We start from the raw sequence: 55682 nt of genomic DNA on the forward strand, positions 1-55682 counted from the left end.
GCGGCGCGCGCTGGCCGAGTACCTCGCACGGACGCGTGGTGTGTCTGCTTCACCAGACCAGATCGTTGTCTGCGCCGGGTTCGCGCACGGCCGGGCGGCCGCCAGCCTGCGCTTCGCGCTCGGTGACCTGCTCGGTGTTCTGCTTGATGCTGGGTTTGCGTAGGCCGAGTGCGACCAGTGCGGTCGCCGCGATGCCCGCCGCCGCGATCAACATCGCGGTGCGCAGCCCGTCGGTCGTCGCGGCGCGCAGCGCTTGGCCGCCGAGTCCATCCAGGCCCGCGTTGGCGACCGCCACCAGCAGCGCCAGGCCGACCGCGCCGCCGACCTGCTGGCTGGTGGAGGCGACGCCCGAGGCGATGCCCTGGTCTTCGGCGGCCACCCCGAGCGCGGCGGCGCCGAACATCAGGGTGTACCCGGCGCCCTGGCCGATCCCGAGCACGACCAGGCCGGGGATCAGCGCGACGTACGAGGCACCGGTCGCCATCGTCGCGGCGACGATCACAGCGCCGAGGCCGCCCACCGCGAGCGCGGTGACCAGCACCGGGCGGATCCCGTGCCGGGTGGCCAGCCTGCCCGCGGTCTGCGAGCCGACCGCGATGGCGGCCATCGGCACCAGGAACGCCAGCCCGGTGGTCAGCGCGTCGTAGCCGTGCACGCCCTGGAAGTACACGGTCAGGAAGTACAGCAGGGTGCCGAAGGTGCCCATGTACAAGAACGTGACGACCGTTCCCACACTCAGGTTGCGGTTGGTGAACAGGCGCAGCGGCAGCAGCGGGTCGGCGCTACGCCGTTCGACCACGACGAACACCGCGAAGAGGACCGCGCCCGCGAGCGCGGTGGCCAGCACGGCGGGCGACAGCCATCCGGACTCCGGTCCCTGCACCAGGGCGAACACCACGGCCGTGATACCGATCGTCGAGGTCAGCGCCCCCGCGACGTCCATCGAGCGGCCGCCGGCACGCGGCGCGTCCGGTGCGATCAACACGAAGGCGAGCAGCGCGGCGGCACCGGCGAGGGGCACGTTGACGAAGAACACCGACTCCCAGCCGAACGCCTGCGTCAGCACGCCCCCGAGCAGCGAGCCGAGGATCATCCCGCTGCCGCCCGCCGTGCCCCACACCGCGAACGCCCGGTTGCGCTCGCGTCCCTCGGCGAACTTCGTGGAGACCAGGGTGAGTGTCGCGGGGAACAGGAACGCGCCACCGACCCCCTGCGCGGCCCGGGCCGCGACCAGCACGGTGGCCGACTCGGCCAGTCCGCCCAGCAGCGAGGAGACCGCGTACAGCACGAGCCCGACGGCGAACATCCGCCGCGGTCCGAGCAGATCACTCGCCCGCCCGCCGAGCAGCAGGAAGCCACCGAACGCGACGGCGTACGCGCTGATCACCCACTGCAGGTGCTGTGCGGAGAAGCCGAGGCCGGAACCGATCTCCGGCAGCGCGACGTACACGATGTTGTAGTCGATCGAGATGATCAACTGCGCGAACGCCAGCAGCGCCAGGATCGCTCCCGGGCGGCGCCGCCGGGGCGCCTGGGGCATGGTCGAGGGCATGAGGAGACTGCTTTCCGGAGAAGGTACGGGGAGTGGCGCCGGGCCGGGCCGCTGGGACACACGGCCCGGCTGCGGGTTCAGCGCTGGGCGAGCGCCTTGGCCCACACGGGGCTGTCGAAATAGTGGTTGTCGTACTGCTGCGAGCTGTCACGGATGTCCTGCACCGTGGCCTCGCCCCGGTAGACGCGCTCCAGCAGCCGGTAGTAGTCGAAGCGGTGCAGGCCGGGGGTGAAGACCACCAGCATCTCGGCCTCACTACCGGGAGCGGGCGCGAACGCGTGCGGCACGGTCGGCGGGACGGTGAGGAAATCGCCCTTGCCCAAGATCACGATCTTCTCGTCCACCAGAATGCGCATCGTGCCGTCCAGGACGAAGAACATCTCGGTGGCCTTGGTGTGGAAATGCGCGGGAGCGCCCGGCGACCCCTTCTGGAAGGTGGCCTTGTTGGCGGTGAGCGCGCCGCCGGTCGCACCCGCGTCGGCCAGCAGCGTGATCAGACTTGTCGCGCCGTCCTGCAGGGACTCGGCGTCCGTGGCGCGGACCAAGACGGGGGCGGTCGGCTGGTTCGTAACAGCGTTCATGGGTTCTCCTGGGTGTCCGGCCCGGCTTCTCACCAGGCCCTTCTTGCTGACACCGACGAATCTACGGCGCACAAAGACCCATTACATGGTTCATTCAATGGCAATAGTCATGGGTCAATTTCGCGTCCTGGGAGGGCGTTGAACGCGGCCGCCACCACAGATATGCGGCGCTCCAAGCCCCGTGTCGCGGGTGGCGGGCTCGCGCTCGCCAGCTCGGCCACTAGGCCCCGAACCGGGTGATGTGGGAGCGCAGGTACGGCGACAGGGCGGCGAGTTGGTCGGCGGTGATGGGCCAGCCCCCGGCCACCACCTGCCGGACCACGTCCACGATGTCCAGGGCGGGGCCATCTGGCTCGCCGATGGCCCTGCGCGGAATGGTGATCAGTTGAGCAGGGCTTTCTGCTGGTTCAGATTCACTGTCAGAGGTGGTCGAGGATGTCGGTCAGGTGGGTGATGGAGGACGTCGCTCCGGTGAGCCTGGTCGCGGGGGTGAGGGCGGTGTAGGCGAGGACGGGCATGCCTGCGGCTCGGGCTGCTTCGACCCCGTTGGGGCTGTCCTCGACGACGAGGCAATCGCGTGGGGCGGTGCCGATGGTGTTCGCGGCATGGAGGAACAGGTCGGGGGCGGGTTTGCCGATGCCGCCGACGTCCTGGGCGCTGAAGATCGCGCCGGGCGGCAGGTGGGGGCGCAGGCCGGTTCGTTCGAGGGTGAGGTCGATCCAGGCGTGGTCTGAGGAGGATGCCAGGCAGTAGGGGATGCCGCGTTGTCGTAGTACGGAGAGCACGAGGGAAGCTCCCGGGATGGCGTCCAGCCCTTGCCGGAAGGCGGCGAAGACCCGTTCGTGGAGCCGGTCGGTGAAGTCCGGGGGCAGGGTGCCGGCGAATCTGTCCGCGACGACCGTGTGGACGGTGCGGGCGGCGTTGCCCAGGAAGTAGCGGTAGGACTCCTTCAAGGTGAAGGGGTAGCCCAGTTCTGTGAGGTATCCCGACAGGACGCGGTGGGCGATGGGTTCGCTGTCGACCAGGACGCCGTCGTTGTCGAAGATGATCAGCTGGGGTTTCATGGGCCGTCCGTTCGGGCGATGGTCGTGACCAGAGCGGTGGTCAGGAGTACGGCGCCGAGCAGGCACGTCGCGGTCCAGCCGCCGTAGGAGTAGGCGATGGGTCCGGCGGCGGCGCCGGCCACTCCGCCGAGGGTGTAGGTGGTCATGTAGACCGAGGCGAGGCGTGCGCGGGCCTCGTCGATGCCGTAGACGGCGCTCATGTTGAGCAGGTGAACCGCGTGGAGGGCGGTGTCCATGGCGACCAGCCCGATGAGGAGCCAGGCCAGGTGCCGGCCGCCGGCCCACAGGGCGGCGAAGGAGCAGGCGCCGAGCATCAAGGCGGTCCGGGTGAGCCGTAGGGCATCACCTCGGTCGGCGGCGCGGCCGATGAGGCGGGCGGCGCATGCGCCGGCGATCCCTGCCAGGGCGAGCAGCCCGATCTGAGCGGGCCCGTACCCGTAGGGAGGTTGAGCCAGGCGCAGGGCGACGGTCGACCAGAAGACACCGAACCCGGCGAAGGAGCAGGCGCCGATGAAGGCGCGGCGTTGGAGCACCCGATGGGTCATGGCGAGCCGGAACGTGGCCCGGAGCTGGGCACCGTAGGGAAGTGCCAGCTCGGGCGGGCCAGGCGCCATGACCCGGGCCAGGATGAGGGCCAGGACCGCGGTGACGATGGCGGCCCCGGCGAACGGGGCCCTCCAGCCGGCGGCTTGGGCGACCAGGCCGCCGATGACACGGGACAGGAGAATGCCGGCCAGGCCGCCGGTGAGCATCGTCCCCACCGCACGTCCCCGTTCGCTAGGTGCCGCCAGGGTGGTGGCGTAGGGGATGAGGATGTTGACCACGGCCGCGGAGGTGAGCCCGATGAGTACTCCCGCGGCCAGCAAGATCCCGGGCGTAGGGGCGGCCGCGGTCACGGCGAGGGCGGCGACATCGGCGCAGAGCAGGACGATGACCAGGGGCCTGCGGGGCAGAAGATCCCCGAGCGGGACGACGAAGACCAGCGCGAGGGCGTAGCCGAGTTGGCCCACGGCGATGAGATGGCCGGCGGCATCCGGGCCGAATGATCGGGAGATCTCGGGGATGAGGGGCTGGCAGTAGTAGAGGTTGGCGATGGTCAGCCCATAGGCCGTCGAGAGAAGTGCAACGGACCCGGAGGAGACGCCGCGCGGAGTGTCGGCTGTGGCCACCTGGACGACCCTAGGAGCAGATTGGGCCGCTGGTATGGTCCATTTCTATGGAAGATCAGTGGCCCAATTCTGGCTTGGACCTCCATCTGGAGTGAACCCCGTCGATGGGCGGCGGGTCGGTCTGGAGCGGGCGTTGCGGGACGCGGTGCGTTCGGGACGGCTGGCGACCGGGACCCGTCTGCCACCCACCCGTAGGCTCGCGGCGGATCTGGGCCTGGCGAGGGGCACGGTGCGTGCGGCCTACGACCAGCTGATCGCCGAGGGCTATCTGACCGCACGGCAGGGTTCAGGCACCGTGGTGGCGCTGCCATCACCAGCCGCGCCGGTGCCCGCAGCCGGGCACGCTCCGATGGAACGGCCACGGCACGACCTGCGGCCGGGGAGCCCGGACGCCTCGGCGTTCCCGCTGGCGGCGTGGCAGGAGTCGTCGCGACGTGCCCTGACCTCGGCTCCGGCCGAGGCGTTCGGATACGGAGACCCCCGGGGCCGCCTCGAACTGCGGGCCGCGCTGACGGGGTATCTGAGACGAGCCCGGGGCGTGGCGGCACACCCCGACTCCATCGTGATCACCAACGGGTATCTGCAGGGCCTGACCCTGCTGGCCACCGTCATCGGCGGGACCTTCGCCATGGAGGACCCCGGCGTACCGATGCACCGCGAAGCGGTCCGCCGGATCGGCCCGCAGGTCATGCCGCTGCCGGTCGACGAACTGGGCGCCCGCGCCGACCTGCTGGGAACTCTCGCCGTGGACGCGGTCGAGGTCACTCCCGCCCACCAGTACCCGACCGGCCGCACACTCGATCCCGCCCGGCGGCGAACCCTGCTGGACTGGGCGCGCTCGTCCGGCGGCCTGGTCATCGAGAACGACTACGACGCGGAGTTCCGCTACGACCGCAAGCCCGTCGGTGCGCTCCAAGCCGCCGGCCCCGACAACGTCGCCTACCTGGGAACGACGTCCAAAACGCTCGGCCCGGCGCTGCGCATCGGCTGGATGGTCCTTCCTCCGAGGCTGCTCGACCCGGTCGCCGACACCAAACTGCACACCGACCACCACACCGAGAACCTCGGCCAGCTGGCCCTCGCCGACCTGATCACACGGCACGGCTACGACCGCCACATCCGAGCCTCCCGGCAGCGCTACCGCCGCCGCCGCGACCAGCTCCGCCACCGCCTCGCCGGCTTTCCCATCACTCTGACCGGCATCGCGGCCGGCCAGCACCTCCTGGCCGTCCTCCCTCCCGACGGCCCCACCGAGGCCGAAGTCCGCGACATCGCCGAGACCCACGACCTCGCCCTCGGCTACCTCTCCGACCGCCGCGACCTCCCCTCCCCCGACCAGGGCCTCATCATCGGCTACGGCCGCCCCCCAGAACACGCCTACACCGCAGCCCTGGACGCCCTCACAGCGGCCTTCACCACCTGCTTCTGAACCCCCTCCGACGAGGACACCTCTTCCGCACCAAACCTGGCTCTAGCGGGGTTCGATGGGAATGGACGCCATCAACCACCGGAACCGGATCGGTACCTGACGTACCTGAGGAGCGAAGTAGTGCGGAGCGGATGCGGTCCTGGGCTCCGGATGCACGGATTCATCGGATCTGGCTCAGCTGCTTTGAGGGTCGGCGCGGATGCCTGCGGTGCTGGTCTCGGCGCGGATGGCGCGTTCCAGCAGGGCGGTGGCGTCCGCGCGGGCGGTGTCGCGCTCGGCGGTGACCGCGGTGAGCTGGGCGCGTAGCTCGGCGGCTTGAGTGATGTGGTCGTGCCGGGCGGTGTCGCGGTCGCGGTGGGCGACGGCGACGGACTGAGCGGCGGCGTCACGTTCGGCTGCGGCCTGCTGCTCGGCTTGTTCGGCGCGGGTGGTGGCGGTACGGGCGGTGTGCTCGGCCGCGGTGAGCGCCGCGCGGGCCTCGGCCAACTCGGTACGGGCGGCGGCCGCTTCCTGGAGGGTGCCGGTGAGCCGGTCGTGGGTGGCGGCCAACTGGCCGGTGCGCTGGTCCAGTTCGGTGCGAGTGCGGGCGTGCGCCTGCTCGGCGGCGGACAGCTCTTGCCGTACCTGGTCCAGGGCGTGTTCGGCGGCGGTCAGGCGTCGTTCGGTGGTGGCCAGCTGGTCGGCGGCGCGTTCGGCCGCGATCTGGGCGGCCAGCTGGGCGTCATTGCGGGCCTGGGCTTCAGCGCGGGCGGTCTGCTGGGCCGCCTCGGCGGCGATCTGGGCGGCGCGGGCGACCTCCTCGGCGGCCACGGCGCGTTCCTCGGCCTGCCGGCTTGCGCGGCGAGCCGTCTCGGCGTCGGCGCGCGCGGTGTCCTCGCCCTGCTCGGCACGCGCCTGGTCGGCCTCGGCCTGCCGGGCGCGGGCTTCGGCCTGGACGGCCTGGTGCTCCAGGTGGCCGTTGCGGTCCACGACGCTGTCGATGATCTGCTGCAGCCGGTCGGCCGCCTGGGTTTCACGGGCGGCGCGGTCGCGAGCCGCGGTGGCCATCCCGGCAAGCACCGTGCGCAGCGCGGCCAGCGGCTCGGCCACCGCGGCGGCCGACGGGCTGCGGTGGGCGGCATGGGCCTCGGCCTGGCAGTCCTTGAGGACGCGCTGATCGGTGTCGCGCTCGGGCGGGCAGTACTCGGGCCGGCGTCCGCGGGCCTTGGGCGGCCGCGGCAGTGCGGTGTCGCAGTGCTTGCACCGGCCCCACGGCGCCGCCGGGTCCGCGTCGGCGGGCGGCCGCCGTCCCGGCGCGCCCGGCTCTGCACCACCACCCTCGGCCGCTGTCTCCCCGGTCTCTTGCCGCTCCGGCATCCCATCCTGGTCGATCACGCGCACAGCGTCTCATCATTTCTTGTTTCGATCAATGAAATCGCTTTCTTTGATTCTCGTTGCGAGAAATACCAGCAGCGCATAATCGCGGTTATGCGCTACGCTGTCTGTAGGTCGCTGACCGCTCCCCCGCCTGGGGTCTCAGGGCGCAGGTCGCCCCAGGAGGGAGCAAAGGTGACGAAACGGCCGACGCGGACGGTGACGAGCACTCCCCCGCGCCGCGTTCCGGATGCCCCGCCCTCGACACCCAGGAGCACGAGCGTGACGCTGCCCGATTCACCACCGGGATCCATCGCCGGCGTGGGCACACCGTCCGGGGCCGCCTACGTCTCTCCGGCCGGAACACCGGCCGCAGGCGACGCGGCACCGGATGAGAACGCCCTTGACCCTGGGCAGCCCTCGCTGGAAGGCACGCTGCTGCGCGGCGCTTCTCCCGCCGCCTGGCGAAGCGGCGGGCCGAACGGCACGCCGGCGGGACCGGCGCCGGTCTCCGGCGGCGGTGCGGTGGCGGCAGCGCGACTCGCCGCACCACCGGCCCGGTTCGGCACGCCCCTGGCCGGCGACGCGTTGGCCAAACTCGACGCCGACCTGGGCCAGGTTCAGATCGACCGGATCGGCCACCGCCGGATCTACCGTCGCCGGATCGAACTGCTGGCCGACGCCTGCACGCCCGAAACGTTCGCGCTGGTGCTGGACTGGCTCAGCAGCACCCGCCGGGCCAGCACCGCCACCAAGCGCACCTACGTCGACGATCTGCGCCGCGTTTGGGCGCCGCTGGCCCGCGAGTTGGGCCATGAGGCCCTCTTCGTCGGCTGCCTGACCAGCGAACACGTGCGGATGTGGCGGCTACGCCAAGAAGGCGCCGGCGTCGCCAAGCGCAGCATCGCCCGCTACGTCGCGTGCCTGTCCTCCTTGCACACCTACGCCGCCGGGCGGCTGGACCCGCCGCCCCGCAACCCCGTCACCCAGGACGACCGCCCCCACATCCCGTCCGGGCACTCCGCCACATCCACTCCGGTGCTGGAGCCCGCACAGGTCCAGGCGGTGGCCGCCTGCGCAACGGGCGAGCTGGACCTGCTGGTGGTGATGCTGCTGTACAGCCTGGCCGGCCGCGTCACCGAGATCTGCGCCGCCAACGTCACCGACCTGTCCGGCGACAATGAGCGCGCCCTGCTCCACCTCACCCGCAAGGGCGACAAACCACGCACCCTGCCCCTCCCCGATCGCTGCGCGCTGCTACTCAGGCGGCACATCGGCGACCGCACCAGCGGGCCACTGCTCCTCGATGCCGCCGGCCGCCGCCTGGACCGGCACGACGTCGACCGGATCAGCACCCGGCTGGGACGAGCCGCCGCCGTACTCCCCGGCCGCGACCTCACCCCCCACGTCTGGCGGGCCTCCCGCATCACCCACATGCTCGACGCCCAAATCCCGATCGCCGACGTGCAGGAATTCGCCGACCACGCCAACCCCGCCACCACCATCGGCTACTGGGAACGCCGCCATCAGGCTCGGCGCGCCGCGTCCCACGTCGACCAGGCCGCCGCCCTCTTCGACGGTGTGAGCGGGCCCTACCATCAGGAGCCCTGACCGGCTGCGGCATCGTCAATGCCGCACTGCCGGCTCTGTCACTGATCTCGTGACGAATACAGGAGTTGACCGGCATCTTTCTCAACAAGGGACTCCCCGGCACCCACCGGGAACGGCCCGGCCCTGGCAGCCGTACGCAGCGGCGACACCCTCGTCAATCGCGGCATCGCCCTGTCGCTGGGCGGCCGCACGCACGCACCGGCAAGTACACCATCGCCGTGATGTCTGGACAGCAGTGACGAACGTGCTGCCTTACGTCTACCGGATAACCAAGTACGATCCCGCCGATCGCGACGATCAGGGCAGCTATATCGGCGTTGAAGAAGCGATCAGCGACCACGGTCCGGTCGAAGACGCCCATCTACAAGCCGTGGCCGCGTTCGCCGAGGCCACCGGCATCCACCAGCTGGCCATACGCGAACCGCACATCGGCGCCGGCTTCGTCCACTTCGGGTTGGAGCCTGCCGTCGATGGCCACGGCCTGGACGAACTCTTCCCACTCGACCTCACCGGATTCCACGACGGAGCGCTTGTGCCGGTCCCGGTCGCTCTGGAGCTGGTCCGGGCCATGCTCCGTGACAATGGAGCATGGTGCCGCCTGGAAATCGAGGGCAGGTTCGCCGTCCACGTCGGTTGGGATCAGTACCTCTATGTGGGCAGCAGTGAGCCTTGCCACGGTGCATTGGCCCGGACTCGCTCGCTCGGCCTGTTCGCAGAACGGCTGGACGCATCCCCCTACGACGCCGACCTCGATGATGAGGATGTTGAGCAGCGGCCGGCAGACGAGGTGTTCTGGGCCCGGCTGCGCTGGTACGTCGCCACGGGACAAGCCGCGATCCTGGAGGAGATCTACGTCGGCAACGCCTCGCGGTGGCACCGCCTCACCGAGGACGGCCTCGATGAGCTGCGTACCCGGCTCACTCCTCGCTCTCAGCTCACCGTATGGCCGGACCTGTCTCGTGACATCGACGCGGTTCTCAGCGACCTGCCCGACGAGGGCCTGATCGAGTTCGTGTGGGAGGACGAGGACGGACAGATCACCAGCACCATCGCCGACGAGACCCGGTTCGCGGAGTTGGCCACGGTGGCCGCCGGCGCGCACGCCGCGACCATACTGTCCATCTACCTGGACGAACGCCATGCCCTTTTCACCGCCGTACTGCCCGACAGCGACGGCGCGCTGCGGGCCAGATGGCGAACGGATCCGACTCCCAGTGACCGCCACTGGTCCATCCTGAAGAGTCTGCGCCGCGGCCAGGTCTGCACCGGCACCGTGAGCGAGATCGCCGACTTCGGGGTCGCGTTCGTCGACATCGGCGGCATCACCGCGATGATCAACATTCCGGAACTGTCCTGGCGCCCCATCGATCATCCCTCCGACGTGGTCGCCGTCGGCGAGGAGATCACCGCCGAGATCCTCGACGTCGACATGGTGCGTGAACGCGTGTCACTCTCCCTCAAGGCGCTCCAGGACGATCCATTGGCAGGGCTCCAGCACCAGATCGGCCATACCGTCACCGGCCCCGTAACCAAGATCATGGACTTCGGTGTGCTCATCCGGATCGAAGACACACCCCGCGGCTTGGAGGGCCTGCTGCCCAACTCCGAACTCGCGGGGGATCGCGCGCGGATCGGTGACCGGCTCACCGTGAAGATCACCAACGTGGATGCCGCCCGGCGCAGAATCGAACTCTCCCTCGCGCGCTGAGCGCTGAGGGAAGATCAGCGCGCACGATCGTACGGACATCCATGCAACCGGACTTCGGAAGCCGATATGGGGCCCGGTAGCAACGACGAAAATTCCAACGGATATAGCTGCGACCTGCGGTGACGTCGAGCGCAACACGGGTCTCGCCGACGGGCGAGGAGTGATGTGGTCCTGTTATGCCGACGTTGGCGCCTGGGCGGAGTCGTCGTCTTGGGCGAGAGCACGGTAGAGGGTGGACCGGCCGATGTTCAGGTGCCGGGCGATCGCGGTGACCGATTCGCCGCGCTGTCGGCGGGCGCGAGCGATGGCGAGGGTGTCGTTGTCGACCTTGGCGGGCCGGCCACCGTACCGGCCTTGGGCGTTGGCGGCGGCGAGGCCGTCCATGGTGCGCTCGTGGATGAGTTCGCGTTCCATCTCGTCTGTGGCTGTGTGTCGAGATCGGTGGTCGCTAGGGCCTTGGCGATGCATTTGCCCAGGTTGATGAAGAAGAAGATCAGGCCGGCGGTGAGTGTGATGTGGCCGATTCCGGCGATGGCGGCTGCTGCTTCGGGGGTGTGGTGGCCGAGGACCGTCTGTGTGCCGCGGACGGTCATGACGGCGACGGTGGTCACGAGGCCGGCGTTGTAGGTCCAGAAGAACGCATTGAAGAGTCTGCCGGCCGTCAGGGTGAACAGCTTCTCCAGCGCCAGGGCGATCAGGAAGAAGAGCATGCCGAGGGCGAGCACGTGGGTGTGGACGAGTCCGAGCTGGGAGTCGCCGGTGAAATCGTTCAGCTTGGTGATCTCACGGTACGTAGAGACCGCTGACCAGCCCGACGATCATGTAGGTGTGGGCAGCGTAGTAGAGCTTCTTCACAAGTGGTCCTCAGAGTTCCGGCCTGGTCACGACCCGGCCAGGCCCGTGACCAGTCAATTCAGGTGACAACCCATCATTGTGCGAGTCATTCCTGTGTGGGTGTGCCTTCACAGTGTTCGCGGCGACATCTGTCACGTGGGTTCGGTGCGGCCCCGCCGCCCCGGTGGGCGGAGGGGCCGTGACCTGCTGGGAACCGATCTATCCGGGCACCGGGTAGTTCGCGCGGAACACGTTGTGCGGGTCACGGGCCCGTTTGATCTCCCGTAGCCGCGCGAGCGCGCTGGCGGAGAAGGACTTCGCCACCGTCTCACCAGGAGACAGCAAGGTGTATGGCTTGCGGCCGCTGATGTAGGCCTCCAGGTCGGCCACGACCTCGGCCTGCTTGGCGCGCGTCGCATCGGCCGCGTGCGGAAGGCCGAGACCCAGCAGGCCGAGCAGGTACGGCTCAGCCACCGCGCCGCTCGCACCGGCCCCGCCGCCCGGCTCGGCGAGCGCCCCGCCCAGGTGCCTGATCTGCACGTTGATGAGCGGTTCGACCGGCTTGGCCAGCAGGAGCTCCACCGCGTCCGCGTCCAGGCCGGTGAGCAGCTCCGCACGAGCGATGGATGGGGCCGGATCGGTGGGCTCGGCGGTGATGTCGCCCAGGTCGGCGACCGGGACGACGCCGCGGCTGTCGGAGATCGCGCCCTCGATCTTGTCGATGCGCACCAGCAGGTCCTCCCCCTGAGCCGGCCCACCCAAGTAGGCCAGATCCAGCGTCACCATCGGCGGCGCGCCGGGTGGCTGGAGCCGGTTGATCCAGACACTGAGTTCACGCGGCGCCTCGGCGGTGATCTCCAGGAACGCGTCGTACACCTCCCTGGTCCGGTGCTCCGGCCAGATCACGCGCCCGCCGTACAGGACTGGCGCGGGATACAGCTCGAGTTCGAGGGCGGTCACCACTGCGAAGTCCCCGCCACCGCCGCGCAGCGCCCAGAACAGCTCGGGATCGGACTCGGCGGTCACCCGGCCCGGCTCGCCATCGGCGTCCACGATGTCGATGGCCCGCACGCTGTCGGAGGCGAAGCCGTACTTGCGGCTGAACCAGCCGACTCCACCGCCCAGGGTGTAGCCGGTCACGCTGACCCCCGGCGCGCTGCCGGACAGGCCGGTCAGACCCAGCGGTCCGGCCGCCGCCAGCATCTGCCCCCACTTCACGCCCGCGCCCACCCGGACCACGCGCTCCTTGGCGCGTACCTCCACCTCGTTCAGCAGGCCGGTACGCAGCAGGATCAGGCCTTCCACGTCACCCGAGGCGCCGTGCCCGCTCGGCTGCGCGGTCACCGTCATACCCGCCCGCCGCGCGTAACGCACGAGCGCCGCCACGTCATCGGCATCCGCGGCCTCCGCCACGGCCGCCACGGGCTGCCTGACGGTCAGATTCCACGCGGTGGCCGCCTGTTCAAAGCCGTCGTCATCGGGCAGGAGCACGCGCCCCTTGAGGACACCGCGCAGATCGTTGATCGTCATTGTCGTCTCCCTTTCGAGTTCTCAGAAAATGCGAAGGAACACCGTGAATCCCTTCGGGGTGTGCGGGCGTCAGGCGGGCTGCGCGGCGGGCGCTGGGGCGGCGGCCTCCTGGGCCTTGCGGGCCTTGCTGGTCTCGCGGAGGATCAGCAGGCCCGTGACCGCGATCAGGGCTGAGGTCAGGCCGTGGATGCCGAACGCGGCGGCGGTGGAGCCGTGGTGGGCCAGGACATTGATCATGTCGCCGAACGGGGCGACGGCCACCATCAGCAGGACCCAGCCCAGGGCGCGGCGGTGGCCCGTCACCAGCAGGACGCCCATGGCCAGGCCCATCGCGATTTCGCGGCTGCCCTTCACGATGTTGAAGCCGCCGTCGCCAGAGGGCCAGTTCGGCAGGCCCGGGAAGGACGACTCGAGGGGCAGGACGAAGGACGTCCCGAGGTAGACGGTGAACAGGACGCTGGCGGTGGCCAGGACGGTGTTGATGTTCTTCAGCGACATGGTTCTTCTCCTTTGACGTTCAGACGGGTCGGGGCGGGGTTCAGCCGCGGACGCGGCGGATGTGGCGGGCGTAGCGGGGGTGGCCGATGACGTGCCAGATGGCGCGGACCGGGGCGGGGAGGCCGCTGAGGACGATGGCGCGCTCGGCCGAATTCGCCTCTTCCAGGACGGCGCCGAAGAGCGTGAGCAGGGTGAGCTTGGGAGTGTTGTTCACCAGGTGGTCGCCCAGGGAGGCCCATTCCTGTTCGGTGATGTGCTTGGCCGCGAGCGGGAGGAGGGTGGCCTCCTCGTCGTCGAGGTGTTCCAGCAGGACCGCGCGGTGCTCGGTGAGGGCGGCCACGAGGGCGTCGCGTTCGTCGGCGCCCGCGGTGGCCTCCCAGGCGGGGACCGCGGCGTCCAGCCTGGTCAGGGTGGCCGCGACCTGTTCGTGCTGGGCCTCCATGCGCAGCACGATGTCGGCCTCCAGGTCCACCCGGGAAAGGAGCGGCGGCCACAGCAGCTCGTCCTCGCCCTCGTGATGGTTCTTCAGGCCCAGCCGGTAGACGCGGAAGTGGTCGGCGATCACCTTGGCGCGAGCGGTGTCACCCGGGGCGACGGCCGCGACGAGCTCCGCCAGCAGCCGTGACTCACGGCGGAGCACGCGGTGGATGATCTCCATATCCTGGGTGTTGACGCTCATCTGTTCCTGCCCCTGTTGGATTGCGACTGGTCGGTTGCGACGTGTTCAGGCTGCTCCCGGGTGTTTGGAGGGGACTTGGAGCCGACTTGGAACCGTCCGCATACGATGTGCGGATCATGGTCTTCATCCGGGTGCTGGGCGCGTTCGCGACCGAGGTGAACGGTGAGTCCGTGCACCTGGGCGGGCCGCGGCAGCGGGGTGTGCTGGCCTTGCTGGTGGCGGCGCGTGGGCAGGTCGTGCCGGTCGACCGGATGATCGAGAATCTGTGGCGCGGGGAGCCGCCCGCGCGGGCGCTGATGTCCTTGCAGGCGTACGTGTCCAACCTGCGCCGGCTGCTGGAGCCCGGACGTCCGCCGCGCACGCCGGCCCGGCTGCTGGTGAGCGCGCCGCCCGGCTATGCGCTGCGGCTGCCGCCGGAGTCGGTGGACGCGTGGCGGTTCGAGGAGCTGCTCGACCAGGCCCGTACGGACAGCGACCCGCGCGTCGCCCGGGCTCGGCTCGCCGAGGCGCTCGGACTATGGCAGGGACCGGCGTTCGCCGAGGTCGCCGACGAGCCGTGGGCCGCCGCCGAGACGGCCCGGCTGAACGAGCTGCGCCTGGTCGCCACCGAACTGCACGTCGCGGCGGGTCTGCGCATCGGCGACCCCGCCGCGGTGGTTCCCGAGGCCGACCGGCTCACCCGCGACGAGCCCCTCCGCGAGGAAGGCTGGCGGCTGCACGCCCTGGCATTGTGGAGCAGCGGCCGCCAAGCCGACGCGCTGGCGACGCTCCGCCGCGCCCGCGGCATCTTCGCCGAGGAGCTCGGGCTCGACCCCGGCCCGGATCTGACGGCGTTGGAGGAGGCGATCCTCACCCAGCGCACGGACGTCATGCGCGAGACCGTGCCTCCGCCACCGCCGACCGTACCGCTGCCGCGGCCGGCTCCGATCATCGAGGCGCCGTTCGTCGGACGCCAGGCACAGCTGTCGGCACTGGTCACGGCCGCCGCCGAGGCCGCCGCCGACGGCGCCCGCATCGCCCTTGTCACCGGCGAGGCCGGGCTCGGCAAGTCGACGCTGCTGGAACACCTCGGCAGGCGGCTCGAACGTGACGGGTGGCTGGTCGCCGCCGGCCGCTGCCCCGAGGTCGACGGCGCGCCGCCCGCGTGGGCCTGGACTGAGGCGCTGGGAGCCGTCGCCGCGACCACGTCCCCGGGCGCGTTCGCGGACGACCTCGCGCCGCTGCTCACCGACACGGGACCGGCGGACGAGGACGCCACCGCGGGACGGTTCCGGCTGCGCCAGGCCGTGTGGAAGTGGCTGGCGGCGGTCGCCACGGAACGCCCGGTCGCCGTCGTGCTGGACGACCTGCACTGGGCGGACGCCGCCACGCTGGAGCTGCTCGGCGGCGGCCTCGGCATGCGGGCCCCGATCCTGGTCGTCGCCGCGTACCGCGCGGACGAGAGTGGGCACCTCACCGAGACACTCGCCTCCCTCGCGCGCGCCGCGCCCCGCCGCCTGGCGCTGCCGGGGCTGAACGGCGAGGCCGTCGCGGAGCTCGTACGGACCGAATGCGAGGCCGACGAGGAGACCATCGCGGGGATCGCCGAGCGCACCGGCGGCAACCCGTTCTACGTGCGCGAAAGCGCCCGGCTGCTGAACGGCGAAGGCGCGCTGGTCGCCCTCTCCGAGGTCCCCGAAGGCGTACGGGACGTCCTGCGCCGCCGGCTCGCACGGCTGCCCGAAGGCGGCGTGTCCATCCTCCGGCTCGCCGCTGTCGCGGGCCGGGAAAGCTCAGTGGACGTCCTGGTCAAGGCCGCCGACACCGACGAGGACGGCGTGCTGGACGCGCTGGACGCGGGCGTCATCGCCGGGCTCCTCGACGAGCCCGGCCCAGGCCACATCCGCTTCGTCCACGCCCTCGTCAGGGACACGCTCGTCGCCGACGTCAGCAGATTGCGTGCCACCCGGATGCACGCCCGGATCGCCGCCGCTCTGGAAGGCACCGACGACATCACGGCGCTGGCCCACCACTACGCGCGCGCCGGCTCACCGAAGGCCGTCGGCTACTGCGTCCAGGCCGCCGAGCTTGCCGAGGCGCGCTACGCCCACGACGTCGCAGCCGATCTCCTCACTGACGCGATCGCGAACTCCACCGTCCCACAGGAACGCGTCGACCTGCACGGCAGGCTGCTGCGGGCGCAGATCCGGGCCGGCGCCTTGGCCGCCGCCCGCCGGACCCGTCGGCAGGCCGTCGAGTACGCCGAGTCTCTAGGCCGCGAGGACCTGATGATCGCCGCATTCACCGCCTGGACCGAGCCGACGCCATGGCAGTCGCGCCCGTACGGCACGGTGGACCGGCCCATCGTCGACCGGCTGAGCCGCCTGCTCGAGCGTACCGACCTGGCTCCAGAGGTACGCAGCCGCCTGCTCACCGCCTACGCCGACGAACTGGCCGGCGAGGACGACCCCACCGTGTCGGCGGCGGCCCGCGAGGCGCTCGACCTCGCCACCGGGCCCCATCTGCGGGCGGCGGCGCTCGGAATCTTGGCCCGCGGCGTCGGTGGACCGTCCGGACGCGCCGAACTCTGCCGCGAACTGGTGGCGATCGGCGTGGAGCACGGCGTGCCCGCCTACCGCGTCACCGGCCTGCTCAACCATGCCTGTGCCGCCGCCGAGGCCAACGACCCGGCCACCATGCGCCGAGTGGCCACCGAGGCCCTCGACCACGCGCGCACGTACCTGATGCCCGAGGCGACAGGCGTCGCCGAAGTGGCACTGGCGACGCTGACCCTCATCGAGGGCCGGTTCGCCGACGCCGAACGGCTCTACACCCAGGCCGCCAACGGCATGCGGCGCGCCGGATCCCTGCACTCCTCCGGCTTCCTCGGCTTCGCGCTGGCCGCGACGTGGATGAACGACGGCACGCTCGGCGAGCACCTCGACGAGGTGCGCGCTCTCCACGAGGCGGCCGGCCCGATCGCCTCCGACCTGCTGGCCCTGGCCCTGCACGGCCACGGCCTGATCACCGAAGCGCGCCAGGTACGTACCGCCGCCCCGATCCGGCCCGACTACTTCTTCACCTTCCTCACGACCCTCCGCGCGATGGCCGCCATCGCCCTGGAAGACCGCGCCGCGGCCGAGGAGATCTACGCGACGCTGCTTCCTCACCGCGACGGCCCCCCGGCGGGCGCCACGAGCCTGTCGCTGGCGCTGCGCCCGGTCGCACACACCCTCGGCGAGCTGGCCGTCCTCCTCGACCGCGACCACCAGGCCGCCGCCCACTTCGCTCAGGCCGCCACCATCGCCGACCACTGGAACGCGCCCCACTGGGCCGCCGAGGCCCGGTCGCGAACGACCACCTAGCCTCTGCCTACGGCGCCGCACATCTGCAGCGTCCGGCGTCCAGATCAGGGTGTGAGGCCGAGCCGACGGAGTTGTGCCGGGCGGAGCGGCCGCCAGCCGGCGCCATCGAGTTTGGCGAGTTCGGCTTCGACGTTGATGACGCCGAAGAAGTTGATGTTGTCGCTGCGGTCCGGTGAGATGTGGGCCAGGACCTCGTCGGGCACTTCGCGACCCTGGGCGCGCAACTCCAGGACAGCGCGGGAGTAGTACTCGGTCGTCCAAGCCACCACGGCGTTGGCCAACACGGTCAGGCACCGGGCATGCTCGGTCTGCTGCTCCAGGTGCGGTTTGGTGATGGCGCCCTGCTGGGCGTAGTGCAGGTCACCACCAGCGCGTCGTTATCGTCGAGGCGGACCGTGCCGGTGTCGTCCGAAGGGGCGCCCGCCAGCGTCTGCTCCAACTCCTCCAGCGCGGCGTGCAACTCCTCCTTCCCCTGCGCCAGCGCGGCGGTGGGGAGGTGGGCTTGCCGACCAGCCGGCAGTAGTCGTCGCGGCGGGGCACCCACTGCGCGGGCGTGTACAGGTAGATGGCGGATCGGCGTACCGGCGCGACCCCGGCACCCACACATCCCCGAGACCTCGTCCAGCTGATCCACCGAAGCCTGAGCGACGAACCTCAAAGGATCGGGAACTTACGGTCCCCGCGCCGCTCCAGCCCTGGTTGGTAGAGCGGCGCGCCACCTGGGCCAGGAAGCGGCGCCGCTCGTTCGGCAGCATCGACAGATCCAGCAGGTGCGCGTCGATGTTGCGGGACCACGTCAGCTTCTCGATCGAGGTCTGCACCGCCGACGCCGACGCATCACGGGCCGCCGACCAACCCGAATTGACGATCAACCAGCCACAACGCTGGACCGTGATCCCTTTCTGGCGTATTCCGGCTGCCCCCGTACGGGGCCGGGCACGTCGGCGCCCTTTTGCCCGGCCGGCGAGGCGTTGACGCGCACGCCCGGGTGTTCACGAGTTCCTCCGATCAGGGACGCCTCGGCCCTTTTGCAGGTCGTTTCCCGTTAGGTGTGTGATCGTTCCCCGCCAGGCTGGGTCAGCTGCCTCGGAGGCCCCCTTCATCAAGGCGTCCGTATCTGTGGGCCGTGCGGCACTGACGTCAGACGTGGCTTGTCGGAAACGTACCGCTCCGTACCGAGCACCACGTAGATGTGGCTCTCCCGCGCGGCCTGGGCGATGCGCTCGTGCGCAGCTTCCAAGAAGTTGGCGCTCACGGCCTTACGCGATTGCGGCGGCCATGGGTAGCCCGGCACGTACGCTTCCGGGAAGCACACGATACGCGCGTCGGCAGCAGCAGCGGCTCTGACCGCGCGCTCGGCTCGCACCACGGAGTCTTCTGGATCCTCGGGAATTTCGAGGTTGGCAAGCGCGATGCGAAGTCTTGTCATGCGACTCATTGTGCGGCACAGCCCCGACACCCGTGGGGCGATCCGACTGCACTGCCCAGCAGCCGGGCCGTCGCCTTCGGTGAATTGTTCGCGCCACGATCGGCTCCGTCTTACCACACCACGCCGCTCCGGACCCGACGGGCTCAGTGCTTGGCATACGGGGCGATTCTCCTGTCGTGCCCTCTCAGGCTGACCCCGCAGAACGAGACGTCTCACCCCAGGCGGACAGAGAGGGGGCCGGCGGACGGGATGCGCTCGCGAGTCCCAGAGTTCAGAAACAGGCTCTGCCCCGGCACGGGCTCGATCCGTCGCAGCAGGCCCGCCAGGTGGAGTCATTTCTCACCTGCAAAATCGGGTCCCCCAGGCACCGGGTGGAACAGGCCGACGTACCGAACCGTGCACATCTGGAGCGCGAAGCCGAGCCGGTGATGCTCCGTCCGCCGCAGGGCGATCAGGTCGCGGTCCACGTCGTCCAGGAAGAAGAACCGCTCCGCTCCAACTCGGGCCTCGTCGGCTCCTCGGCGAACGTCCCGTACACCTCGGCCTGCTCATCGCTCAGAAATTCCACCGGCACGAGCCGGACCGTAGCCAGTCCCGGGCCGGGCCCGGAGGCGTTTCACCGAACCCCAGCGGCGACGTGGATCACTGTGCTGGACGGCCATGATCGTTCTCACCGATAACCCCTGTACCGATGTTCCCCGTGGCCGGAGGAGTCACGGCGCTTGCATGCCGCAAAGCGATGGCGCGCTCTGTGCCGGGCTTGCGGGATGCTATCGCAACCATTAGGTTGCCATCGAGATGGCAACTCAGGGTTGCGAAGGAGTGTGGGTGTGGTTTCGGACAGGATCGAACGTGAGAGGGTGCTGCGGCACCCCATTGAGCGGGTGTGGGCCGCGCTGACCACCGCCGAGGGGTTGTCGCATTGGTTCGGCTCGGTGGCTGAGATCGAGCTGCGGCCCGGCGGGCGAGCGTACTTCCGCTGGGAGGACCTCGACGAAGAATCCGTCGCCACGATCACGATCGTCGATCCACCACACCGTTTGGCGTTCAGATGGCCGATCGGAGGCCGGCCGCAGGACGACGCACCCCTGACGCTGGTGACGTTCACCCTGGAGCCCGTAGCGGGCGGGACCCGGCTGCGTCTGGTGGAGAGCGGGTTCACGCAGGCCGCCGACGACGCTGCCCGGTCCGCCCACAAGGCCAACAGCCAGGGATGGGACGCAGAGCTCGGGGACCTGGAGTCCTACCTCGATGCGACCGCCTGATCCGCAGGAGCAGGCCGTCGCGGTGTTCGCGGCGCTCACCGATCCGACCCGGCGGGCGCTGCTGGACGAGCTCGCCCGCGCCGGACCCGCAACAGTCACTGATCTGGCGCGGCGCCTGCCGATCAGCCGACAGGCAGTGGCCAAGCACCTCGATCAGCTCGCCGAGGCGGGCCTGATCAGCTGCGGTGAACCGGTCGGCCGCCGCCGCCCCTACCGGTTGGAACCGGCCCCCATCCGCGCGGCCCAGGTTTGGTTGGCCACGCTCGCCAACAGGTGGGATGACCGGCTGACCGCGCTGGAACGCGCACTGGACGCCACCGACACCCGACACCCGACCAAGGAGCCACCTAGCAATGACCCAGCCTGAGTTCACCGCCGGCCTGAACATCGCCATGAAGATCCCCAAGGCGCAGTACGAGGCCACCGTGGCCTTCTACCGCGACACCTTGGGCTTCGCCGTCGAGGAGGAGGACGTTTCCTACGCCCCGACCGTCTCACGAACTCATTCGGTGCAGTTCGGTCCTAACACGCTGTGGCTGGACTGCGTCGACAACTACAGCCGGCCCGACCTGTGGTTGCAACTCCACACCGATGACCTGGACGCGGCGGCGGCCACACTGGCCGGCGTCGGCATCCGCCCGTGTGACGAGGTCGAACCACTGCACCACCTCGAATCCAGAACCCACTGGATCAAGAACCCGGCCGGGGTCGTTCACCTGCTCGCAGAATCCGGCTGAGCTGCCCAGCCCTTTGCGCGTCCTTCCGAACCCCTGCACTACCCGGAGGACATGAACGGAGCCAGAGCCGGCGCGTGCGCCAGTACTGTGGCTTCGCATGACCGAATCCGCGATCGAGATCACCGCAGACCTGGTCCATGACCTGCTGCAGGAGCAGCATCCGGACCTTGCGGGGCTGGCCATCCGCGAAGTAGTGGGCGGGTGGGACAACCAGCAGTGGCGTCTCGGGGACGAGTTGGCTGTGCGTATGCCGCGTACGGAGCGTGCGCCGGATCTCCAGCGCAAGGAGTGCCGGTGGCTGCCCGTCCTGGCCCCGCGCCTGCCGCTCCCGATCCCGAACCCGGTACGGATCGGCGCACCGTCCACACGCTTCCCGAAGCCTTGGACCATCATGACGTGGGTCCCCGGCGAGCCACTGGACCAGACCTCGATCAGCCGCGGCGACCACGCGGCCGACGCTCTGGCCGGCTTCCTCAGAGCACTCCACGTGGAGGCACCCGCCGAGGCGCCGATCGGTTCGGACCGCGGCGCTCACCCCGGATCCTCATGCTGATGGGCCAGAACGGAGACCGGGGCCTTCCTGGCGGCAAGCCGACATGGGGACCCGCAGGCCGGGCAGCGCTCGATCGTGTTCTGCGATGCGGCCCGATGTAGGCACGGGAGCGGAGCGACGATTCTCACAGGTAGCGGCTGGAGTTGACCGGGATGCGGTCGCCTGGCTCGTCTACGCTTGCGGCGCCGGCATTGGTATGCGCGGTTGAAGAGATGGGGAGGCCGATGAGGTCCGGGGCGGGTCGTGGCCCGTATGCCAAGTCGGCCGCCATACGGCGCCGGGTGGTGGAGTCTTGCGTGGACGCCTTCGCCCGGACCGGTTTCTACGGCGCGACGATGAAGGACATCGCCGGGCGTGCCGGGATCAGCTACACCGGGTTGCTGCATCATTTTCCGCGCAAGGAGGATCTGCTCCTTGCGGTGCTGGAGCTCCGCAGCGAGCAGAGCGCCCGGCTGATGGAGGCGGCCGACGCCCGCGATCCCGCGGGGCATCCGCTGAAGGCACTGCGCGGCATGCTCGCGGTGGCCGCCGACAACGCGCTGAGCCCGGGGCTGCTGGAGTTGCACTGTGTCATCGCCGGGGAGGCCACCTCACCGGAGCATCCCGCCCACTCCTACTACACCGGCCGCTACCGCCAGCTCCGCCAGTTCTTCACCACGGTCTTCAGTGCACTGGCCGAGCAGGGGCAACTGCGTTCCGATATCGCTCCGGCGACGTTGGCGACGATGACGATCGCACTACTCAACGGCCTGCAGACCCAGTCGCTTCACGACCGCGACACCCTCGATGTCGAGGGCTCCATGCGCGCCTTCCTGGTCGGTCTGGTGCCCGCTCTGGGTGAGTGAGGCGGGACGGCCTCCACTCCGGTTTCTGTCCTCCGTCCGCGCCCTGGAGGGGCGCCTGACGACGCCGTCAGCGCATGTAAATATAACTTGCGCCAGTTGAGAATGTAATTCTTGACATAGGAAAATCGTACTGCAACCCTACTTTTGCTCGCGGTGGTGCGAGTCACAGCACGAGTGAAGGGGTGTGGTGCCATGCCGAACCTGACGATGCCGGAGCCGAGAGCAGGGCGGCGAATCGCCCGGTGGCGCGCGGTGGGGGCGCTCACGATCGCCGTCATGGCGGCCGGCACCGCCCTGGCGGGCGTCGAGCCCACCGCCAGGGCGGCCAATCCCCCGGCCACGTCCGCCACGTCACCGGCGAGGGTGACGGTCGACTTCGGGGCCGAGCAGGGTCGGCTGCCGCGCCCGGAGCGGCACAACAACTTCGGCAACATCACCGCATGGCCCGGGCAACGCGCCCAGGATGCCGCGTTCCTCAACGAGCAGGGCCTGCACGGCGACATCTACCGCGTCTGGCTCAGCAGCCCCAACGCGCCCGACGAGGACGACATCTTCAACCAGTGCGACCTGGTCACCCGCAAATGCGACTTCTCCAGGCTGGACGCCTACCTCACCGAGGCCGGCACCGTGTCCGACTCGGTGCTGGTGAACCTCAACCCCATGGACTTCATCGAGGGCAAGCGGCCGATCAAGGACCTCAAGCCGCTGGTGGAGCTGATACTGCACAGGCTGAAGGAGCAGTACCCCCAGGTCGACTACGTCGAGGTGTTCAACGAATCGGACTGGAACTACCACGGGGTGCAGCGCCGGCAAGGACGCCCGGCGGACCAGACCACCCTGCGGCCCGACGGTCTCTACCGCTTCTACGCGCCCTTCTACGAGGCCGTCAACGAGGTCAACAAGCACGTGCGCCGCGCAGACCGGATCCGGGTGGGCGGCCCGGCACTGATGTACATGGACCCCAAGTGGCTCAAGCCGTTCCTGGACGGCTACGCCGCCGACCGCAACCCCCGCAAGCGCCTGGACTTCCTCTCCTACCACGCGTACCTGAAGTGGGACGACGACTACCAGAAGCCGACGCTGTACAACCAGGATCTGCGCGTGGTCGCCTCGGAACGGGCCACCATCCGGTCGTGGCTGAAGGAACGTCGCATCCGCACCGGCACCCCGGCCTTCATCACCGAGACCGGCATCTACCCCGGTCCCGCGTTCGACGATCCCGACCCCAAGAACGACTACATCCGGCAGGCGGCCGGGCTGGCCACCTACAGCTACCTGTACGCCAACCAGCCCGACACCTACATGTTCAACTGGTGCATCCGGCACCGCGTCGAGGAACGCAAGGACCAACTGGTGACCCGCACCCCGAACGGGCCGCTCACCGACACCCTCAGCCCTTACGGAAACATGCTGCTGATGCAGTCCAAGATGAAGGACACGCGAGTGTCCGCCATCGCCCATGGCCACCGCCAAGACGACAACGGCGTCTACGCCATCGCGTCCAAGGACAGGACCGGCGCGTCACTGATGGTCTGGAACTGGCAGCACACCAACGCCACCGGCCACCGGGCGGGCATCGACATGTCCCGGCTGCCGGCCAACCTCAAGCGCGGCCCGGTCCGCCAGCGCACGTTCAGGATCGACCAGACGACCAGCAACTACTTCGCCGACCCGGCGACCGCCGACCTCCAGCAGGTGGACCAGAAGATCATCTACCCCGGCAAGACCCACACCCACCGCATCGACCTCTCCCCCAACGCGATCTACCTGATCACCCTCGAACCCGCACGATAAGCACCGCAAGCCGATCTGCCCCGAGGTGAGGGCGCCACCGGGGACCGCGACAGACCCTCCGCCGGACCGGACGGTGCCCCAAGCGGTGCCCCAAGCACCGTCCGGTCCGGCCGCCCCCTGGCGCCTCCTCCGGTCGGCGGCAATCACCCCGTCCCTCGGCGGCTCGCGGTTAAGCATGCGGCGTCCAGGGTGAACAGCGAGTCCCGCAACGTGCCGGGCACGATCAGGCCGCCGATGCCCATCACCTGGTCGTTGACCCAGGCCCCACACGGACCGCCGGCCGGGCAGAGCCGCGACCGGCGCGCGAACGGCATCACATGAACAATGCTCGGTTCAGGCGGACGCCGTATTCCTCATCCGGGTTCGTTGTGGCGTCCCCGACCCTTTCCTGGATGGCGGCCACCGCCAGGTCGCGTCGCTTCGGCAAGCGTGCCGCGTCCGCTGCCGCCAGCGCGGCCGGCAGCTCCTGGCGGGTGAGATCTGTGCAATAGCAGGGCGCGCCAGGCTGCTGCCGCCACGATTCGGCCAGCGTCCCGGCGTCGAATGCGTCGAACCCGGTGTCGTCGACCAGATCCATTCCGATCTGGCGGTCGTTGGCGTTGTCGGCCGCGACGGGGAGAGCGATGCGGTCGGGGCTTCCCGCAGGCTTCCCCTTCGTCGCGAACGAGCCGGAACCGATCGAGTTCCATGCCTTGACGATCGGTCTCTCCAACCGCTGGGCGACCCACAGGCTCTCGACCTGACCGGCTTCGATGTCCTCGATCCGGTCGTCTCGCGCCGGATAGTAGTTGGAGGTGTCGATGACGACCGTGCCCGGCGGCACGCCGGCGATCAGCGGTGCGACCTGCGGGATGCGGATGAGGGGGATGGACAGGATCACCACGTCGACGTCCACCACGGCTTCCGCCGCGGTGACCGCGCGTCCACCCGAGGCCAGTGTGTCGGACTCGATCGTTTCGGGGCCGCGCGAGTTGGCCACCTTCACCTCGTGCCCAGCCTCGCTCAACCGGCGGGTCAAGGTTTTGCCGATATGTCCAACACCGATGATGCCGATCTTCATATTGAATGACTCCTTGCTTTCACTACGGCGGGTCCATGCCCGGCCGGATGCTCCGGGACAATGCCCGGCAACTGATACGGGAAAACGGTTCAGGGCAGGGCCCCGCGGGCTTCAACCAGGCACCGGACGGATATCGGCCGTAGGCACCGGGTCGGGAAACACCCCCGGCCCTAACGCCGAAAGCACACGATGTCGGCGAGGAAGCCGGAACTGTTCGGCGCAACGGTTCCTCTCTCGGGTGCAGTCGGGTCACGCGTCCACGGCAAGACAACGTCCTGGTGGTTCGTGCCTGCCGCGCCGCTACCCTAAGACCTGACATCGGTGTGAGAGGCAAATCGGGACGGAGGGCGCCGTGCGGATCGGCGATCTGGCCAAGCGGACCGGGGCCAGCGTGCGTTCCCTGCGCTACTACGAGCAGCAGGGCATGCTCACCAGCCGGCGCAGCGCCAGCGAGCAGCGCCACTACGGCGAGGACGCCGTGGTCCGCGTACTGCTGATCAAGCAGTTCTTCGCCGTCGGGATGAGCGGCAAGAGCATCGCCGCACTGCTGCCGTACATCAAGGACACCGGGGAACGCTGCCCACCGGCCGTCCTGCGCCAACTCACCGACGAGCTCGGCCGCATCGACGCCCAGGCCGAGGAACTCGCTCGCGCACGCCGGACCCTGGAAGGCATGGTCAAGGCCACCCGGGAGGCCATGCGCGGCGCCTGAACACCACTTGACCGGCATCCCTCGGATCCGCGGACTCACCAGTTCGAGGTCATCTTGGAGATGAGATGAACTGGGAGCCGCAGTCGGTGGAGGCCGTTCAGCTACGTGCTGAGTGCCCTACCGAGGTTCAGTGATCGGCACCAGCTGTGCGGGGACATGCTTGTGCCAGGGCGTTCCCGCGTAGGCGTCGCGGTCCTGGCTCGAGGTGAGCTCGTTGGGCGCGACCCCGGTGACGACCCGGCCGGTTTCGGGGTCCAGATGGTCGACGCCGAACCCGTTGGGCAGCGAGATGTGCCCGGGACGCATCCGGTCGGTCAGTTCCACGACGACCTCGACGCCGCCGCGGCGGGTGGTCAGCATCGCCCGGTCGCCGGTGGTCAGTCCCAGCCGTTCGGCGTCGGAGATCCCGATCCGCAGCGCACCGCCGACGTCGCGTCTGCGCCAGTCGGGATCCCGGATGATCGTGTTGGCGGTGAAGGCGCGCCGTTCGCCGGCCGACAGCACGAACGGCCATTCCCGGGCGCCGGCGGGTTCGGGACGGTCGGCGAGTGCGGTCACCTCGGCGAGGAGTTCGGGGATGTGGAGCTGGATGCGCCGGCCCTTCAAGCGCCGCCAGGTCTCCTCCTGCACGTCGTCGGTGGTCACCAGGCCGTGCGGGCTGGAGAGGATCGCGTCGAAGAGCCGCTCACCGGCCTCCGGGCCCTCGCCGTAGCCGGCCCGTTTCACTCCCGCGGGGTTCTCCTGGACGAAGCCGTGCGCCGCGCCCCACAGCACCGCCGCGGCCGCGGCACCGTCGGGCAGGGTGGGCCCGAGCGTCCGGTAGAGCAGGACCGGAGCCAGCCGGGCGAGCCGCGGCTGCGAGCCGAGCAGGTTCAGGAACGCCTCGGCGAACGCCGCACGGCCCTGGGCGGCCGCTTCCCGGAGCGGATCGACGACCTCGGCGGTCAGCGCGCCCGAGGCCTCCACCAGCCGGGCGTGGATCTCCGGCTCGGGCAGTGGTCCCTGCGGTGCGTCCACGACCGGTGGCCGGAGGTGGAAGATGTTGCGCGGGAAGTCGAAGGTGAAGAACGTCGCCTCCCACTTCTCGTACTGGGTCGGCGCGGGCAGCACGTAGTCCGCGAGCCGCGCGGTCTCGGTCATCGCGACGTCGATGACGACCAGCAGGTCCAGGGCCTGCAGCGCGGCACGCATGGCCGCGGAGTCGGCCAGCGAGTGCGCCGGGTTCGCGCTCTCCACGAGCATCGCCCGGTAGCGGGCCGGATGGTCGGTGAGGATCTCCTCGGCGATCACGTTGCAGGGCACCAGGCCGCTGATGATCTTCGCTCCGGCGACCGGGCTGACCGGCCCCTCGCCGACCCGGTGCCCGCGGTCGCGGGCGATCGGGGCCAGGTTGGAGAAGGCGTACTGCGCGCCCTGCTTGGCGAGGTTTCCGGTGAGCAGCCAGAGCAGCCGCTGGAGGTAGGAGACCACGGTGGAGTCGCGGTTCATCTGCACGCCCAGGTCCTCGGTGACGGCCACCGAGGACGCCGAGCCGATCCGGCGCGAGGCCGCCCTGACCAGGTCCTCCTCGACACCGGCCAGCGCGCAGTACCGGCTCACCGGCACCGCCGCCAGCGCCTCCTGGACCTCGGCCAGCCCGTCGGCGTGCTCGGCCAGCCAGTCCTCATCGATCAGCTTCTCCTGGACGAGCACGGCGGCCATCGCGGTCAGCAGATGGACATCGGTCCCGGGCCTGACCTGCAGGTGGAAGTCGGCCAGCTCGGCGGTCTCGGTCCGGACCGGGTCGATGACGATCATCGATCTGGCCGGGTCCCTGCCGATCTGCTTGAGCACCGTGCGGGCCCGGGGAAATCCATGGGATTGGTACGGGTTCTTGCCGACGAACACCGCGACCTCGCAGTGCTCGATGTCGGAGCGGGTCGGCGCGCCGAGCATCCGGGCGCTCACCCAGAACTCGCCGGTCTTCTCCTGCGCGAGGGCGCTGGAGCGGTACCTGGCCCCGTAGGCCTTCATCGTCGCGGTGGCGTAGGCGCCGCCCAGGTGGTTGCCCTGCCCGCCGCCCCCGTAGTAGAAGATCGACTCTCCGGGCAGCGCGCCGAGCCGGGCGGCCACCTCGCCGATCGCGGTCTCCCAGGAGATCTCCTCGAAGGTCCCGTCGGGCCGCTTGCGCAGGGGCCGGGTCAGGCGCTCGGCCCGCCCGTTCTGGTAGCGGTCGAGCCGCAGCGCCTTGTTGCAGGTGTAGCCCTGGGACGCCGGGTGCAGCCTGTCGCCGCGGATCTTGTCGAACGACCCGGACGGACCGACCGAGATCTCGACACCGCAGTTGCATTCGCACAGGATGCAGGCGCTCGGCCGCCACTCGTCCACGATCAACTCCCTCGGCGATCAGTTGGTTCCTTTTCGGAACTTAGTGAGTTCCGGAACGGAACGCAATAGACTCCCGGCATGCGCTGGAAGGACATCGGTGATGTCGACTGCTCGATCGCCCGGACCCTGTCGGTGATCGGTGACCGCTGGACCATGCTCGTGCTGCGCGACGCCTTCCTGGGGGTCCGGCGTTTCGACGACTTCCAGAACGACCTCGGGGTCTCCCGGCATCTGCTGGCCGACCGCCTGGGCACCCTCGTCGAGCACGGGATCCTCGAGCGGCGCCCCTACAGCGAGCGGCCGCCCCGGCACGAGTACAGGCTGACCGACAAGGGCCTCGACCTCTATCCGGTGATCGTCTCGATCGCCGGCTGGGGCGACCGGTGGATGGCCGGCGCGGACGGCCCGCCGGTCGCACTGCGCCACCGGACCTGCGGCGAGATCATCGCCCCGGCCCTGACCTGCCCCTGCTGCGGCGAACGGATCGACCCCCGGCAGATGACCCCGGTCGGCCGGGCGGTCCCTTCCTGAGGGCCTCCGCACAACGGCACGGAATGGTGGGGGGCACGGGTCCTCGCTGACGGCGGCTTGGCGGCAGAGGCGGCCGGTTCCGGAACGCGCGATGCGTTGACGGCCGGTTCACTTCGGGTTTTCTTCTCCGTGGGGCGCGGTGAACGAGCGGATCGCGCGCGCGGCGCGTTCCACGGTCGCGTTCAGGTGCTCGGCCACCTCGGGCGGGTCGAGCAGCGTGTAGTCGACCGGCAGGAGTGTGATGCGGTAGGCCAGGTAGCCCGGGGCGTCGGCGTACGTGCGGAGGAGACACGATCGGTCGTCGACCGGTTCCAGGGAGCCCTGCCAGGGCGGGACGTTCTCCGCCGCCCATGCGATGGGGGCGTGCAGGAGCAGCCTGGCCCGGACGCTGCCGGTACGGCCCGACAGCGAGTTCATCACCCAGGTCGCGGCGTCCACTCCCCCGGGCAGTTCGCGGGCGGGAACGCGGACACCCGTGCGGTGGACCTCGTTCATCCTGTCCACCCGGAAGATGCGCCACCCGGCCTTGTGCTCGTCGTATGCCACCAGGTACCAGCGGCGCCCTTCGGGTACGAGGCGATGCGGTTCCACCAGGCGCCGGCTGGTCTCGCCGTCCCGTTTGGTGTGGGCGAAGCGGACCTTCTCGTGGGCCACGCAGGCGGCGGCCAGCGAGGCAAGGGTTTCGGCGTCGGCGGCCGGGCCGCCCCCGGGCGGCAGGGTCGCGGCCGCCTCCGAGAGCACCTTCAGCCGGTGGCGCAGCCGTAGGGGCAGGACCTGCTCCAGCTTGGCGAGGGCACGCAACGAGCTGTCCTCGATGCCGGTGGTGGCCACGGTGGCGGCGGTACGGAGCCCGATCGCGATGGCGATGGCCTCGTCGTCGTCCAGCAGCAGCGGCGGCATGGCGGCACCGGAGGTGAGCCGGTAGCCCCCGGTGTTGCCCTGGGTGGCGTGTACGGGGTAGCCGAGTTCGCGCAGGCGGTCGATGTCGCGCCGGATCGTCCGGGGCGTGACGTCCAGGCGGCCGGCGAGCTCGCGGCCCGACCACTCGCGGGGGGATTGCAGCAGGGACAGCAGGGACAGCAGCCGGCCGGAGGGATCGCGCATGGATCCATTCTCCCTGCCAATAGGACGTTCGCTGACCTATTGGCCTTCTATCGTCGTAGATGTCGGGCACTACGAAGGGAACACACCATGTTGCGAGGATTCGCCACCATCAGCTACTGGGCGGACGATCTCGAGGCGGCGAAGGACTGGTACGCCGAGCTCCTGGGCGCCGAGCCGTACTTCAGCGTCCCCATGCCGGACGGCCGGGTCGGGTACTACGAGTTCCGGATCGGGGACCACCAGGCCGAGCTCGGCCTGATCGACAGCGGCTTCGCTCCCGCCGGCGCGGGGGCCGGGCCGGGCGGGGTCATCATGTACTGGCACGTGGACGACGTGGCGGCGAGCCTGGACAGGCTGCTGTCGCTGGGCGCGAAGGAGCAGGAGGGGGTCAAGGAGCGCGGCGAGGGGACGGGGTTCGTCACGGCCAGCGTCATCGACCCGTTCGGCAACATTTTGGGGATCATGTACAACCCGCACTACCTGGAGATCCTGGAGAAGCGCGCTCAGGCGTCCTGACCGGGCAGGTCGCGGAGGGCGGCGCCGATGATCCCGACGCCCTCCGCGATGGCGGCCGGCGTGGCCGCGGCGTACCCGAGGACCAGGCCGGGACGGCCGGGGCGCTGGCGGTGCCACGACAGCGGGTGCACCTTCACGCCGCGGGCGAGGGCGGCCGCGGCCAGGCCGGTCTCCGGTACCGCGCCGTCGAACGTGATCGTCAGGTGCAGGCCGGCGGCGGCGCCGTGCACGGTCGCGGCCGGCAGCCGCGCGCGGATGGCGGCGATCATGGCGTCCCTGCGGCGGCGGTGCCGGCGGCGCAGCAGCCGCAGCCGGCGTTCCAGCTCGCCCGATTCCATCAGGCGGGCGAGCACCAGCTGCGGCAGCGCGGCGTTGCCGAGGTCGGCGAACCGCTTGGCGTCCACGAGGGCGTCCCGGTACGGCGGCGGCGCGATGACCCAGCCGATGCGCAGTGCGGGGGCCAGCAGCTTGGACACGCTGCCTGCGTAGAAGACGCGTTCGGCGAGCATCGAGCGCAGCGCGGGGACCGGCGGCCGGTCGTAGCGGTGCTCGGCGTCGTAGTCGTCCTCGATGATCAGCCCGCCGCCTCCCGCCCAGCGCATCAGGTCGCGGCGCCGCTCGCCGCCCAGCACCACGCCGGTCGGGAACTGGTGCGCGGGGGTCAGCAGGACGGCCGGGGCGCCTGAGTCGCGCAGCTCGGCGACCTGGATCCCGTCGGCGTCGACCGGGATGGGCGGGGTCCGCATGCCCCAGTGGTTCAGGTGCTGGCGGGTACCGAGCGAGCCCGGGTCCTCGACGGCGACCGCGCCGATCCCGTCGCGGCCGAGCACCCGGGCGAGCAGGCCGAGCGCCTGGGCCGTACCGGCGACGATGACGACCTCGCCCGGGTCCACCCGGATCCCCCGGTTGCGGGCCAGCCAGCCGGCGACGGCCTGGCGCAGCGCGGCGGTACCGCGCGGGTCCCCGTACCCGAGGCCGGACGCCTCGAGCCCCGCGAGGACGGCGCGTTCGGCGCGCAGCCACGCGGCGCGGGGGAACGCGGCCAGGTCGGGCAGGCCGGGTGACAGGTCGATCCGGGCCGTGGCCGAACGCAGGGCGTCGAACACGTCCGCGCCGGGGCCGGTGTCGAACGGGCCGTTCAAGGGCTGCTGGACGGGCCGCGCGGCCGGCGGGGTGACCGGGGCCGCGACGATGATCGTCCCCTGGCGTCCCCGTCCGGTGGCGTGGCCGTCCTCGATCAGGCGCTGGTACGACTCGGTGACGACACCGCGCGAGACCCGCAGCTCCGCCGCCAGGACCCGGGTGGCGGGCAGCCGGCTGCCCACCGGCAGCCGGCCGTCGGAGATCGCCTGCCGCAGCCGTCCGGCCAGCCAGTCCGACAGCCCGCCCGGCGGCGCCTCGCCGGCGTTCAGCTGGAGGAAGTCGGAACCGGCGACTATGGATCGGTCGGACAGCCCGCCTTTGGACCTGTTCACGGGGTCCATTGTGGCGCCACGGTGAAGGCATGAACACCACGGCGGCACTTTCCTACGTTCACGGCTACTCCGAGCACGAGGCCCGCAGGCTGGGCGACCAGGCCGACACCCTGGCCGCGTTGCTGCACGCCGGTACGGCCTTTCCCGCGGGCAGCAGGGTGCTGGAGGCCGGGTGCGGGATCGGCGCGCAGACGGTGCACCTGGTGAGGTCGAGCCCGGGGGCCCGCCTCGTCGCGGTCGACGTCTCCGGGACGTCCCTGGCGCAGGCGCGGGCGCGCGTCGAGGCGGAATCCCCCGGCGCGGACGTCGAATGGCACCGCGCCGACCTGCTCGATCCGCCGTTCGCGGACGGGACGTTCGATCACCTTTTCGTCTGCTTCGTCCTTGAGCACCTGCGCGACCCGCAGGCCGCGCTGGCCGCGCTGCGGCGGGTGCTGCGGCCCGGCGGGACGATCACCGTGATCGAGGGCGATCACGGCTCGGCGTTCTTCCACCCCGACAGCGCCTACGCCCGCGCGACGATCGCGCACCAGGTGTGGCTGCAGTCCGCCGCCGGCGGGGACGCGCTGATCGGACGGAGGTTGCAGCCGCTCCTGGCCGCCGCCGGCTACGAGGAGGTGACGGTCCGGCCGCGGACGGTCTACGCCGACCGGACGCGCCCGGCGCTGGCCGAGGGATTCATCCGCAACACCTTCACCGCCATGGTCGAGGCCGTCCGGGCCGACGCGCTCGCGGCCGGGCTCACCACTCGCGCCGACTTCGACCGCGGCATCGCCGACCTGCACCGCACGGCCGAGGACGACGGCGCGTTCCACTACACGTTCTTCAAGGGCCAGGCCATCAACCCGATCCCGTGACCTGGCCTTTTTTCTGGCCATCAAGGTTGCGGGCGCAGGGCCGGGCCGGTGTGAACAAGGAGTAGATCGACTCTTGCGGAACCCGTTGTCGGCGTACGGCTTCTTGTGCACCGGGACGTCCACCTGAACGTGCAGAGATGATCATTGTGTCGGGTGCGGGTGTTAGGTTGCGGAGGCATGGCGACGTCCTCCCGGCAGAATCGGCCGTTCCTCTATGTGATCGATGAGGAGTTCGTTCCACCGGATCGGGGTGACGAGCAGGAAGGGCCCGAGTCCGCGGTTCCCGCTGGTGATCCGGACGAGGCTGTGCGGCTCTTGCATCACTACCGGCAGCTGATGGCGCGGATCCTCGGGTACGAGGAGGAACTCCCCGAGCCCGCGAGCGAGGAGGCCCTCGTCGCGGTGGAGGAGGAACTCGGCGTCGCACTGCCTGCGGACCTCCGCGCGCTGTACGGCGTCGCCGACGGTGACGGTGACCTCGTCAACCCGCTGTTCGACCGGCAGGACTGGCTCCCGCTTGCCGAGATCGGCGACCTGGATGACGAGTGGCTCGACATCGCACAGGAGTGGCGGTTCGAACCCTGGCGCCGGACGGTGTTCGATGCCCGGCCCCCGCACGCCGTCCGGAGGTCGCCGCTGCGTGCGGGCTGGATCCGGTTCGCGTTCGACACCGGCGGCAACTGGCTCGCCGTGGACATGGATCCCGGGCCGAACGGTCGTCCCGGGCAGGTCATCAAGGTCGGAGTCGACTACGTGGAAGGGCCGGTGTACGTCGCTGACTCGGTGACCACGTTTCTGCGCCGGCTGGTGGAGGCGCTGGAACGTGGTGACTACCGCCGTCGCGACAAGAGCCTGTGGATCGACACGGATCTGCCGGATCTGGCCGGCAGGCACGGCTGGTACAGCGGCGGCCCACCCTCCTGCGCGCGTGCCGGGCAGGCCGGTCCGCGTGTGCAGGAGGTCCGGGTGACCGACGTGGAGGATTGCGCGTTCCTCGCCGCGATGCCCGAGGTGTGTTCGCTGGCGCTGTCGAGCAGGGGTTCGCCCGACCTGACCCCGCTCGGTGGTCACCCGGTGGAATATCTTGAGCTCGATGTGGAGTCGGCCGACCTGACGGCGCCGGCCCGAAACCGGGAGTTGTGTTCGCTGTCGGTCACCTGCGCGCGGCCCGTCGAGCTGGCTCCGCTCCGTACCGTGCCCCACCTGTGGGCACTGGACATCGCGGCGGCACCCGTCGCTGACATCGCCACGGTGAGCGAGCTGACGGGATTGCGGTATCTGGAGGTCACCCGGGACCAATGGCGGGAGCTGTCGGAACTCGGCGACCTGCCGCAACTGGCCCTCGTCGGCGTCCATCCGCACCGCCCCGAACGCGACCGGCCGTCCCGAACGACCTGGGTCACCACCTACGACGAGCCGCCTTCGCCAACAGCCTGAACCGGTGCCTGGGTGAGGGACTCGCCCGGCTCGCTGGACAGCGGATCGACACCTCCACCGACGGCTCACCACCGACCGCGTGCCCATCGGGCGCGAACCGATCCTGGAGCAATGGAGAGGTTTCAGGCTCATCAGAAATGGCGATGTCGCCCGGACGCGGCCTTCGCTGGGAGGCGTGGAGCCTCTCATGAGGTCGGCGTCGGCGTCAGGTGCGCAGCGGGACGCTCCTCAACGCGGGGTGTCGACGATGCGCTCGCCGAAGGCGGCGGCGAGCGCCTTGGTGACCAGCTCGGGCAGCTCGGTCCGTCCGTCGTCCTCGGCCCAGCGCACCAGTGCCGTGTGCAGGGCGGCCAGGCAGGCGCTGGCCGCCGCTCGGACATGGAACGCCGCGTCGGGATCGGTGGCGTCGTCTCCGAGCGCGTCGACGATCGCCTGCTGCAGGGCGTAGTGGTTGTCCAGGTGCTTGGCCCGCAGGGCCGGCGTCGAGATCATGAGCTGGAGCCGGGCGAGCAGGAACCGCTCGTCCGCCGTCAGGTCGTCTCCGTGGCCGCCGCCGGTCAGCGCCGCCACCGAGTCGATGAGCGCGCCGCCGATGCGGCCGACCAGGGGCCGTTCGGCGGGCGAGGCGGCGATCCGCTCGGCGACGAGCGCACCGTGCCGGTCGATGAGGACCAGGTCCTCCTTCGTCGGGAAGTGCCGGTACACGGTCATGGGCGACACCCCCGCGGCTTCGGCGACGTCGGTCACGGTCGTGGCGTCGTATCCGCGCTCGGTGAACAGGCGCACCGCGTGCGCCTGGATCAGGCGCTGCGTCTCGGCTCGTCGTTGCGCTCGCAACGTTGAGTGCTGATCGGGCATGTGATAGACACTACCTCAGTGGTAGTCACTACCAAATCGGTAGTGACTCGCAGACCGAGGTGGCGACCATGGATGATGATCTGACCGGCAGGGCGGCGCTGGTGACCGGAGCGTCGCGCGGTATCGGGCAGGCGATCGCGGTCCGGCTGGCGGCGAAGGGCGCCGTGGTCATCGCGCACTTCGGCACGGACGAGGACGGCGCGAAGGCGACGGTCGGCCGGATCGAACGTTCCGGTGGCACCGCCCTCGCCGTCAGGGCCGAACTGGGCGTGGACGGCGACGTCGAGACGCTGTTCGCGGGTGTCGAGGCGGGCCTGGCCGGGCGACCGCTCGACATCGTCGTCAACAACGCGGCGGCCGCGCCCGCCGGTCCGCTCGGATCCACGACGCGGACGCAGTTCGACCACCTGTTCGCCGTGAACGTTCGAGCGCCGTACTTCATCGTCCAGCGAGCGGTGCCGCTGCTCCGCGACGGTGGCCGCATCATCACGATCTCGTCGGTGGCGACCCGGATGGCCAATCCCGCCCAGACGTCCTTCGCGATGACGAAGGGCGCGGTGGAGACGATGAGCATGACCCTGGCCAACGAGCTCGGCGTCCGAGGGATCACGGTGAACGCGGTCGCTCCCGGCGCCACCCGGACGGCGGCCAACGGACCGGTCTTCGAGGCACCGGGCCTGGCCGGCTTCATCGCCGGATCGACGGCGCTCGATCGCCTGGGCGGGGCCGACGACGTCGCCGATGTCGTCGCGTTCCTCGCCTCCGATGCCGCGCGCTGGATCACGGGCCAGGTCATCGACGCGAGCGGTGGTCTGTTCCTCGGGCCGCGTACCTGATCGTCCCGGGTCAGCCGGTGACGATGTTGGCGATCCGGCCCGGGACGATGACCAGGCGGCGGACGGTCAGGCCGGCGGTGTGCCGGGGGAGGTCGGCGTGCTCGTTCAGCAGGCGCTCGATCTCCTCGCCGCTCGCGCCGGCGGGCACGTCGAGGGTGAACCTGGTCCGGCCGTCGATCTGGACCGGGATCGTGACGGCCGGTTCGGCGGCGAGGGACGGGTCGGCCTCGGGGAACGGCGCGTAGGCCAGCGAGTCCTGGTGGCCGAGGCGGCTCCATAGTTCCTCGGCGATGTGCGGGGCGAGCGGCGCGACCATCAGGACCAGGGCCTCGGCCAGCTCGCGCGGCATCTCCTCCAGCCGGGCGGCGTGGGTGGTCAGCTGCATCAGCCGGGCGATCGCGGTGTTGTAGCGCATGCCCTCGAAGTCGTCGCGGACGACGGCGATCGTCTGGTGCAGCTTGCGCAGGGTGGCGGTGTCCGGAACGGTGCCGGTGACGCGCGTGGCTCCGGTCTCCTCGTCGATGATGTTGCGCCAGAGCCGCTGCAGGAAGCGGTGGACGCCGGCGATGTCGTCGGTCCGCCATGGCCGGTCGGCCTCCAGCGGGCCCATGGCCATCTCGTGCAGCCGCAGGGTGTCGGCACCGTAGGCGTCGTAGACGTCGCCGGGGCTGACGCCGTTCTTGCGGCTCTTGCCCATCCTGCCCGCGCGCCGGGTCACGGGACGGTCCTGGTAGGTGAACGTCCCGCCGCCGGCCTGGATGACCTCGGCGGCCGGTACGAACATGCCGCGTTCGTCGGTGAAGGCGTCGGCCAGCACGGAGCCCTGGTTGAACAGGCGCCCGAACGGCTCCGGCGTGGACACATGGCCCAGGTCGTACAGGACCTTGTGCCAGAACCGCGCGTACAGCAGGTGCAGGACGGCGTGCTCCACTCCCCCGACGTACAGGTCGACGCCATCGGCTGCCATCCAGTAGCGCTCGACGCCGGGGTCGACGAACGCCGTTTTGTTGGTGGGGTCCAGGTAGCGCAGGTAGTACCAGCAGGACCCGGCCCATTGGGGCATCGTGTTGAGTTCGCGCCGGTATCGCTTGGGGCCTTCGCCCAGGTCGAGTTCCACGGTGGCCCATTCCTTGGCCTTGGCCAGGGGCGGTACGGGCGTGCCGGTGTCATCCTGCTGGGGTTCGGGACGGAAGTCGGTCATTTCCGGGAGCAGTACGGGCAGCGCGTCATCGGGAAGCGCGATCGGCATTCCGTGCTCGTCGTAGACGATGGGGAACGGCTCGCCCCAATAGCGCTGCCGGGAGAACAGCCAGTCGCGCAGCCGATAGGAGCGCGCGCCTCGCCCCAGCCGCAGCCGTTCCAGCCATTCGATGGTGGCCCTGATCCCCTCCTGAACGGTCAGCCCGAACAGTTCCGGCCCGGCGATGTTCTCGCGATACGCCCCGTTCCCGTCGAAGGCCGTCCGCCATCGCGCCGGGTCCGTGCCGTGTTCGGACAGCCATTCGGCCGGGGGTCGCAGTACGGGGCGTACGGCCAGCCCGTAGGTGTGCGCGAAGTCCAGATCGCGCTGGTCGTGGGCGGGTACGGCCATGATCGCGCCCGTTCCGTACCCCATGAGCACGTAGTCGGCCACGAAGACCGGGATCGGCGACGCCGTGACGGGGTTCATCACGTAGGCGCCGGTGAACGCGCCGGTCTTGCCGGTCGTTTCGGTGGTGCGCTGCCGGTCGCTGAGGCGTTCGGTGCGCGCGCGGTACGCGGCGACCGCGTCCCGTGGCGTCGCGTGCGAGCCGCGCCATGCCTGCGGCGTGCTGCCGGGCCACTGGTCCGGTACGAACCGGTCCACCAGCGGGTGCTCGGGGGCCAGCACCGCGTAGGTCGCGCCGTACAGGGTGTCGGGGCGGGTGGTGAAGACCTCGAACGCGATGCCGCGGCCGGGCGCGCTCAGGCGGATGAAGGCGCCGTCGGCCGCGCCGATCCAGTTGCGCTGCATCCGCTTGAGCGGCTCGGGCCAGTCGACCAGATCCAGGTCGTCGATCAGCCGTTGCGCGAAGTCGCTGATCCGCAGCATCCACTGGCGCATCGGCCTGCGGTAGACGGGGTGGTCGCCCAGGTCGCTGCGGCCTTCGGCGGTGACCTCCTCGTTGGCCAGCACGGTGCCGAGCGCGGGACACCAGTTGACGAGTTCCTCGGACACGTACGCCAGCCGGTGCCCGTCGATGACGCGGCGGCGGATCCGCTCGTCCAGGTCGGCCCAGTCCCGGCCGCCGGGGACGGTGCGGGCGCCGGAGGCGAACTCCTCGATCAGGGCCTCGATGGGACGGGCCCGTCCGGTGCGCTCGTCGGCCCAGCTCCCGAACAGCCGCAGGAAGATCCACTGCGTCCAGCGGTAGTACCCGGGGTCGGTCGTGGAGATCTCGCGGCGGGCGTCGTGGCCCAGGCCGAGGCGGCGCAGCTGGCGGCGGTAGGTGGCGATGTTGGCCGTGGTCGTCTCGCGCGGATGGCGGCCGGTGTCGATCGCGTACTGCTCGGCCGGCAGCCCGAACGCGTCGTACCCGAAGGTGTGCATCACGTGGTCGCCGTTCATGCGCCGGTAGCGGGCGAACGCGTCGGTGCCGATGTAGCCGAGCGGGTGGCCGACGTGGAGTCCGGCGCCGCTCGGGTACGGGAACATGTCCAGGACGTAGAAGGGGCGGCGGCCGGCCATCCGCTCGAATCCCTCCGAAAGCGGCCCGGCGGGATTGGGCGAGTCGAAGGTGCCTTCGGCATTCCAGCGTTCCTGCCAGCGCAGCTCGATCTCGTTCGCCAGGTGCGCGTCGTATCGGTGGCTCATCGTCCTCTTCACCGCGGATCCGTGACCGGTCTCGGAAAATGAAAAAGCCCCTCAACGCATGAGGGGCGGCCGCGCTGACTCGGTGAGTCAGCGCGGCTCGGGAAGAAGGCCGTGGAGGATGGTCATGCGGGTGAGGGTACCCCGCCGGTGCCTTATTGGTCGCGCAATTTGAACAGCGCGCCTCCCAGCAGCAGCGCGCCCGCGGTGTACGCGGCCAGGACGCCCAGCCCTGCCCAGGGGCCGATGGGCAGGCGGTCGAGCTGTGTCGTGGCCTGGACGGCCAGGCCGGCGTCCATGGGCATGAGCTTCTGGACGCGTTCCCTCCACTCGGGGTCGGTCACGAGCATGGTGACGATCGGCGACGCGTACAGCAGCGCCAGTACGGCGGTGATGGAGCCGGCGGTGTCGCGGACCGCGGTGGCCACGCCCATGGACAGCAGCGCGACGAGCACCAGGTAGAGCACGGTCCCGGTGGCGGCGCGCAGCGTGGGCCCGTCCATGAGGGAGGCGGCCGGGTAGCCGTTGGCCTCGGTGAAGCCGTTGCCGGGCAGGATGGCGCGGCCGGCGGCCAGGGAGCCCAGCACCCCGAGGGTGCCGGCCGCCGCCACGGCGGCCGCGAGGACGGCCGCCTTGGCGAGCAGGACGGTGAGGCGGCGGGGCTGGGCGGCCAGCGTGGCACGGATCGTTCCGCCGCCGAACTCGCCGCTGATCGTGAGCACGGCCAGCACGACGGCCAGCGCCTGGCCGAGCCGGACGCCCGACAGGCTGAGTTCGACGGTGTCCTCGTAGCACTGGGCGGGCGTGGGGCAGGGGCCGGTGTCGACGGGCGCCGCGGCCGCCGCGCTGATCGCCACCGTGAGCGCCGCGATGCCGAGCAGCAGCCAGGCGGTGGAGGGGAGGGTGCGCAGCTTGGTCCACTCGGCGCGCAGCGAACGCGCAAGGACGGTGAGGTCCGGTACGGCCGCGGGCGGGGCGGTGGTCACGCGTCCCGCCTCCGGACCAGCCATACGGCGGCGGCGAAGGCGACGGCGGTGTAGGCGGCCAGCACACCGAGCCCGGCCCAGGGCCCGATGACGGTGTCGTAGCGGTGCAGGGTCTGCTGAATCGCGAACCCGGCGGCCGGGGTGGCCCCGTCGAGCCAGCGCGCCGCCGAGACCGGCAGCCCGCGGGAGAGGATCTGCGGGAGCAGCAGCACCAGCAGCGGGACCGCGATCGCGGCGGCGGCGCGGCGGGTGATCGCGGCCAGGGCGAGCGTGAGCACCGCGATCAGGGCCAGCAGCAGGCCCGTCCCGAGCACGGCCCGCAGCACCGGCCCCTCGGTCACCGTCGGGACGATGACGTTCTTGGACCGCATCACCGCCACCGACAGCAGGACCGCGCCGAGCGCGGCGGCCAGCCCGGCGGCGCACGCGGCCGCGGCGATGACGATGGCCTTGGCGGCCAGCACCCGGCCGCGGCGGGGGGCGGCGGCGAAGGTGAGGTGGATCAGGCCGTTGCGGTACTCGGAGGTCATGAACAGCACCGCCAGCGCGATGATCGCCATCATCCCGATCATGGTGCCGCCGAGCGCGTCGCGGGTGACGTCGGTGGCGAACAGCCGGGGCCCGACGTCGCCCATGCCTGTGAGGGTGACGGTGCCGGAGCTCAGGTCCACCGGCTTGCCGGCGTCGTCGCGCCAGGCGCCCGCCGGCTGGGGATCGGCCGGGTGCACCGCCAGGTCGCTGAACGTGGCGGTGCCCTCGGTGCTCTGCCCCGTGACGCTCTCGCCGCCGAACTGCCGCTCGACCTTGATCTGCTCTGGCGAGGCGACGAACGCTCCGGCGACGGCGTTCGCGGCGAGCCCGTCGACGGTGACGGCGCCGATGCGGTTCCAGCGCGTCCCGTCGGCCGACTCGTACCCGGTGACCGAGGAGCCGGCGCGCGTGAGTTTGAGCCAGCGGGGCGCGGTGCCGGGCCCGCCGGCGATGTCGGTGGTGAAGTCGGTCTGCAGCCGCACGCCCCGGCCCGGGGTGACCATGACCGCCGCGTACGGCGACCCGGGCCGGGTGCTCGACCTGATCATGAGTCCGGCCTTGGCGTCCCGGTGGCTGCCGTCCTGTGCGGTCACCCGGGTGACGAGGGTGCCGTCGCCGGCCAGCGTCCGGTACGCGAAGCGGCCCTCGTCGTTGTAGGGGTCCAGCGTCATCACGACAGGGCCGCCGCCGCCCGCGCGTTCCATCTGCGAGCCGCCCGCCATCAGCAGCGCCACCAGGACCGTCAGCACGATCGCGGCGACGAGGGCGAGCATCCAGCGGGGCACGGAGCGCAGCTTGGTCCACTCGGCCCGGATCATCCGGCCGAAGCCGTCCCGGCCCTGGACGGTCGTGCTGCGGTACGGGGTGAGCGTGGTCATCGTCCCTCCCCCTCTCCGGCCGGGGCGGCCGCGCGGAACTCGGTGGCGTCCCCGGTGAGCTCCATGTAGGCCTCCTCCAGCGACGCGCGGTGCTCGGCGATGCCCGAGAACGGCACCCCGTCCTCGGTGAGGAGGGCGACGATCCGTTCGGCGGGCATCCCGGTGATGGTGAGGGCGTCGGCCGCGGTGGCGGCGACGGTGGCGCCGGCGCGGGCGAGCAGGGTCATGGCCTCGCCGCGCTGGGAGGTGCGGAGCTCGACCCGGCCGTCGGAGGCCGCGGCCAGCAGTTCCCTTACGCCGGTGTCGGCGATGACCCGGCCGCGCCCGATCACCACCAGGTGGTCGGCGGTGTCCTCCAGTTCGGTCATCAGGTGGCTGGACACCAGTACCGCGCGCCCTTCGGCGGCCAGCGACCGCAGGAACCCGCGGATCCACCGGATGCCCTCGGGGTCCAGCCCGTTCACCGGTTCGTCGAACATCAGCATGGGCGGGTCGCCCAGGAGCGCGCCGGCGATGCCGAGCCGCTGCCGCATGCCGAGGGAGAACCCGCCGGCGCGCTTGCGTGCGGCCGAGGCCAGCCCGACCAGTTCCAGGACCTCGTCGACCCGCCGGGCGGGCAGTCCGCTGTAGTGCGCCATCCACAGCAGGTGGTCGCGGGCGCGGCGGGCGGGATGGGCCGCCGCCGCGTCGAGCATCGCGCCGACCTGGCACAGCGGGGCGCGCAGCTTGCGGTACGGGTGCCCGCCGACCAGCGCGGTGCCCGCGTCGGGGCGGTCCAGGCCCAGGATGACCCGCATGGTGGTGGACTTGCCGGCGCCGTTGGGCCCGACGAACCCGGTGACCTGCCCGGGCTCGACCGTGAACGACAGGTCGTCGACGGCCAGGGCCGGCCCGTAGCGCTTGCGCAGGCCACGAACTTCGATGGTTGCTTCCATGACCCGAGACGCTAAAGACTCCGGTGCCCACGGGTCGTCCCCGGGTGGTGTCATCTTCGCCGGGCGGGGCCGGGGGACCCGGGCGGGCCGCGTCCCCCGCGTGGGGGACGCCCGGGCCGCGGACCCGGGGGACGCGGCCGGGCCTCCGGTACGGACACAATGGCGCGTGTGAAGCACTTGGTGGCGGGGATCGCGCTCGGCGCCCTGGCGGTCCTGGAGACGGTGCTGCGCGCCGACGGCGATGTGGCGATCGCGCTGCTGGTGGGCCTGCAGGCGACGGTGCCGCTGGCGGTCGCGCGCACGCATTTCGCGGCGGCGGCGACGGCGGTCACGGCGGCGGTCCCGCTCACCGCGCTGCTCTACCAGGGTCCCGCCGTGACCGGTGTGGTGGCGCTGCTGGCGATCTGGGTGCCCGCGGGCGTGCGCCGGTTCCGGGCGGCCCGCGCGCGTGCCGCCGAACGCGACACCTCGCAGCGCGTCGTACGGGACACGCTGCTGGAGCTGACCGTGCGGGGTGAGCGGGCGCGGATCGCCCGGGAGTTGCACGACGTGGTGGCGCACCACATCTCGATGATCTCCGTACGGGCCGAGACCGCCCGGCTGGCCGTGCCGGGCATGCCCGCGCAGGGCGCCGAGCACCTGCTGGCGATCGGCGACACCGCGCGTACGGCGCTGACCGAGATGCGCCGGCTGCTGGGGGTGCTGCGCGAGGACGCCGGCGACGCGCCGCCCGACCGCCGTCCCCAGCCCGGCCTGGGACAGGTGCTGGAGCTGGTCGACCAGGCCCGCGACTCGGCCGGCGCCGGTGCCCGGCTGATCGTGCGGGGGCGCGTGGCGGCGCTGGACGCCGGGGTCGAGCTCACCGCGTACCGGATCGTGCAGGAGGCGCTCACCAACGCCCGCAGGCACGCGCCCGGAGCCGCCGTCGACGTGGAGCTGGACTACTCTCCCGGCTCCCTGCGGCTGCGGATCCGCGACAACGGCCCGGGCCCGGTGGACTCCGCGGCGGCCGGCCACGGGCTGCCGGGCATGCGGGAGCGCGCCGCGGCCGTCGGCGGCGAGTTGCGCACCGGCCCCGCACCCGGTGGCGGTTTCCTGGTCGAGGCCGCCCTCCCGGCGGGTACGGAGGCGCACCGGTGAACGATCCCGTGCGGGTGCTCGTCGTCGATGACCTGGAGGTCGTCCGGGCCGGTTTCGCCGCGCTGCTGGAGACCCAGCCCGACCTGACCGTGGCCGGTACCGCGCCCGACGGCGCCGAGGCCGTCCGGCTGTGCCGGCGCGAGCGGCCCGACGTGGTGCTGATGGACGTGCGGATGCCGGTGCTGGACGGGATCGAGGCCACCCGGCGGATCACCGCCCTGGACGCACCGCCGCGGATCATCATGCTGACCACGTTCGACCTGGACGAGCACGTCTACGACGCCCTCGCGGCGGGCGCGGGCGGCTTCCTGCTCAAGGACGTGACGGCCGAGCGGCTGTTCGACGCGGTACGGGTGGTGGCGGCTGGCGAGGCGCTGATCGCCCCCAGCGTCACCCGCCGGCTGATCGGCGAGTTCGCCCGGCTCCGCCCGCGCCCGCCCTCTCCGCTGCTGGACGTGCTGACGCCGCGCGAGACCGAGGTGCTGCGCCTGGTGGCCGAGGGCCTGTCCAACGGCGAGATCGCCGCGCGCCTGGTCGTCGGGGACGAGACCGTCAAGACCCATGTGAGCCGCGTGCTGCGCAAGCTCGGCCTGCGCGACCGCGTCCAGGCCGTGGTGGCGGCCTACGAGTCGGGCCTGCTCGTCCCCCGCACCGACCGCGACCGCCGCCGGTAGGGGCCGGTCACGGCCGGGCGGATCCTCTGACAGGATTTTCTTCGCGGGGATGTCGAGATCCGGGCGGGCGCTCCGACCACCGGGTGGACGGCGCCCGCGACCGGGGGCCGCGACACGAGGAGGACCGGGATGAAGTTCCTGCTGATGATCCAGATGAACGACGAGGCGTTCGAGGCGCTCGGCGAGGAGCGGCGCAACGAGATCATGAACGCCCATGAGGGGTTCCAGAAGATGCTCCGCGAGCGCGGCGAGATGGTCGTCACGCACGCGCTCGCCGACCCGTCCACCAGCGCGACCGTACGGGTCAAGGATGGGGTCCCGGCGGTGACCGACGGGCCGTTCGCCGAGGCCAAGGAGTACCTGGCCGGCTACTACGTGATCGACTGCGAGAGCCGCGAGCGCGCCCTGGAGATCGCCGGGCGGATGCCCGAGGCCGGCTTCCTGGGGGTGGAGGTCCGGCCGATCATGTACACCTCGGGGACCGAGATGTGAGCGGGGACGTCCGCGCCGAGGACCTGCTGCGGGAGCTGGCCCCGCGGGTCCTCGGCGTGCTCGTCCGCCGGCACGGCGACTTCGCCGCCGCCGAGGACGCCGTGCAGGAGGCGCTGCTGGCCGCCGCCCAGCAGTGGCCGGCCGAAGGCGTGCCCGGCAACCCGCACGGGTGGCTGGTCACGGTGGCGGCCCGCCGGATGGCCGACCAGGTGCGCAGCGAGCAGGCCCGGCGGCGGCGCGAGGTCGCCGACGCGCTGGCCCGGCCGGGCGGCGAGCCGGTGGCGCCCGCCGCCGACGCCCCCGCCGAGCGCGACGACACGCTGACGCTGCTGTTCCTGTGCTGCCATCCGGCGCTGTCGGGGGCCTCGCAGGTGGCGCTGACGCTGCGCGCGGTCGGCGGCCTGACCACCGCGCAGATCGCGCACGCGTTCCTGGTCCCGGAGGCGACCATGGCGCAGCGGGTCAGCCGCGCCAAGCAGCGGATCAAGGCGGCCGGGGCGACGTTCCGGATGCCGGCCGGGGCCGAGCGCGGCGAGCGGCTGGGCGCGGTCCTGCACGTGCTCTACCTGATCTTCAACGAGGGCTACACCGCCACCGCCGGTCCCGACCTGCGCCGTGAGGACCTCAGCGCGGAGGCGATCCGGCTGGCCCGCGCCGTGCACGCGCTGCTGCCCGGCGACGGGGAGGTGACCGGGCTGCTGGCGCTGATGCTGCTGACCGACGCGCGCAGGGCCGCCCGCACCGGGCCGGGCGGGGAGCTGATCCCGCTGGCCGAGCAGGACCGGAGCCGCTGGGACCGCGCCGCGCTGACCGAGGGCGTCGCGCTGATCTCGGCGGCGCTGCCGCACGGGCCGGTCGGCCCGTACCAGCTGCAGGCCGCGATCGCCGCCGTGCACGCCGAGGCCGAACGGGAGCAGGACACCGACTGGGCGCAGATCCTCGGGCTGTACGAGCTGCTGGCCGAGGTCGCGCCCAATCCGATGGTGTCGCTCAACCACGCGGTCGCGGTCGCGATGGCGAAGGGACCGGGGGCGGGACTGGAGCTGCTGGAGACGCTGGAGGCCGACGAGCGCCTGGCCCGCCACCACCGCCTGGACGCCGTACGGGCGCACCTGCTGGAGATGGCCGGGGACTGGGAGGCGGCGCGCGAGTCGTACCGGACGGCCGCGCGTCGTACCGCCAGCATCCCCGAGCGCCGCTACCTGGAGAGCAGGGCCGACCGGCTCAGGTGAGGACGCCGGCGCGGGCGGCGGCCAGCGCGGCGGCGGCGGCGCGGTCGGCGACGGCCTCGTCCACGGGCTCGCCGCTGACGAACAGCCGGTAGTACAGCGGCGCGACGGCGCAGCGGATCACGTCGGCGCCGTCGGTGCCGGCGGGCAGCTCGCCGCGGTCCACGGCGCGTTCCACCACCACGGCGGCCTGGGCGTGCCGGGCGGCGAAGAACCCGGCCAGGGCCTGGGCGGCGGTGGCGCTCTGCTGGGCCGCCGCGACGAACGCCCTGGCCACCGGCCCGCCGTGCGGGTCGGTGAACCCGGTCAGCACCAGCCGTACGACGCCGCGCAGGTCGCCTTCGGCCGAGCCGGTGTCGGGGACCGGCCAGGGTTCGGCGGCGGCCTGCTCGAGCGCGTCGGCGACGAGCCCTTCCGGGCCGCCCCAGCGCCGGTAGACGGTGGTCTTGTGGACGCCGGAGCGGGCGGCGACGCTGTCGATCGCCAGCCCGGCGAAGCCGTGCTCGGCCAGCTCGGCCAGCGTCGCGGCCCGTACGGCGGCGTGGACGCGGGCGGTGCGCCCGCCGGGCCGCACCGTTCCCGGGGTGGCTCCCGAAGCGGTCACGCTCCGACGATATTCGGTTGTGCCCGGCGATCATGGGACGCTACAACGGCAACCATGTTGTACAAGTACCCCCGGACCCGGCATATCGCCGGTTCCCGGTTGCAGCCCGGGGACCACGATCTGACCGCGGCCCCGTTCCGGGACATCGCCGGGCGGTACCTGGTGGTCGAGGAGAAGCTCGACGGCGCCAACTGCGGCATCAGCTTCACCTCCGGCGGGCGGCTGCGGCTGCAGAGCCGCGGACACTTCCTGACCGGCGGGCCGCGCGAGCGGCAGTTCGGGCCGCTCAAGGCATGGGCGGCGGCGGTGCAGCCCGCGCTGTGGACACGGCTTGGCGACCGGTACGTGATGTACGGGGAATGGCTCTACGCCAAGCACACGATGTTCTACGACGCCCTCCCCCACTATTTCTGCGAGTTCGACGTCCTCGACCAGCGGGACGGGACGTTCCTGTCGACCGAGCGCCGCCGCGAGCTGCTGGAGGGGACGCCGGTGGTGTCGGTGCCCGTCCTGCACGAGGGGACCCTCTCGGACCTGAAGGAGCTGACCGCGTACGCCGGGCCCTCCACGTGCCGTACGGGCGGGTGGCGGGACGCGCTGCGCGAGGCTGCGGCGGCCGGGGGCGCCGACCCCGAACGGGTCGCGGGCGAGACCGACGGCGCCGAGGAGATGGAGGGCCTCTACATCAAGGTGGAGGAGGGCGGGGAGACGGTCGGCCGGTTCAAGTGGGTGCGGCCGAGCTTCCTGACGGCCATCGCGGACTCGGGCACGCACTGGCAGGACCGGCCGATCGTCGCCAACGGCCTGGCCGATCCGGAGGTGCTCTATGCGGGTGCCTGACGGCCCGGGGCCTGAGGATCGGGTGCCCGACGACTCGGTGCGGGTGTTCGAGGAGCTGTGCCCGGCGCCGCCGCGCTGGCAGGTGCCGTGGGAGGAGATCCGCGAGGCGTTCGGCTGGGTGCGCGACATGGCGGGCGTGGAGCAGGACGCGGTGCATCACGCCGAGGGCGATGTCGAGGTCCACACCCGGATGGCGTGCGAGGCGTTGGCGGAGCTGCCGGAGTGGCGGGCGCGCCCGGCCGGGGAGCGGGTGCGGCTGTTCGCGACCGTGCTCATGCACGACGTCGCCAAGCCGTACTGCACGCGGACCGAGGACGACGGCCGGATCACCGCGCGCGGGCATTCGCGCCGCGGTGACCTGATGGTGCGCCGGATCCTGTGGGAGCTGGGGGCACCGGTCGCCTGGCGCGAGCACGTGGCGGCGCTGGTCCGCCATCACCAGGTGCCGTTCTGGGCGCTGGAGCGTCCGGATCTGCAGCAGATCGCGTTCCGGGCGAGCCTGCTGGCGCGCAACGACGATCTGGTGCTGCTGGCGACCGCCGACATCCTCGGCCGGGTCTGCGGCGACGTCGACAAGGTGGTGGAGAGCATCGCGCTGTACCGCGAGTACTGCGCCGAGCAGGCCTGCCTGGACGGGCCGCGCGCGTTCCCGTCCGAGCACGCGCGGTTCTGGTACTTCCGCAAGAGCGACCGTGATCCGGACTACGCGGCCTACGACGACACGCGGCTGACGGCGACGGTGCTGTCGGGCCTGCCGGGGGTGGGCAAGGACACCTGGATCGCCGCGAACCGCCCGGACGTGCCGGTGGTCAGCCTGGACCGCATCCGCGCCGAACTGGGCGTGGATCCGGGCGGTGACCAGGGGGCGGTGGTGGCGGCGGCCTACCAGCAGGCGCGGGAGCACTTGCGCGCGGGCCGGTCGTTCGTCTGGAACGCCACCAACGTGACCCGGTCGCTGCGCGAGCGGTGCACCGGGCTGATCGCCGGCTACCGGGGACGGATCGAGCTGGTCGCTCTGGAGGCGCCGCCGGAGGTGCTGCGGCGCCGCAACAGGGCCCGTCCCGCTCCCGTGCCGGACGCGGTGATCGACCGCATGGTGCGGCGGTGGGAGATGCCGGACCCGACCGAGGCGCACCAGGTCGACTGGGTGTCGACCGCCTGACGGCCGGCACCCTGCGGTCAGCGGGCGAAGAATTCGGCGAGCGCGGGCGCGATGGCCTCGGCCGCGACGGCGTGCTCCTGTCCGGGCAGGGTCCGGTACGCGGCGTCGGGCAGGGCGTCGGCGGCCGCGCGCGAGGCCGCGCGCAGGATGTCCATGCTCGCGCCGCCGTCCATGACCAGGGCGGGGATCGTGAGCGTGGCCAGCCGTGCGGCGGGCAGCAGTCCGTCGCCGAGCGCGGCGGCGTCGTAGCGCAGGGTGGGGGCGATCTTCTCCATGCCGGCCCACGTCGGCGACTGGCGCATGCCGGCGACGAACTCCTGCGGCAGGCCGACCTGCCGCAGGAACAGCTCGGCGGCGTCGCCGTTGCGGTTCTGCGCCAGCAGCTCGTGCAGGCGCTTGACGTAGTCCAGGTGGCCGCGGGAGTCGTCCTCGGCCAGCCCGTAGGGCGGCTCCCACATGGCCAGCCGGGTGACGCGCAGACCGGCGGCGGCCGCCTCGGCGGCCAGGATCGCGCCCGAGGAGGAGCCCCACAGGCCCGCGGCGCCGCCGGCGGCGCCGATCACGGCCTCGATGTCCTGGATCTCGCGTTCGAGCAGCAGCGCCGCCGAGTACTCCCCGGCCGCCTCGTCCCCGCTGTCGCCCCGGCCCCGGCGGTCGTAGTTGAACACCGTGCAGTGGGCCGACAGCAGCTCGGCGATCGGGGCGCTCACCTGCCGGTCGCAGGTGGCACCGGCCACCAGGACGACGGGCGGCCCCTCGCCCGTGCGCTCGTAGGCGATGATCGTGCCGTCGCCCGACCGTACCGTCTGCATCGGATCTCCCCTCGCGGCCCGGGCACATCCCGGCCCTCGATCGATGTGGACCGGGCGGCGGCGCGAAACTCATCGCCGGTTTCTCAATCTTTTCCGGCGACCCTGCCGGCGATGTAGGCGACCTGGGCGGCGCGCTCGCGCTCGCCCGCGGTGTCGGGGAAGGCGACGAACCCGTGCAGGGCCTCGGCCACGACCTCCAGCTCGGCCTCGTTGCCGGCCGCCGACCAGCGCGCGGCCATGAACAGCGAGTCGTCCAGCAGGGGGTCCTGGGTCCCGACCGAGAACCGGGCGTGCGGCATCCCGCGCAGGTCGGCGTACAGGGGCGAGACGTCGGGCGCGCGGCGTTCCTCGGGGCCCATGCCCGGCAGGAACTGGTCGTAGAACCAGGCCATGGTGCCCTTGGGGATGACCAGCATGTCCTGGGCGTGCCGCTGGCTGGGCGTCATGGCCAGGTCGTACGCGCCGAACGTCAGCTGCGCGCCCGCGAACGCGCTCGCCTGCCCGCCGAGCCGCAGCAGGGTGACGACGGCCAGGTGGGCGCCGGCGGATTCGCCGCCGATGACCAGGCGGCCGGTGCCGAACTCGGCGGCGGCCTCGGCCAGGAGCCAGCGCGCCGCGTCCTCGCAGTCGTCGGGGCCGGCCGGGTAGGGGTGCTCGGGGGCCAGCCGGTAGTCGACGCTGACGACCGCCACGTTCGCGGCCCGCGCCAACTCCAGCAGCAGCGGGTCCTGGGAGTCGGCGCTGCCCAGCGTCCAGCCGCCGCCGTGGATGTGCAGGTAGACGCCGCGCACGTCGTCGGGGCGGAACACCCGTACGGGGACGCCCCCGGCACGGCCGGGCACCGTGCGGGTGGTGGCCTCGGCGACCCGGACCGGAGTGGGGAAGACGCTCCTGCCCTCCTCCCGCGCGGCACGGAGGGCGGGGGCGTCGTCGACGTCCTCCAGGGCGGGCTGGGTGCTCAGCAGCTCGGCGACGCCGGCGTTGAACGCGCGGGTCTCGTCCGCTATATCCAGGCCCGTGGTGATGTATCCGTTCATGGTCATGGCATCGGAGTCTGCCGTGCGGGACGGCCGGTGCCAACGGCCGGCGGCCGTAGGGTGCGGTGGTGATGCTGGACGCGACCGCGACGGCGACGGCGGACCTGGTGCGGCGCCGCGAGGTGTCGGCCGAGGAGATGGTGCGGGCGGCGCTGGCACGCCTGGACGGGAGCGAGCCCGTGCTGCGCGCGTTCACCCAGGTGTGGCCCGATCGGGCGCTGGAGGCGGCGCGTTCGGTCGACCGGGCCGTCCTGCGCGGCGAGCGCCCGCGGCTGGCGGGGGTGCCGATCGGGGTGAAGGCGTGGCTGCGCTCGCAGGGGCCGCAGACCCGGCGGCTCGAGCGCGAGGGCTGCGTCGTGCTGGGCCTGACCTCCGTACCGCAGGCGTCCACACCGTGGCAGACCTGGGGGCACACCGATCGCGGCCCGACGGCCAATCCATGGCGGCCCGGCCGCTCTCCGGGCGGCTCGTCGGCGGGTTCGGCGGCGGCGGTGGCGGCCGGGGTGGTGCCGCTGGCCACGGGCAGCGACGGCGCCGGGTCGCTGCGGATCCCGGCGGCCTGGTGCGGCGTGATCGGGCTGAAGCCGACCAACCGGCGGCTGCCGACCCGCGACCGCGCGGGCCTGGCCGCCCTGGGCGCGCTCACCCGTACGGCACGCGACGCCGCCCTGCACCTGTCGGTCATGCTCGACGAGGAGTTCCCCACCCTGGAGAAGCCACTGCGGGCCGTGTGGTCCGCCTCGCTCGGCTACGCCGCGGTCGACGGCGAGCAGGAGGCGGTCGCCCACGCCGCGGCCGGACGCCTCCATGAGGCCGGCGCCGTCATCTGGCGTCCCCACGACCTGGCCCTGCTCGACCCCGGGCCCGCGTGGCGCGCCCTGCGCGCCGGCCGCGACGACGCCCACGTCCGTACGGTCAACGGCGAGCGGCTGGACGCGCTGTTCCGCGACGCCGACGTGCTGCTGACTCCGGCGACGCCCACGCCGCCGCACGGCCACGGCGGGCCGGGCGAGGCGATGACGGTCGATCTCACGTGGGCGTTCAACGTCAGCGGCCATCCCGCCGTCAGCGTCCCGGCCGGTTTCGCCGGCGACGGCACCCCGGTGGGCCTGCAGGCCGTCGCCGCCCACGGCCGGGAGGCGGCCCTGCTGACCGTGGCCGCCCGCCTGGAGTCCCTGACGCGCCCCTTCGGCCCCGCTTCAGCCGGTGCGGGTGATGAGGTCGCCGACCAGTGAACGGTAGGCGTCCTTCATGGGCAGTTCGCGTTCGACGTGGACGCGGCGGCGGGTGGCGGTGACGTCGGTGCCGCGTACGGGGTCGTGGCCGGTCTTGTCGTAGGTCTCCCACCACAGCCCGATGCCCCGGCGCTGCCAGAGCGGGAGTTCGTTGTAGTTGACGCCGCGCGCGTACAGCAGTTCGTTCTTCTCGGGGACGGTGGCGCGTTCCAGGCGCCGGGTGGCCTGGCGGGCGGTCAGGCCCTCCTCGCGCAGGGTCCAGTAGCACCAGCCGTTCAGCGAGCAGCGGGCGGCGTCGGCCTGCCGCCAGGACAGGTAGTCCACGACGTCCTGCTCGCCGGTGCCGATCCAGATCCGGCCGTCGAACGTGACGGGCTCGCCGGCGGCGTGGGTGAACGCCGCCGAGGCGGTCGCGGCCGACAGCGAGACGAGCTTTTCGACCTCGCGGCCGAACAGGTCGAACGAGGGGGGAAGGACCAGCGAGATCTCGTCGCTCTCGGTATAGGCGTAGCGGCCGGGGAACTCGGTGAGCAGCGCCTGCGCGGCACCGGTCATCAGCGCGGAGAAGCGCGGGTCGAAGGGCTTGCCGAAGCGGCTCTCGGTGTAGGCGGAGAAGCCGCGGCCGTCGACGCGGATGACGGCCCAGGCGCCGGGCGGCAGGGTCAGGGAGTGGAACCATTCCCGTTCGCGCATCCGGGCTTCAAGGTCTTTCAGGCGCACTCGCGGTCCCTTCGCCGGTGCGGGGCGTCTCCGTGACGGTGAAGCCGCCGGCGCCGTCGAGGCCGACGGTGTACAGCGCGTCGAAGCCGTCGCCGGGACGCGGCGCCCGCAGTCGCTTGAGGGTGGCATAGATCCCGATATCGGGCACGCGGATTTCGGCGGGGCGGGCGGCGTTGCGCAGGACGGCGCCGGGGACGTCGGGCGGGAACCAGTAGGCGGTGACGCGCGCCCCGTACCGGCGTCCCAGCTCGATCAGCGGTGCCCATTCCTGGGGTGAGGGGTTGGTGTTGTCGACCGCGACGCTGTGCCCGGCGTCCAGGGCTTCGGCGATGAGGCGCAGCTGGCGGTGCTGCTTGCGGCGGGAGGAGCGGCCGAACAGGTCCTTGCTGACGTGGGTGTGGGTGGCGGCCAGGTGCCGGCGGTAGAACGTCGTCTTGCCGGAGGCCTGCAGCCCGATGAGGACGGCCAGTTCCATCAGCGGTCCGCCTGCGTGTGCAGGGTGTCGGCGAGGTCGTGCACGGCCTGGCGCAGTTCGGCGGGGCGGCGGACGGCGAACGGCCAGCCGAGTCCGGCGAGCATCTGGGCCATGCCGTCGAGGCGTTCGGCGCGGGTGGTCATGAGCACTCCCCCCTCGCTGTCGTTCAGGGTGGCCACGGTCGGGGGGATGCGGCGGCGGGCCTCGGCCAGGGTGGTCTCCAGCCACACTTCGACGTCGTGCGCGTACGGGACGCCGGCCAGCGCGCGGGTGACGTGCCGGACGGGGTCGGTGTCCTCGGGGACGTCGAAGGTGTCCTGGCCCGGTTCGGCGGACACGACGCGGTCGACGCGGAAGGTGCGGACCTCGCCGCTGCGGTGGTCGTGGCCGGTGACGTACCAGCGGCCCGAGTGGAAGACCAGGCCGTAGGGGTCCAGGTCGCGTTCGCTGTCGCCGCCCTTGAAGGAGCGGTAGCGCAGCCGCACGCGCCGCCGGGCGCGGGCGGCCTCGGCGAGGGTGAGCAGCGCGGCGGTGGCGGGGGCTTGGGCGTCGCGGGCGGCGAGGGTGAAGCCGAGGGTGTCCTGGAGGGCCTGGACGCGTTCGCGCAGGGCGGCGGGCAGGACGCGCTGCACTTTGGCCAGGGCGCTCTCGGTGGCCTCGCCGGGCAGGCCGACGCGGCGCCCGGCCAGCAGGCCGAGGACCACGGCGGTGGCCTCGTCGTCGGTGAGCATCAGCGGCGGGAGCTTGAAGCCGGGCATCAGCCGGTAGCCGCCGTAGCGGCCGCGTTCGGCGACGACGGGGATGCCGAGGTCCTCCAGGCGCGCCGCGTACCGCCGGACGGTGCGCTCGTCGACCCGCAGGCGGCGGGCCAGCTCGGCGCCGCCCATCCGGTGGTGGGCCTGCAGGAGCTCGAGCATCGTCAGGATTCGGGTCGTGGGGTGTGACACGGGTCACTCGCTTAATCCGGGCGGTTCCTGTCCGGTATCAACCTTATGCTCTTTCTTACAGGCAACGGCAAGGAGTGCATGATGACGACGTTCGTACTGGTCCCGGGGTTCTGGCTCGGCGCGTGGGCGTGGGACGAGGTGGCCCGCGGGCTGCGCGAGGCGGGTCACCAGGTGCACCCGGTGACGCTCACCGGGCTGGCCGAGCGGGCGGGCGAGGCGACGCCCGAGGTGGACGTGGACACCCACATCGCCGACATCGTCGGCCTCATCGAGGGCGGCGACCTGCGCGAGGTGGTGCTGGTCGGGCACAGCGGCGCCAACATGCCGGTCACCGGCGCCGCCGACCGGATCCCCGAGCGGCTGGCGCGGGTCGTCTACGTCGACACCGCGCCGCTGCCGCCGGGGATGGCGCAGATGGACTTCAACGATCCCGAGGAGCGGGCCGCGATCGAGAAGCGGGTGGCGGGGGAAGGCCAGGGCTGGCTGATCCCGGCGCCGCCGTTCGATCCGGCCGCCGACCCGCACCAGCTGGCGGGCCTGGACGAGGCGGCGCTGGCGCTGCTGCGCGAGCGTGCCACGCCGCAGCCGGTGGGGACCGCGACGCAGGCTCCGGCCCGGCCCGGGACGGTCCCGGACACGCCCAAGACGATGGTCGCGAGCACCTTCCCGCTGGCGGCGGTGGAGCAGATGATCGCCGGCGGCAACCCGGTGTTCGGGATGCTGGCGGGTCCGGAGTGGAGTTTCCGCGAGCTGCCGACCGGTCACTGGCCGATGCTGTCGCGCCCGGCCGACCTGGCCGCCCTCCTGGGCGACCTCTGAGCGAGGGCCGTCAGGTGGGCGGGGCGGGCCCGTTCGGGTGGGCGGGCCCGTTCAGGGGGCGGTGAAGGTGCAGGGCAGGCGCTTGTAGCCGTTGATGAAGTTGGACATCAGCCGGTCCGGCTCGCCGTCGGTGCGGATGTCGGGCAGGCGGGTGAACAGCTCCTTGAACATCACGGTGATCTCGCGGCGGGCGAGGTTGGCGCCCAGGCAGAAGTGCGGGCCCGGGCCGCCGAACCCGACGTGCGGGTTGGGCGAGCGGGTGATGTCGAAGGCGTCGGGGTCGGTGAACACGGCCTCGTCGCGGTTGGCGGAGTTGTAGAACAGCATGACCTTGTCGCCGGCGCGGTAGGTCCGGCCGTTCATCTCGTGGTCGCGGGTGAGGTTGCGGCGGAAGCAGATGACCGGGGTGGACATCCGGACGATCTCCTCGACCGCGCCGCCGATCCGGCCGTCGAAGTCGGCCAGCAGCAGTTCCTTCTGCTCGGGGTTGTCGGTGAACAGCTGCAGCCCGTGCGCGATGGCGGTCCGGGTGGTCTCGTTCCCGGCGACCACGAGCAGCAGGAAGAAGGTGCCGAACTCGCGCTCGGTGAGCTTCTCGCCGTCGACGTTGGCGGTGACCAGCGCGGAGGTGAGGTCGCCGGTGGGGGCCTTGATCCGCGCGCGGCCGAGCCTGGCGGCCAGCCGGTGCAGCTCGCGGCTGGCCCAGGCGACCTTGGCCAGGCCGAGCCCGGTGCGCACCCGGCCCATGTCGGGGGTGATGCCGGTGTACTCGGGGTCGGAGTTGCCGAGCACGATGTTGGTCAGCCGCAGCACCCGCGGGTACAGCTCGGCGGGGATGCCGAGCATGTCGCAGATGATCTCGACGGGCAGCCGGACGGCGACCTTGGCGACGAAGTCGCCGGGGCCGGAGGCGATCAGCTCCGCCACGATCCGCTCGGCGCGGGCCTGCACGTCGTCCTCGGTCTTGGCGAGCATCTTGGGGCTGAACGCCCGGGACACGATCCGGCGGATCTTGGCGTGCCGCGGATCGTCCATGTTGATCATCGAGTTGACGTACTTGTCCAGCCACTGCGGGCCGTCGATGACGGTGGTGGCGTTGGGCTCGCTGCTGAAGACCTGCGGGTTGCGGCTGGCCTCCAGGACGTCGGCGTGCCGGACCAGGGCCCAGTAGCCGGCGCCGCCCTTGGCGAACGGGACCGGAGGGTCGGGGTAGTGGCGGGGCGCGCCCTCGGCGCGCAGCCGCGCGAAGGCCTCGTAGCGCTCGGGCAGGGGGCGTCCCCAGAACCTCAGGTCGCTGAGGTCGATGCCGTCGCCGACCGTGCTCGCCCGCTGGATGGCCACGTTGAGACACCTTCCGTCGTTTCGTCCGCCCCCAGCTTGGATAAGTGTCCGGTTACGGTCAATGGGCGTGGCGATGCTGTGACCCACTGCACAGCCTCCGGCAGGGCCCGGAATCGGGAAGGGCGTGGCATGGCCCGGCCCCGGAGCCACCCTTCTCCGGGGCCGGGCCGTGGGACGCCGGCGGGTCAGCCGGCGTCCGGCTCGATGCGGGTCACCGGAAGCGCCCCGTCCAGGTAGGCCGTGCGGCACGCGGTGCGCGAGATCTTG

General features: G+C 71.6%; 55 protein-coding genes (1 of these 55 running past the window's edge). 24 read left to right on the forward strand and 31 right to left on the reverse strand.

Translation table 11 applies throughout. The features are described 5' to 3' along the window. Positions 1-49: 49 nt before the first annotated feature. From ACH34Q_RS15955 to ACH34Q_RS15970, 4 genes are all read right to left on the reverse strand, one after another. A complete protein-coding gene (locus ACH34Q_RS15955; RefSeq protein WP_395983717.1) occupies positions 50-1552 on the reverse strand; it encodes an MFS transporter in 1503 nt (500 codons plus the stop codon). A gap of 77 nt (positions 1553-1629) precedes the next feature. Next, positions 1630-2133 (reverse strand): cupin domain-containing protein, encoded by a 504-nt coding sequence (locus ACH34Q_RS15960; protein ID WP_395983718.1) that lies wholly within the window; start codon positions 2131-2133, stop codon positions 1630-1632. A 419-nt stretch (positions 2134-2552) separates the two neighbouring features. Beyond that, positions 2553-3197, reverse strand: coding sequence for an HAD family hydrolase (locus ACH34Q_RS15965; RefSeq protein ID WP_395983719.1), 645 nt, complete (start codon positions 3195-3197; stop codon positions 2553-2555). Beyond that, positions 3194-4366 carry an MFS transporter gene (locus ACH34Q_RS15970; protein WP_395983720.1) on the reverse strand — a complete coding sequence of 391 codons (1173 nt, stop codon included), beginning with the start codon at positions 4364-4366 and terminating at the stop codon, positions 3194-3196. Before ACH34Q_RS15970 ends, ACH34Q_RS15965 begins: the two co-directional genes overlap by 4 nt. Before the next feature lie 91 nt (positions 4367-4457). Between ACH34Q_RS15970 and ACH34Q_RS15975 the strand changes: the two genes are divergently transcribed. Beyond that, on the forward strand, positions 4458-5795 hold the full coding sequence (locus tag ACH34Q_RS15975) for a PLP-dependent aminotransferase family protein (protein WP_395983721.1): 1338 nt from the start codon (positions 4458-4460) through the stop codon (positions 5793-5795). Between the two features lie 174 nt (positions 5796-5969). On the opposite strand, the gene ACH34Q_RS15980 is transcribed toward ACH34Q_RS15975, so the two are convergent. Then, positions 5970-7169, reverse strand: coding sequence for a hypothetical protein (locus tag ACH34Q_RS15980; RefSeq protein WP_395983722.1), 1200 nt, complete (start codon positions 7167-7169; stop codon positions 5970-5972). Between the two features lie 261 nt (positions 7170-7430). Between ACH34Q_RS15980 and ACH34Q_RS15985 the strand changes: the two genes are divergently transcribed. Next, a complete protein-coding gene (locus ACH34Q_RS15985) occupies positions 7431-8759 on the forward strand; it encodes a tyrosine-type recombinase/integrase (RefSeq protein WP_395983723.1) in 1329 nt (442 codons plus the stop codon). Between the two features lie 235 nt (positions 8760-8994). Continuing rightward, positions 8995-10467 (forward strand): S1 RNA-binding domain-containing protein, encoded by a 1473-nt coding sequence (locus ACH34Q_RS15990; protein ID WP_395983724.1) that lies wholly within the window; start codon positions 8995-8997, stop codon positions 10465-10467. 174 nt (positions 10468-10641) lie between these two features. Here ACH34Q_RS15990 and ACH34Q_RS15995 read toward each other — a convergent pair whose 3' ends face one another. From ACH34Q_RS15995 to ACH34Q_RS16015, 5 genes are all read right to left on the reverse strand, one after another. Continuing rightward, entirely contained in the window at positions 10642-10773 is a 132-nt protein-coding gene (locus ACH34Q_RS15995; RefSeq protein WP_395983996.1) for a helix-turn-helix domain-containing protein, read from the reverse strand. Next, a complete protein-coding gene (locus ACH34Q_RS16000; protein WP_395983997.1) occupies positions 10716-11249 on the reverse strand; it encodes a DUF2871 family protein in 534 nt (177 codons plus the stop codon). Before ACH34Q_RS16000 ends, ACH34Q_RS15995 begins: the two co-directional genes overlap by 58 nt. A gap of 271 nt (positions 11250-11520) precedes the next feature. Beyond that, a complete protein-coding gene (locus tag ACH34Q_RS16005; protein WP_395983725.1) occupies positions 11521-12831 on the reverse strand; it encodes an FAD-binding oxidoreductase in 1311 nt (436 codons plus the stop codon). 69 nt (positions 12832-12900) lie between these two features. Next, positions 12901-13329, reverse strand: coding sequence for a DUF4267 domain-containing protein (locus ACH34Q_RS16010; protein WP_395983726.1), 429 nt, complete (start codon positions 13327-13329; stop codon positions 12901-12903). A gap of 40 nt (positions 13330-13369) precedes the next feature. Then, positions 13370-14008 carry a hemerythrin domain-containing protein gene (locus tag ACH34Q_RS16015; protein ID WP_395983727.1) on the reverse strand — a complete coding sequence of 213 codons (639 nt, stop codon included), beginning with the start codon at positions 14006-14008 and terminating at the stop codon, positions 13370-13372. A gap of 86 nt (positions 14009-14094) precedes the next feature. On the opposite strand from ACH34Q_RS16015, the gene ACH34Q_RS16020 reads away from it, so the two are divergent. Then, positions 14095-17352 (forward strand): BTAD domain-containing putative transcriptional regulator, encoded by a 3258-nt coding sequence (locus tag ACH34Q_RS16020; protein WP_395983728.1) that lies wholly within the window; start codon positions 14095-14097, stop codon positions 17350-17352. Between the two features lie 44 nt (positions 17353-17396). On the opposite strand, the gene ACH34Q_RS16025 is transcribed toward ACH34Q_RS16020, so the two are convergent. The 4 genes from ACH34Q_RS16025 to ACH34Q_RS16040 form a co-directional block, all read right to left on the reverse strand. Continuing rightward, a complete protein-coding gene (locus ACH34Q_RS16025; protein ID WP_395983998.1) occupies positions 17397-17711 on the reverse strand; it encodes a Tn3 family transposase in 315 nt (104 codons plus the stop codon). Between the two features lie 743 nt (positions 17712-18454). Beyond that, positions 18455-18781, reverse strand: a complete 327-nt coding sequence (locus ACH34Q_RS16030) for a nitrilase-related carbon-nitrogen hydrolase (protein ID WP_395983729.1) — start codon at positions 18779-18781, stop codon at positions 18455-18457. A 332-nt stretch (positions 18782-19113) separates the two neighbouring features. Beyond that, positions 19114-19248, reverse strand: a complete 135-nt coding sequence (locus ACH34Q_RS16035; RefSeq protein WP_395983730.1) for a DUF4158 domain-containing protein — start codon at positions 19246-19248, stop codon at positions 19114-19116. Then, the gene (locus tag ACH34Q_RS16040) at positions 19233-19355 is read right to left on the reverse strand and encodes a hypothetical protein (RefSeq protein ID WP_395983731.1); all 123 of its coding nucleotides are present in this window, start codon (positions 19353-19355) and stop codon (positions 19233-19235) included. Before ACH34Q_RS16040 ends, ACH34Q_RS16035 begins: the two co-directional genes overlap by 16 nt. A gap of 256 nt (positions 19356-19611) precedes the next feature. On the opposite strand from ACH34Q_RS16040, the gene ACH34Q_RS16045 reads away from it, so the two are divergent. From ACH34Q_RS16045 to ACH34Q_RS16070, 6 genes are all read left to right on the forward strand, one after another. Then, the gene (locus ACH34Q_RS16045) at positions 19612-20046 is read left to right on the forward strand and encodes an SRPBCC domain-containing protein (protein WP_395983732.1); all 435 of its coding nucleotides are present in this window, start codon (positions 19612-19614) and stop codon (positions 20044-20046) included. Continuing rightward, positions 20033-20413: an ArsR/SmtB family transcription factor gene (locus tag ACH34Q_RS16050; protein WP_395983733.1), complete on the forward strand. Its 381-nt coding sequence runs from the start codon at positions 20033-20035 to the stop codon at positions 20411-20413. The genes ACH34Q_RS16045 and ACH34Q_RS16050 overlap by 14 nt, the downstream gene beginning before the upstream one ends. After that, on the forward strand, positions 20400-20783 hold the full coding sequence (locus ACH34Q_RS16055; protein WP_395983734.1) for a VOC family protein: 384 nt from the start codon (positions 20400-20402) through the stop codon (positions 20781-20783). Before ACH34Q_RS16050 ends, ACH34Q_RS16055 begins: the two co-directional genes overlap by 14 nt. 97 nt (positions 20784-20880) lie before the next feature. Then, on the forward strand, positions 20881-21336 hold the full coding sequence (locus ACH34Q_RS16060; RefSeq protein WP_395983735.1) for a phosphotransferase: 456 nt from the start codon (positions 20881-20883) through the stop codon (positions 21334-21336). A gap of 296 nt (positions 21337-21632) precedes the next feature. Continuing rightward, positions 21633-22181 (forward strand): TetR/AcrR family transcriptional regulator, encoded by a 549-nt coding sequence (locus ACH34Q_RS16065; RefSeq protein WP_395983736.1) that lies wholly within the window; start codon positions 21633-21635, stop codon positions 22179-22181. 192 nt (positions 22182-22373) lie between these two features. Then, on the forward strand, positions 22374-23975 hold the full coding sequence (locus tag ACH34Q_RS16070) for a hypothetical protein (RefSeq protein WP_395983737.1): 1602 nt from the start codon (positions 22374-22376) through the stop codon (positions 23973-23975). A gap of 313 nt (positions 23976-24288) precedes the next feature. Here the strand turns inward: ACH34Q_RS16070 and ACH34Q_RS16075 are convergent, their stop codons facing one another. After that, the gene (locus ACH34Q_RS16075) at positions 24289-25128 is read right to left on the reverse strand and encodes an NADPH-dependent F420 reductase (RefSeq protein ID WP_395983999.1); all 840 of its coding nucleotides are present in this window, start codon (positions 25126-25128) and stop codon (positions 24289-24291) included. A gap of 259 nt (positions 25129-25387) precedes the next feature. Between ACH34Q_RS16075 and ACH34Q_RS16080 the strand changes: the two genes are divergently transcribed. Continuing rightward, positions 25388-25747 carry a MerR family transcriptional regulator gene (locus ACH34Q_RS16080; protein WP_395983738.1) on the forward strand — a complete coding sequence of 120 codons (360 nt, stop codon included), beginning with the start codon at positions 25388-25390 and terminating at the stop codon, positions 25745-25747. A gap of 117 nt (positions 25748-25864) precedes the next feature. Here the strand turns inward: ACH34Q_RS16080 and ACH34Q_RS16085 are convergent, their stop codons facing one another. After that, complete coding sequence (locus ACH34Q_RS16085; protein ID WP_395983739.1) at positions 25865-28114, reverse strand: molybdopterin-dependent oxidoreductase; 2250 nt, start codon at positions 28112-28114, stop codon at positions 25865-25867. 78 nt (positions 28115-28192) lie between these two features. Here ACH34Q_RS16085 and ACH34Q_RS16090 point away from each other — a divergent pair, with 78 nt between their 5' ends. Then, positions 28193-28645 carry a winged helix-turn-helix transcriptional regulator gene (locus ACH34Q_RS16090; protein ID WP_395983740.1) on the forward strand — a complete coding sequence of 151 codons (453 nt, stop codon included), beginning with the start codon at positions 28193-28195 and terminating at the stop codon, positions 28643-28645. Between the two features lie 108 nt (positions 28646-28753). Here the strand turns inward: ACH34Q_RS16090 and ACH34Q_RS16095 are convergent, their stop codons facing one another. Next, positions 28754-29749: a helix-turn-helix transcriptional regulator gene (locus ACH34Q_RS16095; protein ID WP_395983741.1), complete on the reverse strand. Its 996-nt coding sequence runs from the start codon at positions 29747-29749 to the stop codon at positions 28754-28756. An 87-nt stretch (positions 29750-29836) separates the two neighbouring features. Between ACH34Q_RS16095 and ACH34Q_RS16100 the strand changes: the two genes are divergently transcribed. Then, entirely contained in the window at positions 29837-30265 is a 429-nt protein-coding gene (locus ACH34Q_RS16100) for a VOC family protein (protein WP_395983742.1), read from the forward strand. Here ACH34Q_RS16100 and ACH34Q_RS16105 read toward each other — a convergent pair. Next, positions 30253-31740, reverse strand: coding sequence for a PLP-dependent aminotransferase family protein (locus ACH34Q_RS16105; protein ID WP_395983743.1), 1488 nt, complete (start codon positions 31738-31740; stop codon positions 30253-30255). The two genes, ACH34Q_RS16100 and ACH34Q_RS16105, sit on opposite strands and share 13 nt — an antisense overlap. 29 nt (positions 31741-31769) lie before the next feature. Here ACH34Q_RS16105 and ACH34Q_RS16110 point away from each other — a divergent pair, with 29 nt between their 5' ends. Together ACH34Q_RS16110 and ACH34Q_RS16115 are read left to right on the forward strand one after the other, a co-directional pair. Then, entirely contained in the window at positions 31770-32597 is an 828-nt protein-coding gene (locus tag ACH34Q_RS16110) for a methyltransferase domain-containing protein (protein WP_395983744.1), read from the forward strand. A 177-nt stretch (positions 32598-32774) separates the two neighbouring features. Then, positions 32775-34034, forward strand: a complete 1260-nt coding sequence (locus ACH34Q_RS16115; RefSeq protein WP_395983745.1) for an SMI1/KNR4 family protein — start codon at positions 32775-32777, stop codon at positions 34032-34034. Between the two features lie 228 nt (positions 34035-34262). Here ACH34Q_RS16115 and ACH34Q_RS16120 read toward each other — a convergent pair whose 3' ends face one another. Further along, positions 34263-34892, reverse strand: a complete 630-nt coding sequence (locus ACH34Q_RS16120; RefSeq protein WP_395983746.1) for a TetR/AcrR family transcriptional regulator — start codon at positions 34890-34892, stop codon at positions 34263-34265. Between the two features lie 68 nt (positions 34893-34960). Here ACH34Q_RS16120 and ACH34Q_RS16125 point away from each other — a divergent pair, with 68 nt between their 5' ends. Further along, positions 34961-35728: an SDR family oxidoreductase gene (locus ACH34Q_RS16125; protein WP_395983747.1), complete on the forward strand. Its 768-nt coding sequence runs from the start codon at positions 34961-34963 to the stop codon at positions 35726-35728. A 10-nt stretch (positions 35729-35738) separates the two neighbouring features. On the opposite strand, the gene leuS is transcribed toward ACH34Q_RS16125, so the two are convergent. The 4 genes from leuS to ACH34Q_RS16145 all read right to left on the reverse strand — a co-directional run bounded on the left by leuS (position 35739) and on the right by ACH34Q_RS16145 (position 41888). Beyond that, entirely contained in the window at positions 35739-38561 is a 2823-nt protein-coding gene (leuS, locus tag ACH34Q_RS16130; RefSeq protein ID WP_395983748.1) for a leucine--tRNA ligase, read from the reverse strand. Between the two features lie 152 nt (positions 38562-38713). After that, positions 38714-39544, reverse strand: coding sequence for an ABC transporter permease (locus ACH34Q_RS16135; RefSeq protein WP_395983749.1), 831 nt, complete (start codon positions 39542-39544; stop codon positions 38714-38716). Then, the gene (locus ACH34Q_RS16140) at positions 39541-40953 is read right to left on the reverse strand and encodes an ABC transporter permease subunit (protein WP_395983750.1); all 1413 of its coding nucleotides are present in this window, start codon (positions 40951-40953) and stop codon (positions 39541-39543) included. The genes ACH34Q_RS16135 and ACH34Q_RS16140 overlap by 4 nt, the downstream gene beginning before the upstream one ends. Beyond that, positions 40950-41888: an ABC transporter ATP-binding protein gene (locus ACH34Q_RS16145; RefSeq protein ID WP_395983751.1), complete on the reverse strand. Its 939-nt coding sequence runs from the start codon at positions 41886-41888 to the stop codon at positions 40950-40952. Before ACH34Q_RS16145 ends, ACH34Q_RS16140 begins: the two co-directional genes overlap by 4 nt. A 168-nt stretch (positions 41889-42056) precedes the next feature. Here ACH34Q_RS16145 and ACH34Q_RS16150 point away from each other — a divergent pair, with 168 nt between their 5' ends. From ACH34Q_RS16150 to ACH34Q_RS16165, 4 genes are all read left to right on the forward strand, one after another. Beyond that, positions 42057-43028, forward strand: a complete 972-nt coding sequence (locus ACH34Q_RS16150; RefSeq protein WP_395983752.1) for a sensor histidine kinase — start codon at positions 42057-42059, stop codon at positions 43026-43028. Then, positions 43025-43702, forward strand: a complete 678-nt coding sequence (locus ACH34Q_RS16155; RefSeq protein WP_395983753.1) for a response regulator — start codon at positions 43025-43027, stop codon at positions 43700-43702. The genes ACH34Q_RS16150 and ACH34Q_RS16155 overlap by 4 nt, the downstream gene beginning before the upstream one ends. A 129-nt stretch (positions 43703-43831) precedes the next feature. Next, positions 43832-44194 (forward strand): YciI family protein, encoded by a 363-nt coding sequence (locus ACH34Q_RS16160; protein ID WP_395983754.1) that lies wholly within the window; start codon positions 43832-43834, stop codon positions 44192-44194. Continuing rightward, positions 44191-45426: an RNA polymerase sigma factor gene (locus tag ACH34Q_RS16165; RefSeq protein ID WP_395983755.1), complete on the forward strand. Its 1236-nt coding sequence runs from the start codon at positions 44191-44193 to the stop codon at positions 45424-45426. Before ACH34Q_RS16160 ends, ACH34Q_RS16165 begins: the two co-directional genes overlap by 4 nt. Here the strand turns inward: ACH34Q_RS16165 and ACH34Q_RS16170 are convergent. Beyond that, positions 45419-46027, reverse strand: a complete 609-nt coding sequence (locus ACH34Q_RS16170) for a TetR/AcrR family transcriptional regulator C-terminal ligand-binding domain-containing protein (protein WP_395983756.1) — start codon at positions 46025-46027, stop codon at positions 45419-45421. The genes ACH34Q_RS16165 and ACH34Q_RS16170 overlap by 8 nt on opposite strands. A 54-nt stretch (positions 46028-46081) precedes the next feature. Between ACH34Q_RS16170 and ACH34Q_RS16175 the strand changes: the two genes are divergently transcribed. Together ACH34Q_RS16175 and ACH34Q_RS16180 are read left to right on the forward strand one after the other, a co-directional pair. Continuing rightward, on the forward strand, positions 46082-46867 hold the full coding sequence (locus ACH34Q_RS16175; protein ID WP_395983757.1) for an RNA ligase family protein: 786 nt from the start codon (positions 46082-46084) through the stop codon (positions 46865-46867). A gap of 37 nt (positions 46868-46904) precedes the next feature. Beyond that, positions 46905-48029, forward strand: coding sequence for an AAA family ATPase (locus tag ACH34Q_RS16180; RefSeq protein ID WP_395984000.1), 1125 nt, complete (start codon positions 46905-46907; stop codon positions 48027-48029). A gap of 17 nt (positions 48030-48046) precedes the next feature. Here the strand turns inward: ACH34Q_RS16180 and ACH34Q_RS16185 are convergent, their stop codons facing one another. Together ACH34Q_RS16185 and ACH34Q_RS16190 are read right to left on the reverse strand one after the other, a co-directional pair. Beyond that, complete coding sequence (locus ACH34Q_RS16185; protein WP_395983758.1) at positions 48047-48841, reverse strand: alpha/beta fold hydrolase; 795 nt, start codon at positions 48839-48841, stop codon at positions 48047-48049. Positions 48842-48924: 83 nt separating this feature from the next. Next, positions 48925-49884, reverse strand: a complete 960-nt coding sequence (locus ACH34Q_RS16190; protein ID WP_395983759.1) for an alpha/beta hydrolase — start codon at positions 49882-49884, stop codon at positions 48925-48927. A gap of 65 nt (positions 49885-49949) precedes the next feature. Between ACH34Q_RS16190 and ACH34Q_RS16195 the strand changes: the two genes are divergently transcribed. Beyond that, positions 49950-51113 (forward strand): amidase, encoded by a 1164-nt coding sequence (locus ACH34Q_RS16195; RefSeq protein ID WP_395983760.1) that lies wholly within the window; start codon positions 49950-49952, stop codon positions 51111-51113. Here the strand turns inward: ACH34Q_RS16195 and ACH34Q_RS16200 are convergent. The 3 genes from ACH34Q_RS16200 to ACH34Q_RS16210 are packed head-to-tail and all read right to left on the reverse strand — an operon-like array spanning position 51078 to position 53225. Further along, a complete protein-coding gene (locus ACH34Q_RS16200) occupies positions 51078-51833 on the reverse strand; it encodes a tRNA(His) guanylyltransferase Thg1 family protein (protein WP_395983761.1) in 756 nt (251 codons plus the stop codon). The two genes, ACH34Q_RS16195 and ACH34Q_RS16200, sit on opposite strands and share 36 nt — an antisense overlap. Beyond that, a complete protein-coding gene (locus ACH34Q_RS16205) occupies positions 51814-52308 on the reverse strand; it encodes an AAA family ATPase (protein WP_395983762.1) in 495 nt (164 codons plus the stop codon). The genes ACH34Q_RS16200 and ACH34Q_RS16205 overlap by 20 nt, the downstream gene beginning before the upstream one ends. After that, complete coding sequence (locus ACH34Q_RS16210; RefSeq protein ID WP_395983763.1) at positions 52308-53225, reverse strand: helix-turn-helix transcriptional regulator; 918 nt, start codon at positions 53223-53225, stop codon at positions 52308-52310. Before ACH34Q_RS16210 ends, ACH34Q_RS16205 begins: the two co-directional genes overlap by 1 nt. Before the next feature lie 111 nt (positions 53226-53336). On the opposite strand from ACH34Q_RS16210, the gene ACH34Q_RS16215 reads away from it, so the two are divergent. Beyond that, positions 53337-54074 carry an alpha/beta fold hydrolase gene (locus ACH34Q_RS16215; protein ID WP_395983764.1) on the forward strand — a complete coding sequence of 246 codons (738 nt, stop codon included), beginning with the start codon at positions 53337-53339 and terminating at the stop codon, positions 54072-54074. Between the two features lie 51 nt (positions 54075-54125). Here the strand turns inward: ACH34Q_RS16215 and ACH34Q_RS16220 are convergent, their stop codons facing one another. Both ACH34Q_RS16220 and ACH34Q_RS16225 read right to left on the reverse strand, forming a co-directional pair. Continuing rightward, positions 54126-55415, reverse strand: a complete 1290-nt coding sequence (locus tag ACH34Q_RS16220) for a cytochrome P450 (RefSeq protein ID WP_395983765.1) — start codon at positions 55413-55415, stop codon at positions 54126-54128. 185 nt (positions 55416-55600) lie between these two features. After that, positions 55601-55682, reverse strand: the 3' portion of a protein-coding gene (locus ACH34Q_RS16225) for a fatty acyl-AMP ligase (RefSeq protein ID WP_395983766.1). It continues 1682 nt past the right edge of the window; 82 of the gene's 1764 nt are visible here — the last part of the coding sequence; the start codon falls outside the window, past its right edge; the stop codon is at positions 55601-55603.

It is taken from the genome of Actinomadura sp. 9N407 (assembly GCF_044326315.1).
Classification (GTDB): Bacteria; Actinomycetota; Actinomycetes; order Streptosporangiales; family Streptosporangiaceae; genus Spirillospora.

Excerpts from the sequence above, each read along its gene's own strand:
- ACH34Q_RS16015 (WP_395983727.1), bottom strand. The coding sequence starts at position 14,008 with ATGAGCGTCAACACCCAGGATATGGAGATCATCCACCGCGTGCTCCGC.
- ACH34Q_RS16175 (WP_395983757.1), top strand. The coding sequence starts at position 46,082 with ATGTTGTACAAGTACCCCCGGACCCGGCATATCGCCGGTTCCCGGTTG.
- ACH34Q_RS16095 (WP_395983741.1), bottom strand. The coding sequence starts at position 29,749 with ATGCGCGATCCCTCCGGCCGGCTGCTGTCCCTGCTGTCCCTGCTGCAA.
- leuS (WP_395983748.1), bottom strand. The coding sequence starts at position 38,561 with ATGAGCCACCGATACGACGCGCACCTGGCGAACGAGATCGAGCTGCGC.
- ACH34Q_RS16215 (WP_395983764.1), top strand. The coding sequence starts at position 53,337 with ATGACGACGTTCGTACTGGTCCCGGGGTTCTGGCTCGGCGCGTGGGCG.
- ACH34Q_RS16110 (WP_395983744.1), top strand. The coding sequence starts at position 31,770 with ATGAACACCACGGCGGCACTTTCCTACGTTCACGGCTACTCCGAGCAC.
- ACH34Q_RS16100 (WP_395983742.1), top strand. The coding sequence starts at position 29,837 with ATGTTGCGAGGATTCGCCACCATCAGCTACTGGGCGGACGATCTCGAG.
- ACH34Q_RS16005 (WP_395983725.1), bottom strand. The coding sequence starts at position 12,831 with ATGACGATCAACGATCTGCGCGGTGTCCTCAAGGGGCGCGTGCTCCTG.
- ACH34Q_RS16010 (WP_395983726.1), bottom strand. The coding sequence starts at position 13,329 with ATGTCGCTGAAGAACATCAACACCGTCCTGGCCACCGCCAGCGTCCTG.
- ACH34Q_RS16195 (WP_395983760.1), top strand. The coding sequence starts at position 49,950 with ATGCTGGACGCGACCGCGACGGCGACGGCGGACCTGGTGCGGCGCCGC.
- ACH34Q_RS16090 (WP_395983740.1), top strand. The coding sequence starts at position 28,193 with ATGCGCTGGAAGGACATCGGTGATGTCGACTGCTCGATCGCCCGGACC.
- ACH34Q_RS15955 (WP_395983717.1), bottom strand. The coding sequence starts at position 1,552 with ATGCCCTCGACCATGCCCCAGGCGCCCCGGCGGCGCCGCCCGGGAGCG.
- ACH34Q_RS16125 (WP_395983747.1), top strand. The coding sequence starts at position 34,961 with ATGGATGATGATCTGACCGGCAGGGCGGCGCTGGTGACCGGAGCGTCG.
- ACH34Q_RS16120 (WP_395983746.1), bottom strand. The coding sequence starts at position 34,892 with ATGCCCGATCAGCACTCAACGTTGCGAGCGCAACGACGAGCCGAGACG.
- ACH34Q_RS16050 (WP_395983733.1), top strand. The coding sequence starts at position 20,033 with ATGCGACCGCCTGATCCGCAGGAGCAGGCCGTCGCGGTGTTCGCGGCG.
- ACH34Q_RS16140 (WP_395983750.1), bottom strand. The coding sequence starts at position 40,953 with ATGACCACGCTCACCCCGTACCGCAGCACGACCGTCCAGGGCCGGGAC.
- ACH34Q_RS16030 (WP_395983729.1), bottom strand. The coding sequence starts at position 18,781 with ATGACAAGACTTCGCATCGCGCTTGCCAACCTCGAAATTCCCGAGGAT.
- ACH34Q_RS16060 (WP_395983735.1), top strand. The coding sequence starts at position 20,881 with ATGACCGAATCCGCGATCGAGATCACCGCAGACCTGGTCCATGACCTG.
- ACH34Q_RS16185 (WP_395983758.1), bottom strand. The coding sequence starts at position 48,841 with ATGCAGACGGTACGGTCGGGCGACGGCACGATCATCGCCTACGAGCGC.
- ACH34Q_RS16115 (WP_395983745.1), top strand. The coding sequence starts at position 32,775 with ATGGCGACGTCCTCCCGGCAGAATCGGCCGTTCCTCTATGTGATCGAT.
- ACH34Q_RS16190 (WP_395983759.1), bottom strand. The coding sequence starts at position 49,884 with ATGACCATGAACGGATACATCACCACGGGCCTGGATATAGCGGACGAG.
- ACH34Q_RS16145 (WP_395983751.1), bottom strand. The coding sequence starts at position 41,888 with ATGGAAGCAACCATCGAAGTTCGTGGCCTGCGCAAGCGCTACGGGCCG.
- ACH34Q_RS16205 (WP_395983762.1), bottom strand. The coding sequence starts at position 52,308 with ATGGAACTGGCCGTCCTCATCGGGCTGCAGGCCTCCGGCAAGACGACG.
- ACH34Q_RS16055 (WP_395983734.1), top strand. The coding sequence starts at position 20,400 with ATGACCCAGCCTGAGTTCACCGCCGGCCTGAACATCGCCATGAAGATC.
- ACH34Q_RS16210 (WP_395983763.1), bottom strand. The coding sequence starts at position 53,225 with ATGCTCGAGCTCCTGCAGGCCCACCACCGGATGGGCGGCGCCGAGCTG.
- ACH34Q_RS16070 (WP_395983737.1), top strand. The coding sequence starts at position 22,374 with ATGCCGAACCTGACGATGCCGGAGCCGAGAGCAGGGCGGCGAATCGCC.
- ACH34Q_RS15965 (WP_395983719.1), bottom strand. The coding sequence starts at position 3,197 with ATGAAACCCCAGCTGATCATCTTCGACAACGACGGCGTCCTGGTCGAC.
- ACH34Q_RS16160 (WP_395983754.1), top strand. The coding sequence starts at position 43,832 with ATGAAGTTCCTGCTGATGATCCAGATGAACGACGAGGCGTTCGAGGCG.
- ACH34Q_RS15960 (WP_395983718.1), bottom strand. The coding sequence starts at position 2,133 with ATGAACGCTGTTACGAACCAGCCGACCGCCCCCGTCTTGGTCCGCGCC.